This window comes from Streptomyces sp. NPDC058985 (assembly GCF_042740985.1).
Lineage (GTDB): Bacteria > Actinomycetota > Actinomycetes > Streptomycetales > Streptomycetaceae > Streptomyces.
In genome coordinates this window covers 55220-111979 of record NZ_JBHYJX010000011.1, presented here as the reverse complement: position 1 = coordinate 111979, position 56760 = coordinate 55220, and the positions used below count along the sequence as shown (strand labels likewise).

Sequence of the window (56760 nt, the reverse complement as noted above, 5' to 3'; positions counted from 1 at the left end):
ACAGGTCCTCCCCTCGCATCGCTGGTTGCAGAGTACAACTTGGGGTAATGTGACCGTCGGCCGCGGAGCGTCCCGGCCGCCGGACACCTGGGAGGTGAGACCCATTACCGCTGTGTCGACCCGGGTGCTCTCACCTCACGGCAGCACGGTCACCGCCAACGGCTGACCGCGAGAGCGCCCTTCGGTTCCCGAAAGGCTCTCGGCTTCCATGGCCCCGTCCTCTCCCGCACACCCCTCGCTCTCCGCTTCCTCGCGTTCCCCCCTGCCCTCCGCGGCCTGCCCCTCGCGTGACTCCGTCGTCGCCGCGCTCCGCACCGCGGGCTGTGTCTTCGCCGAGGACGAGGCGGCGCTGCTGATGGCCGCCGCCCGCACCGCCGGGGAACTCACCGCCCTGATCGACCGCCGGGTCTCCGGGCTGCCCCTCGAACTCGTCCTCGGCTGGGCCGAGTTCCGGGGTCTGCGGGTCTCCGTCGCCCCCGGTGTCTTCGTACCCCGCCGCCGCACCGAGTTCCTGGTCGACGTGGCCCTCGCCCACGCGCCCCACGCGTCCGTCGTCGTGGACCTGTGCTGCGGCTCCGGCGCCGTCGGCGCGGCCCTGGCCGCCGCGCTGGAGAGGCCCGAGGTGCACGCCGCCGACGTCGACCCCGCCGCCGTGCGCTGCGCCCGCGGCAACCTCGCCGAGGCGGGCGGCAGGGTGTACGCCGGTGACCTGTTCGACGCGCTGCCCGAGGTCCTGCGCGGCCGCGTGGACATCCTCGCGGCCAACGTGCCCTACGTCCCCACCGCCGAGGTCGCCCTGCTGCCGGCCGAGGCCCGCGACCACGAACCACTGGTCGCCCTCGACGGGGGAGCCGACGGACTCGACGTGCTGCGCCGCGTCGCGGCCGAGGCGCCCCGCTGGCTGGCGCCCGGCGGCTGCCTGCTGGTCGAGACGAGCGAGGCCCAGTCGCCCGCCGCGGTCGCCGCCTTCACCCGCGCCGGGATGACCACCCGCGTCGCGGTCTCGGAGGAGCTGTACGCCCACGTGGTGACAGGCGTCCGGGACTAGCGCGGTACCGGCATCCCTAGGGCCTGTCTGACAATTCCCGTCTGCCTCGCGACGCCATGCACGCACTCTCGCCGCACCGGGCGCAGAGCCAAGTACATCCAGTACGAGGCTCTACGCCCGGCACGGCGAGAGCACGCACCTGACGCCGCGAGGCCGCCCTCCGGGCGACGACGGGAATTGTCAGACAGGCCCTAGGCGGGCGGCCTGGCGCGGGCGATCAGCAGGGCCACGTCGTCGGAGTTCTCCGGCTCGTGCAGGGTGCGCAGGAGCTGGTCGCAGACCTCCTCCAGGGGGCGGTCCGGCCCGTCCAGCAGGGCGAGCAGGGCGTTCAGCCGCTCGTCCAGGGGGTGCCGGCGGGTCTCGACGAGGCCGTCGGTGTACAGCACCAGCCGGTCGCCGGGCTCCAGGTCGACGGCGGTCGTGGAGAACGGGACGCCGCCCACCCCGAGCGGCACCCCGGTGGGCAGGTCCAGCAGCTCCGGCGGGTGCCCGGCCCGCAGCCGCACCGGCGGCAGGTGCCCCGCGTTGGCGATCAGGCACCGCCTCTCGTGCGGGTCGTGCACGGCGTAGACGCAGGTCGCGATGGCCTGGTCCAGGCCCGCCGTGGTGCGGTCCAGATGCTCCATGAGCAGTGCCGGGTCCAGGTCGAGGGCGGCCAGGGTGTTCGTCGCGGTCCGCAGCCGTCCCATCGAGGCCGCCGCCGCGATACCGCTGCCCATCACGTCGCCCACCACGAGCGCGGTCTTGCACCTCTCCAGCTCGATCACGTCGAACCAGTCGCCGCCGACCTCGCTGGTGGCCCCGGCCGGCTGGTAGCGCGAGGCGACCTCCAGGCCACCGGTCACCGGCGGATGGCTCGGCAGTAGGCTGCGCTGGAGGGTCAGGGCGGTGGTGCGGGCGTTCTGGTACCAGCGGGCGTTGTCGATCTGCAGCGCGGCCCGCGCGGCCAGTTCCTTGGCCAGCAGCAGATCGTCCTGGCCGAACGGGAGCGGGTTGGCGGTCCGCTTCAGGTCCAGGGCGCCCAGCACCTCGCCCCGCGCGATCAGCGGGACGGCCAGGTACGAGTGCACACCCGCCCGGCGCAGCAGCTCCACCGCCTCCGGTGAACGGGCGATGCGCTCCAGGTCCTCCCCGGTCACCCGGGCCACCCACACCGGCCGCCCGCTGCGCACGCACTCGGTGACCAGGCGGTCCGGTCCGTACCGGGCCACCTGGCCGGGCCGGTCGGCCGCCGTGAGCGCGTCGGGGGCGTCGTCCGCGTGCACGGCCAGCGCCCGCATCACGGCAGGTTCGGCCGGGCCCAGGTTGCTGCGCCGGCCCTCCACCACCGCCTGGAGGAGATCCACGGCGGCGACGTCGGCCAGGCCGGGCACGGCCACGTCGGCCAGCTCGTGCGCGGTGCGGTCCAATTGCAGCGTGGTGCCGATCCGGGCGGAGGCGTCCGCGACCGAGGCCAGCCGGCGCCGCGCGGCCTCGGCCTCGGCGCTCACCCGGTACTGCTCGGTGACGTCCACGACCGAGACGGCCACGCCCAGCACCGTGCCGAGCGCGTCGTCCAGCCGGTACAGCGAGACGGACCACGCGTGGTCCTCGTCCGGGTCGGCGGGGGTCCGTCCGGTGGTGGGCTTGTCGATCACCGGCTGCCCGGTCTCCAGCACCTCCCGTGCGGCGGCCTCCATCTGAGCCGCGTCCACCTGAGGAAGCAGCTCGTGGGTCCTGCGGCCGATGTGGTCGTCGGCGGGGATGCCGTTGATCCGCTCCAGCGCCGGGTTGACCGAGACGTACCGCAGGTCGGTGTCCAGCACCGCCAGTCCGACCGGTGACTGTGTGATCACCCGTGAGGACAGCGCCAGGTCGCGCTCCAGCCGCCGCACCGTCGACTGGTCGGCCGCGAGCCCCAGCGCGTAGACGTCCCCGCGGTCGTCCAGCAGACGCATGTTGCGGAACTCCACCAGCCGGGTGCCGCCGTCCTTGTGCCGGACCGGGAAGGCCCCGGCCCAGCTGCGGCCGGTCCGCATGACGTCGGAGAACAGCTTGACGACCAGGTCGAGGTGGCGTTCGTGGACCATGATCCGGGCGGCGTACTGTCCCAGCGCCTCCTGCGCGGAGTATCCGAACAGCTCCTCCGCCTGCGGACTCCACAGCACGATCCGGCCCTCGGCGTCCAGCACGACCGAGGCCACGCTCAGCAGGTCGAGCAGTCCGCTGGGCCGCACGGGGCCGCGCGGCGACGCGTCGCCCTCGAACCCGGCAGACCCGGATGTACTCATCCCACGCCCCGCCTTCACCGTTTTGCGCGGCACGCCTTCCTGATGCCGACTCCCCTGTTCTACCGCGTTCCGCCGCGCACAGGGCCGATTCCGAGCGGCTCCGCGGACTCCTTCCAGCATCTCCCGGCCCGGCGGTGACCGCCGCACGAAGGCGACCGGAGTTGGTCTGTACATGCCCGGATGGGCGGTCCAGACTGTGCGCCGAACGCGCTCGCCCCGTCCTTGCCGCCCGCCCCCCACCGAGGAGCCTCCATGCCCCTGCGCGCCCGGCAACGTTGTCGCACCGTCCTGACCGGACTCGCCGCCCTCGCCCTCTCCGCCGGCCTCGCGGGCCCCGCGGCCGCCGCCGGTACCTCGTCCGAGTCATCCGGGGCCGACACCTGGACCGAGGTCGGCTCCGACCGCGCCGACCCGCTCACCGAGAGCCAGGGCCTGGCCTCGGTCGAGGTCCCGGCCGGCAGCCCCAACCGCTACACCGGCATCGGCACCATCCCGCTGAACCTCAGGACCCGCGGCTGGAACCACGTCGGCGACCCCGACGCCTCCTACGACGGCCACTACATCGAGCCGTACCAGCGCGACGACGGCGACACGAAGATGTTCCGCGTACAGGAGCCCGACGGAAGCTGGGCGGAGTACGTGCACACGCTCAGCCCCGGTGAGGCGCGGAACAACTCCTGGTCCGCCGTCTCGCCGGACGGCCAGTGGATGCTCTCCGGCGAGTGGGGCACCATGGACCGGCTGCTGGTCTTCCCGACGCCCGGCGTCAACCCGGCCACCTCGCCCTCCGAGAACCTCCCCCAGGCGGCCACCGTGCGCCTGGACCACGCCGTGCGCGACGTCCAGGGCTGCGACTTCCTCGAAGCGACCACCCTGCTCTGCTCCTCGGACGACCCGGCGGGCACTCTCTTCGGCATCACCAAGCCCCTGCTGCGGATCGACCTGTCCGCCGCGCCCACCGGCACCGCGGACGTCACGGGCCACGTCACCGCCCTGCGGCAGCTGCCCCTGCGCAGCGCCTGCTCCGGCGACTTCGAGACGGAGGGCATCGACTACGACCGCCGCACCGGCACCCTGCGCGTGATCGTCGTCTCGCCGGGATTCTGTGTGCTGACCGACAGCAAGACCTACCGCTTCACCCGGTAGTGCCCGGCGCCAGGTGGTGCTTTTCTGGTGGTATGGCCGCGAGAGGAGCGATCACGATGGACGCTGAGCGACTGCACCCGGAATCCGTCTCCGTGGAGCTGAGCGGGTGCAGTAAGGAGGACGCCCGGACCGTGTTCGACGCGCTGTGCGCGTGCTACGGGTCGGACCGGCACGCGGGCGACGTGACCCGGGAGTACCACGAGGTCCGCCCGACCGTGTGGCTCGGCACCTTCGACGTGGCCGACGCACACCGGGGCGAGTGCGAACCCGCCAGGCTCCGGGAGTCCGTGGAGGCCGACGTGCAGGGCGGCTACTGGGCGATCGAGAGGTTCCGCACCACCCTGGACTCCCTGTTCTCCGTGCGTGACCTGAGCACGGCCTCCGGGGACCAGGAGCGCGAGCTGCACGTCCGGCTCGAGAGCCGCTGAGCCGACCGGGACCCGCCGGTGCGGCGGTGTGGTGTGCGCCGCCTCTTTGTGCAACTAGTTGCATAAAGAGGCGGCCGTCCTCTACAACGGAGGCACCACACCCCGCACGGAGGCGCCCCGATGAGCCGCTACCCCCACCTGCTGAGCCCGCTCGACCTGGGCTTCACGACGCTCCCCAACCGGGTCCTGATGGGCTCCATGCACGTCGGCCTGGAGGAGGCGGAGAACGGCTTCGAGCGCATGGCCGCCTTCTACGCGGCCAGGGCCCGCGGGGGAGTGGGCCTGATCGTCACCGGCGGCATCGCCCCCAACGACGAGGGCCGCCCCTACCCGGGCGGTGCCAGGCTCACCACCGAGGACGAGGCCGGGCAGCACCGCGTGGTCACCGACGCCGTGCACCGCGAGGGCGGCCGCATCGCCCTGCAGATCCTGCACTTCGGCCGCTACGCCTACCACGCCGACCTGGTCGCCCCGAGCGCGCTCCAGGCCCCGATCAGCCCGCACGTGCCCCGCGAGCTGACCGACGCCGAGATCGAGCGCACCATCGACGACTACGTCCGCACCGCACGGCTGGCGCGCGGGGCCGGCTACGACGGCGTCGAGATCATGGGATCCGAGGGCTACCTGATCAACGAGTTCATCACCGCGCGGACCAACCACCGCACCGACCGCTGGGGCGGCTCGTACGAGAACCGGACGCGCTTCCCCGTCGAGATCGTCCGCCGGGTGCGCGAGGCGGTCGGCGAGGACTTCATCGTCGTCTACCGCCTGTCCATGCTCGACCTGGTGCCCGGCGGCTCCACCCTCGACGAGGTCGTCACCCTCGCCAAGGCCGTCGAGGCCGCCGGAGCGACCATCATCAACACCGGCATCGGCTGGCACGAGGCCCGCATCCCCACCATCGCCACCTCCGTGCCGCGCGGTGCCTACACCTGGGTGACCAGGCGGCTGATGGGCGAGGTGACGGTGCCGCTCGTCACCACCAACCGCATCAACACCCCCGAGGTCGCCGAGCGGCTGCTCGCCGAGGGCACCGCCGACATGGTCTCGATGGCCCGCCCGATGCTCGCCGACCCCGACTTCGTCGCCAAGGCCGCCGCCGGCCGCCCCGAGGCCATCAACACCTGCATCGGCTGCAACCAGGCCTGCCTCGACCACACCTTCAGCGGCCGGATCACCTCCTGCCTGGTCAACCCCCGCGCCTGCCACGAGACCGAGCTGGTCCTCACCCCGCCCCGGCGGCGCAAACGCGTCGCGGTCGTCGGCGCCGGGCCCGCGGGGCTCGCCTGCGCGGTCAGCGCGGCCGAACGCGGCCACGACGTCACCCTCTTCGACGCCGCGGGCGAGATCGGCGGCCAGCTCAACGTGGCCCGCAAGGTCCCCGGCAAGCAGGAGTTCGACGAGACGCTGCGCTACTTCCGCACCCAACTGGCCGCGCACGGCGTCGACGTACGCCTCAACACGCGGGTCGCGGCCGACGACCTCACCGGCCACGACGAGGTCGTCGTCGCCACCGGCGTCACGCCCCGCACCCCGGACATCCCCGGCATCGACCACCCGAGCGTCGTCGGCTACCTCGACGTGCTCCGCGACGGCGCCCCCGTCGGCGACCGCGTCGCCGTCCTCGGCGCCGGCGGCATCGGCTTCGACGTCGCCGAATACCTCACCGACGGCGGCGACAAGGCGCACGAGGACCCGTCGACGTACTTCCGCCTCTGGGGTGTCGACATGGACTACGCGACCGCCGGCGGCCTCGCCGCGCCCGAGCGCCCCGCGCCGCCGCGCGCCGTCCATCTGCTCCAGCGCAAGACCTCCAAGGTCGGCGCCGGGCTCGGGAAGACCACCGGCTGGATCCACCGCACCGAGCTGAGGCAGCGCGGCGTCACCATGGTCCCGGGCGTGCGCTACGACCGGATCGACGACGCCGGACTGCACGTCACCATCGGCGACGAGTCCACCGTCCTGGAGGTCGACACGGTCGTGCTCTGCACCGGGCAGGAACCCAGCCGCGGCCTCTACGACGACCTGGTCGCCGCCGGTCGCAGCGCGCACCTCATCGGCGGCGCCGACGTGGCCGCCGAACTGGACGCCAAGCGCGCCATCAAACAGGGCACCGAACTGGCGGCGGCGCTGTAGCGGCCGTCCGGGCGGCCCGCGGCATCCCTAGGATGAGCGCATGTCCCTCCCGCACGCGATCCTCACCGCCCTGGTCGAAAAGCCGTCGTCCGGGCTGGAGCTGACCCGCCGGTTCGACCGCTCGATCGGCTACTTCTGGTCGGCGACGCACCAGCAGATCTACCGCGAGCTGGGCAAGCTGGAGGGTGAGGGGCTGATCCGCGAGCTGCCCGGGCGGCAGCCGGCCCGCGGGCAGAAGAAGTCGTACGAGGTGCTGCCCGCGGGCCGCGAGGAGCTGGCCCGCTGGACCGCCGTACCCCAGGACCCCAAGCCCCTGCGGGACACGATGCTGCTGCGCCTGCGGGCCGCCGCGGTGGTCGGCACCGCCGGTGTCGAGGAGGACCTGCGCCGCCATCTCGACCTGCACGAGAGGCAGTTGGCGGAGTACCAGGAGATCGAGGAGCGGGACTTCCCGCCCGGCAGGGACAGCGCCGAGGACCGGCTGCGGCACCTGGTGCTGCGGGCCGGCATCGACCTGGAGACCTTCTGGACGGGATGGCTCAGACACGCGCTGGCGGAGTTCGCCGAGCTGCCCGCCGAGGGAACCGGGGCACAGGGCCGGTAGCACTCAGAACCGGTAGGGCTTCGCGCGGCGGCGCAGGAACCAGGCCGCGCCGATGACACCCGCGCCCACCAGCGCGCCGCCCGCCACCAGGGTCGCGGTGCCGTAGTCCTGGATCGCTCCGCCCAGGCCGCCCATGACACCGCGCGGCGACGCGGACGGCGAGGGAGTTGCCGAGCGGCTCGGGGACGGGGTGGGCGCGCTGGAGACGATGACCGTCTGGGTGCCCGCGGTGCTGTTGTTCGAGCACATGACGATCACCGTGTAGGTGCCCGGCGAGATGCCCGACCACGCCGCCGACTGGCCGGAAGTGGTGCCGGACAGTGCCACCTGGCGCCCCTGCGCGAAGTCGCGCTGGCTGCTGGTGAGCAGCGAGGCGGTGCCCCAACTGCCGTTGAGCTGGGCGCAGGCCGTGGTGGTGACCGACACCGTGGTCCCGGTGGTGCTCACCGAGATGCCCGGCCCCGCGAGAGCCGGCCCGGCGGCCAGGGCGACGGGCAGCGCGGCAGCGGCTGCCGCGGTCAGGCCGGAGCGGAGGAATGGCGAAGAGATGCGCATGTGGACTGCCCTCCGGCGGCACGGTCGGCGGCACATCCCTTGCGTCGCCGAGATCGGGAACGCCCGTGCCCCCTCAGTGGCAGCCAACAGCGCGGCGGCCGCACCCGCATGCCGAGCGCGACCGCCCAGGTGACACGCCGCCCGGCCCGGGCCGCGCCGGGGTCAGCCGCCCGCGCCCAGCGTCACCTCCCGTTCCTCCGAGAAGCCGCCCCAGGTGCCGTCGGCCAGCCTGGCCCGGACCCGCACCCGGTGCGTGACACCGGCCTCCCGTCCCGCGTAGAAGCTGTACTCGGCCCGGTCGCGCGGGGCTTCGGCGCCGTAGACCAGGGAGGTCGCCGGACGGCCGTCCAGGTGGATCTGGTACTCGGCGACCGGGCCGTCCGTCCGCGGTGGTACCCAGGTCAGGTCGAGGTAGTACGCCCCGTCGGCGAGATGGGAGGCCGCGCGCAGAGCGGTGGGCGCGGAGGCGCGGCCGTCGTCGGACCCCGGGGTGGAGAGGCGGACGACCGCACTGGCGGGGGAGAGGTTGTCGGCGGCGTCCCGCGCCCGCACCGTGAAGGTGTAACGGGTGCCCGGCCGCAGCCCCGTGACCACGGCCGCCGTCTGGGCGCCGCCGACGCTGTGCACCTTCGTGCCGCCCTGGTAGACGTCGTACGACACCACCTTGCGGTCGTCCTTCGAGGCCGACCAGGTGAGCTGCACCGCCCGGCCGCCCGCCGCCCGGCCCTCGGCGCCCTCCGGGCGGGTGGGGGCCGAGGCGTCGGTGACGGCGGCCGGCGTGGTGGCCCGCACCTCCCGGCTGCGCGGCCCGAGCCGCCCGTCGGAGTCGCGTGCCCGCACGGTGAAGGCGTACGCCGTCGAGGGACGCAGCCGGGTGACATCCACCATGCGGTCGGAGGCCGGTACCTTCTTGACCAACGTGCCGCCGCGGTACACCTCGTAGGTCTCGGCCCCGTCCAGCGCGTTCCACATCACGTGCACGGTCGTCGCGCTGCCCGCCTCGGCGGTGACGCCCATGGGCACGCCGGGCAGCCCGCCGTCCTCCCCCTCCCCGCCCGCGCCCGTGCCGCAGGAGGTCAGCAGGACCGCGCCGCAGAGCAGGGGCAGGGCGCACCGGCGCAGGAACACGCCGGGGGCGGCGGGAGCGGGGACAGCGGGAACGGGTACGTCTCGCACGGCTCAGCCTCCGGTGGGGCGTCGGTCCGATTCGATGCGACGGCAATGGTCCGGACCAATATGACGCCCGTGACGCGATCACATCAAGAGGTCCGTCGCCGGGTTACGTATGCTGAGTCGCCTGAGGGCCGAACTCCAAGGACTTCCGGGCGGGTTCGGGCCCGAGGCGCGGACCGCTGTCGTCGCAGATGCCGTGCCGGCGCGGGTGGCCGGGCGGGCCGGGAGCCCTACCAGGTCCCGGCCCGCCCGCCCCCGGTCGCACCCCCGAGGTGGGCGCGGAGGAGCGGGGCGTGCACCGTCTGGCCCTGTGAAAGGTGGCCGCGCGGCCGAATCGGGGACAGATGGGTCCGAGTGCCCGCCCATGTCCCCCAGGAGAGGCCACATCGTGCGTGTCCAGTCGCTGACGCTGGTCGCGGCCAGTGCCGCCCTGATCGCTCCCACGACGTTCCCCGACGCTCCGCACCCGCTCCGCGCCGACCTCCCGGCGCGCCACCTGGCCGACGACCGGTCCCAGGAGGCCCCGGGGCGGGCGAACCGGTCCGAAGTCCGGATCGGACCGGTCCCGGAACGCCCGAAGGGAGACGGGCGAGAGGCGCCCGTCCGCGCTGCCGACCTGCTGGCCGAGGTACGCGACTGCACACCCGTCTCGCGCGGGCGCTACCGCAAGGACGCCGGGACGCCGGCCGACATCCCGGTCTGCGGCAAGCGCGATGCCGTGTACTGGAAGGCCGACCTGGACGTCGACTGCGACGGGGTGCCCGGCGACCGCTGCAACAGTCACAGCGACCCGCACTTCAGCCCCGCCACCGCGTTCACCCGGTCGGACGGCCGCCCGCTGGACGCCGAACGCCTGCCCTACGTCGTCGTGCCCGAGCCGAGCGACATCTGGGACCACCGCGAGGACGACGTGCGCGGCGGATCGCTCGCCGCCCTCGTCCACGGGGACCGGGTGCGGTACGCGGTCGTCGGCGACATCGGCCCGCGCGACCTCATCGGCGAGGCGTCCTACGCCGCCGCGAAGGCGCTCGGCGTCCCGGCCGACCCGCACGGCGGCGGTGCGGCGTCCGACGTGACGTACATCGTCTTCAAGGGCAGCGAGGTCGAGCCCATCGAGGACCTGGAGGCCGCGGAGAAGGAGGGGGAGCGGCTGGTGCGGGAGTTCATGGGCGACGACTGAGACGGGGGCGACCGGGGGCCGCGCCCCCGCACACCGCGCTGCGCGCCACGGCGGCCGGCCTCCCGACCGACCGCCCGTCCCGGCCGCGGCCCCTATGCTTTCCGGTAGGAGTACGCCTCGGCGGCGGCCGCCTCCACGGCCGCGAGGTCGGCGCCCGTCGAGGCCGTCACCACGGCGGCCACCGCGCCCTCGACGAACGGCGCGTCCACCAGACGGGTGTGGTCCGGGAGTTCGTCGCCCTCGGCGAGCAGCGCCTTGACGGTGAGTACCGCGCTGCCGAGGTCGGTGAGGACGGCGACGCCCGCGCCCCGGTCCACGGACGCGGCGGCCGCCGAGACCAGCTCGGAGCTGGTGCCGAACTCGCCGGACGCGGTCCCGCCCGCCGGGGCCACGGGGACGGCCGCGCCACCGCCCGACAGCGCCTTGGCCAGCTCCGCCACGGACGCGGCGACCGCGGCGCTGTGCGACACCAGCACGATCCCGACCAGCTTCTCGTCACTCACCGGCCGCCTCCTGCAGTGCCGCGACGAGCAGCGCCGCCGAGGTGGCGCCGGGGTCCTGGTGCCCGATGCTGCGCTCGCCGAGGTAGCTCGCCCTGCCCTTGCGGGCCTGCAACGGTGTGGTCGCCTCGGCCCCCTCCTCGGCCGCCGTGCGCGCCGCGGCGAACGAGTCACCGAGGGCGTCCACGGCCGGCACCAGGGCGTCGATTATCGTCTTGTCGCCCGGCGCGGCACCTCCGAGCGTCATGACGGCGTCCACGCCAGTCCGGAACGCCTCCGCCAACTGCTCCCGGCTGACCTCGGGCGCGTCCCCGAGTGACTTGCCGGTACGGCGCAGCAGCGTCCCGTACAGCGGCCCCGAGGCACCGCCGACGGTGGAGATGAGCCGGCGTCCGGCGAGGATCAGGACCGCGCCGGGAGTGTCCGGCACCTCCTTCTCCAGCGCGGCCGACACGTCCCTGAACCCCCGCTGGAGGTTGCTGCCGTGGTCGGCGTCGCCGATGGGCGAGTCGAGGGCGGTGAGCCGTTCCGCCTCGCGGTCGACGGACGCGGTGGTGACCGTCATCCAGCGGCGGAAGAAGTCGGCGTCGAGCACGGTGTCTCCTTGCCTGGTAGGTACGTTGCGATGCCTTCCCCGTCCACCGTCACATGCCCCACCTCAGTCCGGGGGTGCTCACCGGCGCGTCCCACAGCCCGAGCAGCTCCTCGTCGATCTCGCACAGGGTGACGGAGGCGCCCGCCATGTCGAGCGAGGTGACGTAGTTGCCGACGAGCGTACGGGCGACGGCGACCCCCCGCCCGCGGAGGATGCGCTGCACCTCGGCGTTGAAGCCGTACAGCTCGAGCAGCGGCGTCGCGCCCATGCCGTTGACCAGCACGAGGACCGGGTTGCGCGGCGCGAGGTCGGTGAGGACCGCGTCCACGGCGGCCTCGGCGATCTCACCCGAGGTCATCATGGGACGCCGCTCACGGCCGGGCTCCCCGTGGATGCCGATGCCCAGTTCCAGTTCCCCCGCCGGGAGGTCGAAGGTCGGGGTGCCCTTGGCGGGCGTGGTGACGGCGCTGAGCGCGAAGCCGAAGCTGCGGGAGCTGTCGTTGACCCGCCGGGCGAGCGATTCCACCTGCTCCAGCGGGCGTCCCTCCTGCGCGGCGGCCCCGGCGATCTTCTCCACGAACAGCGTCGCCCCCGTGCCGCGCCGCCCGGCCGTGTAGAGACTGTCCGTCACCGCGACATCGTCATTGACCAGCACCTTCGCGACCTGGATGCCCTCGTCCTCGGCCAGCTCGGCGGCCATGTCGAAGTTGAGCACGTCACCGGTGTAGTTCTTGACGACGAACAACACCCCGGCCCCGCTGTCCACGGCCGCCGCGGCCCGCACCATCTGGTCCGGCACCGGCGAGGTGAACACCTCACCCGGACAGGCCGCCGCGAGCATCCCGGGCCCCACGAACCCGCCGTGCAGCGGCTCGTGCCCGGACCCACCACCCGACACCAACGCCACCTGCCCCGCCACGGGCGCGTCCCGCCGCACGATCACCCGGTTCTCGACATCCACGGCCAGCTCGGGATGGGCGGCCGCCATACCGCGCAACGCGTCCGCGACCACGGTCTCGGGGACGTTGATGAGCATCTTCATGGGTATCTCCTAAGTTGATGAGCAGACAGGCTCGCGACCTGCGTTCTCGCTGGTCAGAGTGAGAGTTCCTGGTTCGTGGTCTTGACGTTCCATGACGGTCGGAGCGGGTTCTGGCGGTACCGATGCTGACTCAGTGCTGGCCCCAAGAGGCACACAGGGGCAGTATCGGCCTTGCGACCGCGAACGTCACGCGAGGCAACGTCCACAGCGCTCAGGGACTACCGATCTGGCAGATACGACCAAGCGCAGGACCTGATATGTACCTGGGCTTCCGCGTCGAGGCGGCTGGGTTCGCCCGGTCCGGCAGCGGCTGACCCGGCTCGGGCTCCGCAGGAGGTGCTGGGCGCGGGGGCCGGTGACGGCGTACGGCGCGGGACGACGGAGGCTGCGCCCGGCACCCTGCGCCTGCTGCACGTCTCTGCGACGGCCGCGTCCTGCGACGACGACCCGGACATCCCGTACCCGGCCTGCCACGTGCACGAGGAGGAGTGGGAGATCCCGGTCCGTCTCGTCGAGGGGGCTAGGGCCTGTCTGACAATTCCCGTCTGCCTCGCGACGCCATGCACGCACTCTCGCCGCACCGGGCGCAGAGCCAAGTACATCCAGTACGAGGCTCTACGCCCGGCACGGCGAGAGCACGCACCTGACGCCGCGAGGCCGCCCTCCGGGCGACGACGGGAATTGTCAGACAGGCCCTAGCGACCGCCTTCCGCTCGTCCTGGCCGGCGCCGGCCCCGCGTGACGTCGTCGTTGGACCTGCGGTGAGCGTCGGTGGGTTCCAGGGGGCCGTCAGCCGGCCGACGTCTCCCCGAGCTTTCGGGAGAACGCCGTCGCGGACGCGCGCGACGCCTGCTCCACGATGCTGATGCCGACCTCCTGGGTGCTGCAGCCGTTGAGAAGCACCGCCATCAGATAGACGCGGCCCTCATGCTCTATCCGGCCGATGCTGTTGACGTCCCACTTCTCGGTCTGGGTCCGCTTGAGCCACCCGTTCTTCAGGGCGGTCGTACCCGAGTCGGCCGCTGCGGACACGCCCCAGGTCTGGCTTCCCACGACGTTGCGCATCAGGTCCTGGATGTAGGTACGCGACGCCTCGCTCAGGGGCGACTCGTCCCCGAACACGGACTGCAGCAGGCGTATCTGATCTTCCGCCGTGGTTTGGGTGATGCCCCAGACGGTCCCTTGACCGCCCCGCGTCTGGAGCAGGCCGAGCCGTTCGTTGGCCGCGTCGAGTCCCGGGGCACTGCCTATCCGGGTCCACAGGGCGCTGGTGGAGTCGTTGTCGCTCTTCTGGATCATGGCAGCGGACTGGGCGCGCTCCTCGGTGCTCAACCTCCGCCCCTGGTCCTGGGCCTGGAGCAGGAGAGTCGCCAGGATGTCCACCTTCACGACGCTGGCGGTGTCGAAGGCGTCGTGTCCGTACGTCGCCATGGCACCGCTCTCGACATCCAGCATCGCCACGGACATCCGGTTGTCGCCGAAGAGCGCGGTCACCGGAGCCAGAGCCGGTCCGAGATCGAACGAATTCTGTGACGGGGTGGGCGAGGGCAGCGCTTTTGGTGCGTCCGCAGGTGCCTCGCCCGCCTTCGCCTTGGCCGAGACGGCCGCGGGGGACGGAGCCTTCGCCAGGTCGACCGCGGACGAGTCACCGGGGTCGCTCCGGGTGATGGCATAGGTGGTGGCGCCGCCGACAAGGATCACGACCGACGTCACGGTCCACGTCATGCGGCGTCTCCTGGCCCGGCGGCGACGTCGTTGCTCCCGGCGGGAGCGGCCGCGTCGCCGAACAGGTGGGTTCTCATGCACGGGGAGATGGTAATCGAATCAAAGTTCGAGGTCACCGGGTGATTCCTGAATGTGACCGCCGGCAACGTGCACCTGGTGACCTCCCTCCGTGCGCAGTGTGCCCTACGGCCTGACGAGCACCTTGCTGAGAAGCGGGCGGTGGTCCGATGCCGTCGGGTCTCCGTTGAGAACCTGAGTGACCAGGGGCGTCACCTTACGGGTCGTGTAGATGAGATCGATGCGCTCCGTCGGCGACTCCGCAGGGTAGGTCGCCCCGTCGCCCCGCGCGTGCAGGGACTTGGCCCAAGCATCGGTGTACGCCTTCTGCAGCGGCTGCGACTCGGGAGCGGCGGGCGGCGCGTTGAAGTCGCCCACCAGGATCCCAGGCTTCGTCGTGCCGATCAGATCCACCACCTGCGCCGTCTGCCGCAGACGGTCGGTCTGCGAGCCGGCGGCCAGATGCGTGTTGTAGAACTCCACCTTCTTGCCATGGACGTCGAGCGTGGCGTGCAGCAGACCGCGCTGCTCCTGGCCCGGCGACTTGTAGAGCCAGGTGTTGTCCGAGGCGGTGATGGGGTAGCGGGAGAGGATCGCGGTGCCGTACTGGACGCGGTGGCCGCCGGGCGCAGACGGGCTGTTGTCGATGTTGGCGCCGAAGACCACGTGGTATCCCAGCAGTTCTGCCAACTCGGCAGGCTGGTCTGCCCAGTTGCTGCGCGACGAGTAGTGGTTGTCGACCTCTTGGAGGCCGACCACGTCCGCGCCGCTCTTGCGGATGACGTTCGCCACGCGCCGCAGGTCGAGGACGCCGTCGGTGCCCTGGGCGTGATGGATGTTGAACGTCATGACGTCCAGGACGCGGTGACCGGGCAGCCGGTCGGCGGACATCTCCTCGGCGGTGGCGGGACCGGCGGCGGCCGCGAGCGCGACGGCTGCGATGAGGACGGACAGGGTTCGGCGGATCACGGAGGGCCTCCTGGGGCAGGTTCTCTGACCATCCGGATCCTGAATCCGACCGCTGACGTGCCGTCGACTGCAGCATGAAGATTCAAGAAACGCACGCTTGGGCCGGCGGGGCCCAGGCGGACGAGGAGTGGAGTTCGACGACGACCCGAGAGCCGGCGGGCGTCGAGGACGGCACGCTCCTGCATGGGTGCCTACGCCAAGTCCGAGCGCGCCGACATCGTCTACACCCTCGAACTCGCGCGCCGCACCGCGAGCAGCCCCGTCGAGGCGCTCGTCGTGCACCCGGGGCGGCGATGACGGGTCTGCAGCAGCACGGCAACGGCGGCCTGAGCCGCGTGATCACCTCGATCGCCGCACGCATGCTCATGGGGTCGGCAGAGGGCGCGGCCTGGCCGTCCCTCTACGCGGCGACCAGTCCGCAGGCCCGGTCGGGCGGCTTCATCGGCCCGGCTGGACGGGACCAGACCTCGGGCACCCCCAAGCCCGCCAAGCCCCCCACAGGCTCCGAGGACCCCGCGGAGGGCAGGCGGCTGTGGGCAGTGAGCGAACGGCTGACAGGTGTCCCCTTCGATCTCGATGCCGGGGTCGCCTCCAGCCATGAGACCTGAGACCTGAGACCTGAGACCGAGCCTCCCATCCTGCGGGATGAGTTCGAGGTGCGCGGCCGCCTACTGCCCGGTGTCATGAGCCGGCTCTTCCCGGCAGCCCGGAGGGTGACTGGCGGGATGCCTGGACTCGCCTGACGGCTGCAAGCGCTGGCCCGGAACCCCTCCGCTCGCACCACGGCAGCCCGAAGAGCACGCTGGAGGGATGACCAACGCTCCGATCGTGGTGCACCGGCCTTCCCTGACAGGAGGGCGTCGCGTGAGCGTGCACCGCCGAGGCCGGGACGAGATACTCGGCATGGCCTGCAGCGACCACGACCTGGTCGTGTTCCTGGAGGGCGCCGGCATCGCCGATCCCGAAGCGCTGCTGGACGATTCGCGGTGGGTGGAGTGGCGCGACGGCCCCGCCCACGACTTCAGCGCCGCCTGATACCGGCCGGCTCCAGCCGTACCGCAGCGTCGTCCGCAAGCGCTCCGCCGCCCCGGTGGTCCGTACCTCAGCGTGCCCGGCCGGCGCCACGGTGCCGACGCAGCCGATCCGCGGACGCGGAGAGCAGTCGGGCGCGCAGGATCGCGGCACCGTCACCCTCCAGGTCATCGCAGGCCGCCGCACGGCCTGCCATCCCCATCACCAGTGAGAGGGTCGGCCCCCGGAGCAGATCCCCCGAGCCGGTGGTGAACGGTCCGTCCGTGGCCTCGACCCGCAAGCCCGCGATGACCGTCCTGCTCGCGACGGTGAAATCGCGTCCGGCGAAGAACCGGGACACGGCGGTGGTCGTGGCCACCGGGGGTGTTCGCACCAGACCCAGAGGCCGACGGATGTCCTCACTGTGGACGACGATCTCGCCCAGCCAGGCCGCAGTATGGCCCGTCGGCCCGGCGGGTCAGGTGACGACTTCGCGAAACCGACGCAGGGTCTCTTCGGGCGTAGCCCCGCGGTGCTGCGCGAGTCGTCGGTCGTTGTGCAGATCAGGGTCGAACCGGGCGGCCGGCATGCTCAGCAGCCAGCGCCACATCCCCGTGCCGGCACCTGCCGTCAGATGGGCTACGACCTCTTCCACGGTCCAGCGTTCACACAGGGAAGGTGTCGCCCACTGTGCCTCGCCGAGTTCGGCGAGGTCTCGAGCGAGCGCGGACCGCTCGAGGTGGATCGCCCTTTCGAGGGCTTTCCGTGTTTCCAGAACGTGCGGTTCAGCCACTGGCGGGCCTCCAGAGATCGGGTGTCCTGGATGAGACTCCCGTCGGAGCCCGTACTCATCGGCTGCACTGGACTCTGGTTAGAGTCGGACCTGGAGCGCTTGGGAAGTAGGTGCTGCCCGCAGAGCGCCTTCAGGGGCGCGGATGCGGCATGCCCACTGCTCGCGTCCAGGATCGGAGCTTCCATGGACCAGTTCCTCTGCCGCCCGGAAGAGGTGACTGCTCAGTACGAACCGCCGGACTCCGCACCCGGTTCCCGTGCCGTGCGCCAGTCGCTGGAGCAGCTCGGAACCCGTAACCGCCGGCTCGCTCACAGGGGAGTGGCGGCGGCGCAGGATCTGCTGGTCAAGCGGTACCGACTGGACGAAGACCGGGACGGTTTCGAGCTGTTGAGGACGGTGTCGCAGCAGTGCAACGTCAAGCTGCACACGCTGGCGGACGCCGTGGTCCGCGTGCCCGCTCCGGATCGTGACGCGCGGTTGTGGTTCCCCGCGCGGCGGCGGCACGATCCGCCACGTCTGCCCGGGCTGTCGCTGGAGCCCGGTTCCCGCGGCGCTCAGGGAGCCGTGCTGAAGGCGGTACTGCACCGAGTGCTGTCGATCGCGCAGACGCCGATGGGCAACGTCCAGCTCCTGGACGGCGACCGGCTGCACCTGGCCCGCCACGCGGGACTGAACAGGTACTTCACCGAATTCTTCGCCTTCGTCGACGGCTCCACCACCGCCTGCGCCCAGGCGGCGACCGAACGCCGACAGGTCACCGTGGGAGACGTGGCGAGCGCGGAGGTGTTCGACGAGGCGTCCCGCTACGCGATCCTGCAAGCGGGCAGCCGCGCCGCCCACAGCGTCCCCCTCACCAGCGGCAGCGGCGCGATCCTGGGCATGGTCTCCTCCCACCACGAACACCCCATGGCCGACTTCACCACAGCCCAACTCGCGGCATTCCAGCAGACCGGCGCCCACACCGGTCGCTGGCTGTCCTGGCACTGGAACACCGTCGTCCTGGACGCACTGGAAAGCCTCCACGCCACCGCCACCCGCCGACCGAACTGAGGCGCACGTCCTGCCGGTGCTGGCCGGGGGCCTCAGCGGTCCCTGTGGAGTCGGCCTGCGCGGACGGCTGCCACGACCCCGCCGTCCACCAGCAGGTCGGTGCCGGTGACGAAGCTGGCGCTGGGGCCCAGCAGAAACGCCGCCGCGGCGGCGATGTCGTCGGGGGTGCCCACGCGACCGGTGGCCGAGGCGGCGACCATCGCTCGCACGGTGTCGCCGCCGGCTCCCTCCAGTTCCTGCTGCCCCGTCGGGGTGGCGATCACGCCGGGGCTGATCGAGTTGATCCTTGCTCCGCGCCGCCCCCAGGAGATGCTCGCCGCCTGCACCCTCAGGCGGTTGCCGTACTTGGCCCATGCGTAGGCCGTCGGTCCGAGGTCGCCGCTGGTGACGAAGGGCAGGGCCGGCAGCTCGTCGGCGGGGGTGTGCGCGAGAGCCTGCTCCTGCTCCGGCCGCATCGGAGCGGGGAGCATATGGCCGGCCATGCTGGAGATGACGACGCCGGCTCCGCCCCGCGCGACGACGTGGCCGAATTCCTCCGGTTCCGCCGAGAGGTCTGAGTCGGTGAGCGGCACGCAACTGGCCTCCGGCGCCGGGGGATAGGCTCCGGGGATGACTGAGCGACCCGTGTCCGATGAGCGACGGCCGGCGAACGACGGGCGCAGGGTGGCCGCCCGCAACCGTGCCGCCGTGATCGCGGCCGCGCGGGAGATCTACGCGGAGAACGGCCTCGACGCTCCGTTGTCCGCGATCGCGCGCCGGGCCGGGGTGGGACAGGGGGTGCTCTATCGGCACTTTCCCGACCGGGCGGCCGTCGCCACCGCCGTCCTCGACGAGAACGTCCGGCAGATCGAGCAAGCCGCGCAGGCTCCGGACGCCGACATCGCGCGCATCCTGGGCGTGCTCACCTGGCATCAGACCGAGTCGGCGGCTTTCATCAGCATGCTGCACGCCGACGGGGCCGCCGGCGGTCCGGGTGTCCCGGCGTATGCCGCGGCCTTGTCGGAGCGCGTCGAGCGAGCCCTGCGGGCACACTTGCCGCCCGGTCATCGGCTGGCCGCGGCGAAGGAGGACCTGATGATCGCGGTCGCCATGGTGTCGGGCGCCGTCACCGGCCCCACCCGCGAGTCGCGAGAACGCCGGGCGATGGCGGCCTGGCGGCTGCTCGGTGTGGAAGTGGGGCCGGTGCGCCCGCTCGGCGGGTGAGAACGGTGGTTCAGCCGCCGTTGGACTGGCGGACGCCCTCCGCCAGTGCCCCGAAGGAATACAGGTAGCCTCCGTCAGCTCCGCTGACCGTCATGTAGGCCTTGGTCCCCCCGGGCGTGATGGCGACGTTGGTCGCGGACCGCAGTCCCTGTGCCTCGCGGGCCGGGACCTCGACGGTGGCAAGGCGCTCGCCGTTCCGGTCGTACACGGCCATCGCGGGGCGGCCGTGCAGCGCCTGGTACAGGTTGCCGTCGGCGTCCACGGCGATCGAGTCGGTCTGTGCGACACCGCCGTTCACCCTGATGCCCGTGTGCCGTGACGTCACGTGGCCCTTCCCGTCGAGAAGCAGGTAGGACACACGGTTCTCCAGCAGTTCGCTGACCCACAGACCGCGGTACTCGGAGTCGAAGGAGATGCCGTTCGGCGCCGCCAGCCCGTCCGCGAGAACGGTGGCGTCGCCCCCGTCCCGGTCGATGCGCACCACGCGCCCCGTCGCCGCGCCCTCGGACATACCGCGTGAGTCGCTGATATAGAGATTGCCGTCCCGGTCGAACGCGAGGTCGTCCGGGTTCATCCTCGCGCCGTCGACCTCACCGGAGAAGAAGGTCCGCACGTCGCTGCCGTCGGGCGCCAGGCTGACGATGTCGCCGTGGGAGAAGTCGGTGAGGTAGACGCGCCCGTCGTAGGGGCTGAACTGGGCCGAGGTGTAGGCGCCGCGGTCGTCGGTGTGGACCGGACGCGACGTCTTCCGCTTCAGGTCGACGCGCAGCACCTTGGGTTCTCCGGCCGGTGCGGTGACATCGACGACGAGCAGTCTGCCGTCCGCGCCGAAGGCCGGCCCCTCCAGCAGGGTCATGCCCGTCTCGGGGTGCACTTCCGTCAGCCGCATCACCTTCTGGGCGCGGATGGTCCGGTCGGCGCCGGCGCCGGCGGCGGAAGCGCCCTGGGGGCCGGGCCGAGTGTCCGTACCGCAGCCGGTGAGGACCAACAGGCCCAGCGCGGCGAGTCCGGTGAGGGATCGGATCGGGAGTCGTTGCATGGGGTCGCTCTTCCTGTCCGAAAGTTTGCGGAAGCTGTCCGCATCGCAACCGGACAGTGTTGTCCGGTTCTTGCTACGGTAGTGCATGCCAGCTCAAGTCCGGTGCGCCTGTGCGTCTTTGCGTCGGCGGAGCGACTTCCGCGCACCGAACCGGAAGGACAGAGGTCCCCCCACATGACGTACCCGGATGCAATCTCCTCCGAGGCACTGGCCGAGCTGAGGCGGCGCTACCGCCAGGAGAGGGAGCGGCGGGTACGCCCCGACGGCACCCGGCAGTACCTGTCCGCCGATGCGGAGTTCGGCTCCTACGACGAGGACCCGTACGCGACGCGCACGGGTGAGCGTGAACCTCTCCGGGACCACGTGGACGTGGCCGTCGTCGGCGGTGGATTCGGCGGCATCCTGGCGGGTGCCCGCTTGCGGCAACAGGGGATCGAACGGGTCCGTGTCGTGGAGAAGGGCGGTGATTTCGGCGGGACCTGGTACTGGAACCGGTATCCGGGCATTCACTGCGACATCGAGTCCCACGTCTACCTGCCGTTGCTCGACGAGACCGGGTACGTACCGGAGTGGAAGTACTCCCCCGGGGAGGAGATCCGCCGCCACGCGGTGCGGATCGCCGAGAAGTTCGACCTCTATGCGGACGCGCTGTTCTCCACGTCCGTCACCTCCCTGGCCTGGGACGAGCCCACGCAGTCGTGGTGGGTGGCGACCGATCGGGGCGACAGGTTCCGGGCCACGTACGTCGTCACGGCGACGGGCACGCTCACCGAGCTGAAGCTGCCCGGCATCCCCGGGATCGAGGACTTCAAGGGGCACACCTTCCACACCTCGCGGTGGGACTACGGCTACACGGGCGGGACGCCCGACGGCGGACTCACCGGCCTCGCGGACAAGCGCGTCGGCGTGGTCGGCACCGGCGCCACCGGGGTGCAGGTCATCCCGAAGCTGGCCGAGGACGCCGGACACCTCTACGTCTTCCAGCGCACCCCCTCCACCGTGGACGTGCGCGCCAACCGTCGCACGACCGCGCGGGACGTCGGCGCCGACCACGACGGCTGGGCACGCGAACGCCGCGACAACTTCCTGCGCATCGTCTCGGGGGAATCCGCCGGACACGACCTGGTGGCGGACCGGTGGACCGCCGCCGCAGGCCTGCTGGAGAAGCTCCTGCCGAGCTTCCGCCGGCCGGCCGACCGGCAGGTCTTCGAAGAGGCCTACGAGGTCGCCGACGCCCGCAAGATGAACGAGATCCGCGAGCGCGTCGAGGGGATCGTCGCCGACGCGGACACCGCCGAGAAGCTCAAGCCCTGGTACCGCTACGCCTGCAAACGCCCCACGTTCTCCGATGTCTACCTCCAGGCGTTCAACCGCGACAACGTCACCTTGGTCGACACGGCGGACACGCACGGCATCGAGCGCATGACCGAGCACGGTGTGGTGGTGGGGAACACGGAATACGCGCTCGACTGCCTGGTCTTCGCCACCGGGTTCTCCGTCGGCGTCTCCGGCGTCCACTCCGGCAAGCTGTCCGTCAGCGGCCGGGGCGGCGTGCGACTGCTGGACGCGCTGAAGCAGCGCGGACCGCGGTCCCTGCACGGTTTCACCCGCAACGGCTTCCCGAACCTCATCCAGTTGGGGGCGACGCAGAGCGCCAGCAGCGTCAACTTCACGCACGTGCTCGACGAGCACGCCGTGCACGCGGCGGCACTCGTCGCCGCCGCCGAGGCCGGGGGAGCCGTCGTCGAACCCTCCGGCGAGGCAGAGGACGCCTGGCTCGCGGTCCTGTCCGACGGCGCGCCCGACCACGAGTGGTTCCACGCCGAGTGCACCCCCGGGTACTACAACGGCGAAGGACGCGGCCGGCCCAACGGCCCCATCGCCTACCCCGACGGCGCTGCCGCGTTCCACGACCTCCTGACGCGGTGGCGGGCGACATCCATGAGCGACGTTCTCGCCGCCCGTCGGCCTTCCTGAGTCCGCGACGTGGCGAGAGAGACGCAATGTGCTTCCCGGGCCCGGTCGTTCGGCCGGCCCAGGAAGCAGCGCGGCAACTCGGCGGGTGGACCGGACGCCGCGATCAGACGGCGGACCAGCCGTCGTCGACCGGCAGGATCGCGCCGTTGATGTTGCTCGCGGCGTCGGAGGCGAGGAAGAGGATCGCGGCGGCCTGCTCCTCAGGCCGCGACACACGGCCGAGGTTGACGAAGTGCCGGCCGAGCGCCGCCGGACCGTGCGCCGTGCGGTCGGCTTCGACCGAGATGGCGGTTGCGGTGCCACCCGGGCAGATCGCGTTGGCCCGGATCCCGTTCTTGCGGTACATCACCGCCAGTGACTTCGTCAGTCCGACCACGCCGTGCTTGGAGGCCGTGTAGGCGGCGCCGGCCGCGCTGCCGCGCAACGCCGCCTCCGAGGCGGTGTTCACGATGGCGCCGCGCTGGGCGGCCAGCATGTGGGGCAGCACGGCCCGGGTGAGCAGGAAAGGCGCGGTCAGGTTGACCCGGAGGACGCGGTCCCACTCGGCGTCGCTCACGTCGGCCGGCGCCGACATGCTGTCCATGATCCCGGCGTTGTTCACCAGCACGTCCACGCCGCCGAACCGCCCCACCGCCGTTGCCGTGACCGTGTCGACGACACCCTGCTCGCTCAGGTCGCCCGCGACGGACACGGCCGTGCCGCCGGCCGTCTCGATCTCCTCGACGACAGCGCCGGCTCCGTCGGCGTTGAGGTCGGCCACCACGACACGGTCACCCTGCGCGGCGAAGGCGAGTGCCGCCGCGCGCCCGATGCCGGAGCCGGCTCCGGTGACGATCACGCTGCGACCGTTCACATCGTCGGTCATGAACTACTCCATCCAGAACGTGCTGACGCGGAGGACTCATGTCCTGCCGCACCAGCACTCTAGCCTTTTGTGTCTCTGAGTGACATAAAGTGTGGGTGACAGAATGACCGACGCAATGCTCATTGGCGCCGGAGGCTCAGATGACCGCAGCTCGGGGACGGACGGGACGCCCCCCGCTGACCGAGGAGCGCAAGGCCGAGATTCGGCTGGGGATCGCCAGGGCAGCGGTCGATCTCTTCGTCGCGCAGGGCGTCGCCGCGACGACGGGGGAGCAGATCGGACAGGCGGTCGGCGTCTCCGCACGCACGGTCTGGCGCTACTTCCCCACGAAGGAGAGCTGCGTACGCCCGTTCTTCTCGACGGGAATCGACGCGATCGCCGCCGCGCTGCGCCAGTGGAGCGCCGGGCAACCGCTGGAGGAGGCCTTCGACCACCTGTGGGCCGCCGACGCCGCACTGCCGGGCCCGGACGTGGGCGCCCTGCTGCGGCTGACCCGGAGGGAACCGGGGTTGCGGGCGGTCTGGCTGCAGACCCACGACGAGGCGGAGCCCGTCTTCGCGAGCGCGCTCGCCGAACGGGCGGGGCTGCCCGACGGCGACGTGCGGCCCGCCGTCTGGGCCGCCATGCTCAATGCCTCTCTCCGCGCGGCGGTCGAACACCACGCGTACCGGACGGCCGAGCCCGGCATCGACGCGGCGACCGCCCGGGCGGAGCTCGCGGCGACCCTGCGTACCGCGCTGGCAGCGGTGGCGGCCGGCCTCGGCTGAACGCCGTGGAGTGACCGGGCCCACCCCCGGCCCGTCCGAGGAGGACGCCGTGCTCGGCCCTGGGCCTACCGCCGGAAGCCGTCCGAAAGGGCCTCCGCGGTGGCGTGGGCGAAGCCTTCCGGGTTGTCCAGCATGATGTTGTGCCCGCAGTCGGGGACCGGGACCACGGACACGCCGGCTGCGGTGAGCACGTCGGTGCCCGGGAGCGGGCCGTCGGCCTCGGGCAGCAGGTAGGCGCGGGGGATCTTCAGGTCCAGCAGGAGCTGACGCATGGTGGGGACGGTGCCGCGGGTGAGGTGCACGGCGCTGCGATGCAGGGCCTCCCGGCCCGCCAAGCGCATCGTGGACCACCAGAGGGAACCGGCCCTGTCCCGGACCTCCTCCCAGCCGCCCGCCAGGAACTCCTCCTCGGAGTAGGCGGCGATGCCGCCGCTGCCCGCCGAGCCGAGCGCGGGCGGGGACCGGGTCGAGGTTGCCGTCGACCACGACCAGGCGGGAGACCAGCCGGGGGTGCCGGGCGGCCAGGACGATGGCCACCGAGCCACCCATGCTGTGCGCGACCAGCTCGGCGCCCACGACACCCGCACCGGTGAGGGCCGCGGCGAGGGCATCGGCGTGGGATTCCAGGGTGTAGTCGCATTCCGTCGGCCGGTCGCTGATGCCGTGCCCGAGCAAGTCGACCAGCAGCGACCGGCGTCCGGCGAGCAGGGGATGAACCGCGACCTCCGCGAAGTAGGCCGGCGACGTGGCGCCCAGACCGTGGACGTAGACGCGGGGCGGCTCCTGCCCCGGCAGCTCGACCCAGCGGATCCGGCTGCCTCCGGGCGTCACGGTGGCGCTGCGCACGGTCTGCTCTCCTCAACTCCGGCTTCAGGGAGAGTCGAGCGTAGCCACGGGGCCTCCGTGCACCGTCACCGCCCCGTCCACGGCCGTCGCGCGCACCACCCTGGCAATTCTCAGGGTCGCGAAGCCGTTGGCGCGGTCTACGCTTCGAGGCGCCGACTCGGGGGAGTTACCGGCTGTCATGGCTGTCATGGCCGTCGAAGCAGGACAGGTGTGTGCTCCGGTCGGACAAGAGCGCCAGCCGTGGTGACCGCGTCTCGCCGTCGCGGCGGCTGCATCGGTTGCGATTGCAGGAGGAGAGCACATGAAGTCGAGAGGTCTCAGGTCATGGGCGGCCGCGATGGTCGCGACGGTGATCGCCACGGCCCTTGTTCCGCTGGCCGCGCAGGCACCGGCGCAGGCGGCATCGAACGGGGAGGCCGGAACGGCGGCGTGGACACCGCAGATCTACCCGCTGTTCTCGGGGGAGTGGGTGCAGCGGAACGTGGCGAGCGCCGACCGGAACGCGGCGCTTGTCGCGTGCTCGGTGGCGGATGGAATCGCCTGCGTGTCGGTGGGCCAGGGCGACGGCAGGCACAGCGTCTTCCACCTGTTCAAGTGCGATACGCGGTCGCTGTCGAACTTCATCGACGCGCTCGCCGTCCGCAACAACCAGACCGGCGGAGCCCAAGTCCACTTCTGGGGGCCCAGGTTCGACGTCAAGATCCCCGCGGACGGCCGGATCTACACGGTGCGGGACGAGGCGACGTACGACTTCAATCGCCTCGACATCTGCTGAGGGCGAGTCTGCGGCAGTCATCAGAGGGCGAAGAAGTCGCCCAGGGCGGCGGAGAGTGGGCCGGGGGCCTCCTCGGCGACGTGGTGGCCCGCGTCGATGCCCCGGCCGCGCACGTCGTCGGCCCAGTCGCGCCAGATTGCGCGCGGGTCGCCGTACAGGTCCTCCAGGTCGTCCCGCAGTGACCACAGAACGAGGACCGGGCAGTGGATCCGTGTGCCCCGCGCCCGGTCCTCCTCCTCGTGGCGCCGGTCCACGGTGAGCCCGACGCGGTAGTCCTCCAGCATCGCGCGGACGACGTCCGGGTTCCTCGTGGCGGCCCGCCACTCGTCGTGGTTCTCCTGCCCCATGACCTGGGGGTCGCCGCGGTACCAGGCGTCCGGGTCGGCGTTGATGACGCGTTCGGGAATCTCCGGCTGGGCGAAGAAGAACCAGTGCCACCACGCGGTGGCGAACCGTGCGTCGGCGCGGGCCAGATGTTCGCTGAGGGGTATCCCGTCCAGGAAAGCCACCCGGGTCACCGCCTCCGGGTGGTCCAGCACGAGGCGGAGCGCCACCGGCACCCCGCGGTCATGGCCGGCGAGCCCGAAGCGCCGGTGCCCCAGCGCTCGCATGACCTCGACCATGTCCCCGGCCACGGCACGCTTGGCATGCGGGGCGTGGTCGGCGGCGGGGGCGGGTCCTCGGGAGCGGCCGTAACCGCGCAGGTCGGGGCAGACCACGGTGAAGCCGCGCCGGACCAGGAGGGGCGCGACGCGGTGCCAGGTCGCCGAAGTACGGGGATGGCCGTGCAACAGCAGCAGGGGCGGCCCCTCTCCTCCGTACCGCACGAAGACGGATGCCTCGCCGGCGTCCACCGTCTCGGCCGCGAAACCCTCGAACACCGCAAGCCCCTTCCCGCTCCGGAGGCTCGGCCCGAGGCCCGGCCCCTGGCATCCCGCCTGCCCCGAACCGGGTGCCTCAAGGGCCGACGAACGCCCGCAGGGTGCGCGTGCCGGGGACGCGGTTGGTGATGGGCAGGGCGGGCTGTTGGGCGCAGGCTGCCGTCTTGCCCGTCGCCGGAACGACGGGCAAGCCCCGTCCTCACGAGGGTCCGCGGCGGATCAGTTCGTGCGGGCGCCGCTCTCGTCGTTCATGCCGATGAGCAGGGCGGTGAGGACGCGGCGCAGCCGGGGTTCCACCTCCACGACGGCGTGGCCGAGCTGCGGTTCGCTCGCGTAGAGCTCCCGCAGGGCCGCGCGGGGTGTGGCCATCTGCCACAGGGCTCCGGCCATGGAGGTCGCGGTCGCGACCGTGTCGACGGCCTGCTCCTCGCTCAGGCCGAGCAGCCGGTCCAGTTCGGCGCCGATCCGTGTGACCTCCTCCAGCGTGCCGAGCTTGAAGGTGCGAACGGCTTCGAGGGACACGTTCCGCTCCAGGTTGAGCGGGGCCTGGGCCAGCAGGTCGCAGAAGAGGGGCCGGGCCGACAGGGTGGCGGCGAAGGCGTCGGCGACCGCCGCCGGCGCGGCCCGCTCGCATGCCGTGAGGCGCCCCCGCAGCGCGGCGGACCATGCGCGCCAGCCCTCCGCGGTGAGGTCGAGGAAGATCTGCTCCCGCGTCTCGAAGTAGCGCAGCAGCGCCGACTTGTGCATGCCGACCTCGGCGGCGATGTCGGTGAGCGTGATCTCCCGGATGCCGCGCCGGGCCCCGAGGGCGCGGGCCGCCTCGAGGATCGCGGTCTCGCGGGCCTGCTTCGCCTGGACGCTGCGGGCCCGCTGGAAGGCGGCCTGATCAGTCATGCGCCCATCATAGAAGCCATTAGTGAAACGGTGTTGCGTTAATACGGCAACGGTGTTTCACTAAAAATATGAGTGATGACGCGAACACCTCCATCGCAAGCACCTCCATGAACAGCACCGGGACGGCGGGCGGCCGCGAGCGGCCGGTCTGGTTCATCACCGGCTCCTCCCGAGGGCTCGGGCGCGCGCTGGCCACCGCCGCCCTGGAAGCGGGTGACCTGGTCGTGGCCACCGCGCGCCGCCCCGAAGTCCTCACCGACACCTTCGGCGCGTACGGCGAGCGCGTGCTGCCCCTGGCCCTGGACGTCACCGACCCCGAGGCCGCGAGCCGCGCGGTCGACGCGGCCGTGGACCGTTTCGGGCGGATCGACGTGCTCGTGAACAACGCCGGGTACGCGAACGTGTCGCCGATCGAGACCTCGGACGACGCCGACTTCCGCGCCCAGTTCGAGACCAACTTCTGGGGCGTCTACAACGTCACCAAGGCCGCCCTGCCCACCCTGCGCCGCCAGGGGGCGGGCACGGTCGTGCAGTTCTCGTCGATCGGCGGCAGGGTCGGAGGGTCGCCCGGCATCGCCTCCTACCAGGCGGCCAAGTTCGCGGTCGACGGCTTCAGCCGCGTCCTGGCGGCGGAGACGGCGCCGTTCGGCGTGCGGGTGATGGTCGTCGAGCCGAGCGGCTTCGCCACCGACTGGGCCGGCTCGTCGATGACGGTCCACGACATCCCGCAGGCGTACGACGCGACCGTGGGCGAGATGAACCGCCGCGTGCGCCGCAGCACGGACGGCGCGGCGGGGGACCCGCGGCGGGCCGCCGAGATCATCGTGCGGACCGTCCGCCGCGAGGACGTCCCCGGTCACCTTCCCCTCGGCGTGAACGCGGCGACGATGGCCCTGGACCACTCCCGCCACCGGACGGCCGAGGCGGCGGCCTGGGAGGAGGTCAGCCGTTCGGCGGACTTCGACGAGCCCTACCCGGTGGTCCTGCCCTGAAGGTGCCCCGGGCCGCGCGCGGGGTGACCACGACGTCGTAGGTCCCCCGACGGGGAGCGCGCCTGCATCCGCGCGGCGGTTCCGGCCGGTACACATGGTGCGAAGGCCGATGCGGGGAGCACGTCATGGAACTGCGGGGTACCGCCATCGCGGCGGAGGTCGTCGAGCGGCGCTTCGGTGACCTCGTCGCCGTCGACCGCGTCGACATCGCCGTACGCGCCGGTGAGATCTACGGCTTCCTCGGCCCCAACGGCGCCGGCAAGTCCACCCTGACCCGGGTGCTCTGCACGCTGCTCCGCCCCACCTCGGGGCGGGCCACGGTGGCGGGCCACGACGTCGCGACCGAGGCGGATCAGGTACGGCTCCGGGTCGGCGTGGCGCTGCAGGAGGCGGCGCTGGACGACCGGCAGACGGGCGCGGAGATGCTGGCCCTGCAAGGCCGCTTCTACGGCCTGACCCGCGCCGCCACCCGGGCACGCGTGGCTCAGCTGACCGACCTGGTCGACATCGGAAGCGCCCTCGGCAGGCGCGTCGGCACCTACTCCGGGGGCATGAAGCGGCGCCTGGACCTCGCCCTCGCCCTCGTCCACGATCCCGAGGTCCTGTTCCTCGACGAACCCACCACGGGGCTCGACCCCGTCAGCCGGTCCCGCATCTGGGAGGAGGTCCGCCGCCTCAACACGGAGCTGGGCATGACGGTGTTCCTCACCACCCAGTACCTGGAGGAGGCCGATGAGCTGTCGGACCGGGTCGGCATCATCAACCGGGGCCGGCTGGTCGCCGAAGGCACCCCGGAGAGCCTCAAACGCGCCATCGGTACCGACGTGGTCGTCGTGAGGCTGGAGGGTCCCGTCGACGACGCCCGGCGCGCCGTGGAGGCGCTCGACGGCGTGCGCAGGGTGGACACGAGCGGCCAGACCCTCACGGCGAGCGTGTCCGACGGCCCGTCCGCGATCAGCCCCATGGCCGTCGCACTGTCCCGGGCCCCCGGCGTGACCGTCCAGGAGCTCTCGCTGCGCCGGCCGTCGCTGGAGGACGTGTTCCTCTCCGCCACGGGGGAGCGCATGGCGGGACGCGACCTGGACGCGGAGGCGTCGCGGAGCACGGAGCGCGGGCAGTCAGACACGGAGTCCTCGTGACCACCACCGACGAGCGCGGCGGCATCGTACGCGCGGAGCCGCGGCGGGCCGGATTCGCCGGGGACCTGATCTCCGTCGCGATCCGGGCGCTGCGCTCCATTCCGCGCGATCTCGAAACCGTCGTCCCCGCGCTGATCATTCCGGTGTTCTTCTTCGTCGTGAACATCGGCGCCCTGGAACCCGTAGCCGAGCGGAGCGGCGTACAGGACTTCCGGGCCTTCCAACTCCCGGTCGCGATCATCTTCGCCGTGACCGGCGTGTCACGCGCGAGCGGACTCGTCACCGACATCAGCAGCGGATACTTCGACCGGCTGCTCCTCACCCCGATGCGCCGTACCGCCCTGCTGCTCGGCCTGATGGTGGCCGACCTCGCGCTCGTCATGGCGCTCTGCGTCCCGGTCATCCTCCTCGGTCTCGTCGTCGGGGTCGGTTTCACCACGGGGGTGCTCGGCGCTCTGGCCTTCGTCGTCATCGCCGGGCTCTGGGGACTGGCCTTCACCGGATTCCCCTACGCGATCGCCCTGCGCACGGGAAGCCCCGGGGCCGTCAACTCCTCCTTCCTCCTCTTCTTCCCGTTCGCGTTCCTCACGACGTCGTTCCTGCCGCAGCAGGCGCTGACCGGGTGGCTGGCCACCATCGCCGACTACAACCCGGTCACGTACCTCCTCGCCGCACTGCGGTCGCTGCTCAGTGACGGCTGGGCGTGGTCGGAGCTGTGGCCGGGGCTGCTGGCGGTGCTCGGTGTCGGCACCCTCAGTTTCGCCCTCGCCTTCACGGCGCTCCGCGGCCGCGTCTCACGCGGTTGACCGGCGACCGCATCCGGTGGGCCGAACGGAGGCGAAGCAGAGGCGAGGCGGCAGTGAGCCGGGGACGACCCGGCCGGAAGGAGCGGAGATGGAGAGCCGGAACCGACCGCACCGGACGGAGGCGGCGACGACGCGGAGTGGGACGGGGACGGAGCCGAGGTGGGAGCCCCGTCCCGACGGCGGCCGCCCGGACGGCCGTCTGTGTGCTCACACCCGGACGCCGTTCCCGGAGCCGGCGCCCCTGAGCGAGGTGTGCCTGCCGTGCGCGGCGCGCGGGCGGCACCAGATCGGCCTGCGACACTGCCTGACCTGCGGCCACGTCGGGTGCAGCGACAGCTCGCCCGGCGCTCACGCCAGTGCGCACTTCGACGACAGCGGTCATCCGGTGGTGCGTTCCCTTGCGCCCGGCGACGAGTGGGCGTGGTGCTACGAGGACCAGGTCTACCTGGATCCGTCGCCCGGCGGACGTCCGGCCCCCTCCGCCTCCCTGGAGCCGGAGTCCGTGTGGGACTACCCCAGGCCCCCCGCGCTCCGGGAGGACGGTCGTGTGGTCCGCGTCGAGTGCGCGGGTCGCGTGGTCGCCGAGACACGGCAGGCCGTCCAGGTACTGGAAACGAGCCACCCCCCGGTCTTCTACGTACCGCCGTCGGACGTGGCCACCGACCTCCTGCGCCCCGCGGCCACGGCACCCACCTGGTGCGAGTGGAAGGGCGAGGCGACGTACTGGGACGTCCTGGTGGAGGACGACCGGCGCTCCAGCGCCGCGTGGAGCTATCCCACTCCCGCACCCGGTTACGAGCGCATCGCCGGCTTCCTCGCCTTCTACCCCGGGCGGATGGACCGTTGCACGGTCGGCGACCAAGTGGTCGGCGCGCAGAGGGGCGACTTCTACGGCGGCTGGATCACCGCGGAGGTGCGGGGCCCCTTCAAGGGCGCGCCGGGGACCGGCATGTGGTGACGGAGTGCCGCGGCATCCTCGGCATCCTCGGGATCCGCCGCCTCACCGTCGCACCAGCCGACGCAGGGCGAAACGGGCGAGCGGCGCGTAGGCGGCCAGTACGAGCCCGGGCCCGTTCATGGCGAGATCGGTCCGGCAGCCGCCCTCGGCGGCCCGCACCTCGTGATGCAGCCGCATCCGCACCGGCCCCACCCGGACCCGCCAGGACCATGTACGCCGTACCTCGTCGACCGCCTCGACCCGAAAGGGCACCCTGATCCCGGCCACCGACTCCACCTGACCGGTGAGCCCCGGAACGAGCAGGCGCCGGTCCGCGTGCACACGCCTGATCTGCGGGGCCCACGAGGCCCACTCGTCCAGCCGGACATACCGCTGCCACGCCGCGTCGGCGTCGATCGGTCCCACCGCGTGGATGCTCAGACTGGCCATGACGGACGAGTACCCGGCTCCGCGAGGGGCGGCACGGCCGGCGGCCGATCCCGCCGGGAGCGTCGTCACCGTGCCGGCGGGGCACCATGAGGGGGTCGGCGCCGCCCCCTCATGGTGCCGGTGTCACGGCGTCACGGCGATATTGGTCAGCCCCCGGCCGCCGGTCACGGTGTTGCTCGCGTACACCGTGGTACGGCAACCGGAGCCGGAGTTCGTGACGTTGACGGCCAGCCTGGTGGACCCGTCGGCTCCGCTCAGGTCGGACCTGTTGTTGCGGAAGACCGTGCCGCAGCCCCAGCCCGGCTGCTGGGTGTGCGTCTGGTAGCCGTCGTTCGTGGTCCGGGTGCCGGTGTTGTTCTCCACCAGGACGTCGTTGCCCTTCACGTCCACCCACGAGTCGTCGTAGTGGACGCCGGTCAGGCCGCCGCCGTCGAAGGTGTTCCCGATGATCCGGGTCCCGGTGGTGCCCTCCTTGACGTCGATGTTCTCGCCGCCGACGTCGGGTCCGATGGTGTTGTTGAGTATCTGCACGTTGTCGCTCCGGTCGGAGAGCGTGTTCGCCGTGCCGACGTACACGCCCTCGCCCATGCCGCGCCCGTCGTTGCCGGTGTCGTGGATGCGAGAGTCCCGGATGACGCCGTCCGCGCTGGACTTGCGGAAGTGGACGCCCTCCATGTCCAGGCCGTGGACCGTCACGCCCTCCACGACCACCCCGCGCGCGGCGTCGATCACGATGCCCTTCTGGCCGCCGGTCACCGTCACCCCGCGGACCGTCCAGTAGGAGGCCGCGTTCAGGTGGAGGCCGTAGCCGCCGCCGGCGGTGAGCACCGCCCTGGACGAGCCGGTGAGCGTGATGCGGGAACCCGCGGTGGCGGCCCGGGTGGCCTTGAAGTTGCCCGTGTACGTGCCGTCGGCGAGCCGGATCGTGTCGCCGGGCGCGGCCGCCGCGAGCGCCGACTTCAACTGGGCGGCGGTGGAGACCTCGATGACGGCCGCCGACCCGAGGGCAGGGGCCGGCGTGGAGAGCAGGGCCAGCCCGCCGGTCACGGCGAGCAGGGAGGTGAGCAGCGAGCGGGAGCGCGTGCGCATGGGGGACCTCCTGAGTCCTGGACCTGATTCGTGGTCGCGGTTCATGTGCCTGACCGCTGAATACTCATGTGAATTGGATCGAAAGGGAAGGTAGGGGCGCTTCTCCAGGGCGTCAAGACCGGAACGCCATGACGTTCGCGTGAACGTGCCCCGTTCACAGGACGCTGTGAATGCCCTGTCGGCCGGATGTCGTCGGCACTCTTGATGGGAGGGGCGGTGCTTGCTTCTCTGTAGTTAGGAAAGTTTCCTATCAGACAGTCCCATGAACGGAGTTCGTATGCACGCACACCCCACCTCATGGCGATCCTCTGTGGCGGCAGGCGTCGCAGGCAGCGCCCTGCTCCTGCTCCTGGGCGTGGCGCCCGGCGCGGGTGCCGCCACCGCGCGGACGGTGCCGGCCGCGCCCGCCGCGGAAACCCCTGTCGGCGCCAACGGCCAGCTCAGGGTCTGCGGCACCAAGCTGTGCAACAGCCGCGGCAACCCCGTCCAGTTGCGCGGCATGAGCAGCCACGGCACCCAGTGGTACCCGCACTGCCTGACCGGCGGTTCGCTCGACGCGCTCGCCCAGGACTGGAAGGCCGATGTCCTGCGGGTCTCCACCTACGTGCAGGAGGGCGGCTACGAAACCGACCCGAAGCGCTTCACCGACCTGGCGAACTCCCTCGTCCAGCAGGCGACCGACCGCGGCATGTACGTGATCGTCGACTGGCACATGCTCACTCCGGGCGACCCGAACGCCAACCTCAGCAAGGCCCGGCAGTTCTTCACCGAGATCGCCAACCGCAACAAGAACAAGAACAACATCATCTACGAGATCGCCAACGAGCCCAGCGGCGTGAGCTGGTCCCGCGTCAAGAGCTACGCCGAGCAGATCATCCCGACCATCCGCGCCATCGACGCCGATGCCCCGGTCCTGGTCGGCACGCGCGCCTGGTCCTCGTTCGGCGTCTCCGAGGGCGCCGACGAGTCCGAGGTGGTCAACAACCCCGTCCGCGCCGCCAACATCATGTACACCTTCCACTTCTACGCGTACTCGCACCGTGACGAGTACCTGGCGACCCTGTCCCGGGCCGCCGGCGCCCTCCCGGTCTTCGTCACCGAGTTCGGGACGCAGAACTACGCCGGCGAGGGGAGCAACGACTTCGCCATGTCCCAGCGCTACCTCGACCTCATGGCGAGCAAGAAGATCAGCTGGGTGAACTGGAACTTCTCCGACGACCAGCGCTCCGGTGCCGTCTTCAAGACCGGCACCTGCGACAGGAACGGGCCGTGGGCCGGCACCTCCTCGCTGAAGCCCGCCGGCGCCTGGATCCGTGACCGCGTCCGTACCCCCGACGCCGTCCCGGCCCGCTGATCCACCGAGCCGCGAGAGCTGCATCCGTCCTTCGCGTGTCGGCGGAAGGACAGGTCGAGGGGCTCTCCTCGGGACCCTCGCCGCCCCCGGTGCCGCTGACGGAATCATCGCCGGGGGCGGCTTCGAGACCTTCGTAGGCTTGGACTCCGGCGGACAACGGGGCTGGTCAGCCGTCCTGTGGCCCCGCTTCCCGAACTTCTCGCACACAGAGGCGGAACCCCTCATGCAAGCGATCACCATCCAGGACCGTGACGCCGGTGTCGGCGGCCTGACCCGCTCCGAGCTGCCCACGCGCACGTCGCCGAGAACGATGTTGAGCAGGGCACCGGGCTCACCCGCAGCACCCTGCTGCACGCCCGGATGACGCCACCGCGGGCCGGTGAGCCGGTGAGCGCTCATGGGGGCGGTCCCAGTACGGGGCCGCCCGCCCCGGCAGGAACTCGGGGCGGTACCAGGCCACCTCGACTGACGGGCCCGCTGGCATGGGTAGGCTCCGGACTCATGAGTGCTGTACGGCCTTGGGCCCAGGCCAAGCTCGCGGGCGGGCCCGTGGCTGCGATCGTCGTTCTCGGTGACCTGATTGTGTGCGCCGTGCTGCTCCTGGCGTCCATAGGGGTCATCGGTACAGAGCCAACCAGCCGGGCAGAGGAGACTGCTGCTTGGCAGTCTGCCGGAAGGCTGTACTTCGGGTGGCTGGTGGTAGGTGCGACGTTTTTCGCCGTGTTGCGCCTGCCGAAAGTTCTGTTCGCGCACATGTCGACCATGTTGCTCTCGCCCATTGCCCTGTTCGTGCTGTTGCTCACGCCTGGTCTTGGTTGACCCCGGGCGGGCGGGTGCGGCTCGGAGTAGCGATGCCGCGCCTGTTCGGCGCAGCCACCCTCACCTTGATCGTCTTGCACCCGCTTCCGGGGGCCACAGCCGGGCTCGGCGTCACGGACGGCGCGGCAGACGTGGGGGCACACGAGACCGACCCGGTGCCCCGGCCCTGGCTGGGAGCCGGCGCCGTGGCCCGCGGACGGGACCGGCTGTTTGAGCGCCGTAGGGCGCACGGTAAGGAGGGGAGAGGGCGGTTCGGGTCGCACCCACCGGTCCCCTTTCGGGAGGTGAGCACAGGTGCCCGCTGCATCCGGGGCGGACGGTGCCCACCGGAGAGCCGGTGGACACGCAGATACCGGCGTGATCGGAGAACTGCTCGCCGAACAGCGCCGCAAGATCATGTCGTCCACCGTGTGTGCGCAGTCGGAGCGCGTCGGCACGGCCGTGGGGCAGGAGCCGGACGCCGGCCCGGGGTTGTCGCCCGCCCCCGGCTGGCAGGAGCTCTTGGACGCAGTGCCGACACCGGCGCTCCTCGTCGCCCCGTCCCTCGACGCGAAGGGTGCCGTACGCGATTACTGGTACGTCGGGCGGAACGCGGCAGCCCTCGACTACGCCGACACGGTGATCCCGCCCGAGGCTCTTCCGCTCTGGCGGGGCCGGCCCGTGCCCTTGCTCGCCCTGCTGCCGGGAATGGCCCGCACGTCACTGCCCCGACTGCTTGCCGAGGCTTACCGCACCGGCACGACCCAGGGACCGGAGGTGGTGGAGTTCGCCCTGCGCGCTCCCGGCGGACACGTGGCACGCGTCAGCGTGGAGACACGGGTCGCACGCTGCGGGGCGCACCTGCTGCTGACCTGGGAGCGAGGCAATCGGAATGCACTGGCACGCGCGGCCCAGCACCTGGCGCGGGCGTGCTGGATGGAGTGGAACCTGACCGGTCAGCCTCCCCGGGCCTCCCTCGGCGTCCGGCCCGTTCTGGGCCTGGAGAACGACGTCCCCCTGCCCGGTCTTCTGGACCTGGCCGCCATGACGGATCACGAAGGTGTCGCGTCGCTGTACCACGCGCTCTACGACGTGCTGTTGCGCGGCCGCACCGCCGAGTGCGACCTGGCCCTGACCACCCGGCACCATGGCGTCCTGCGCTTCCTCGCCGAACCGGTGCACGCGCCCGGCGGTCCGGTGTGGGCGGTGCGGGGTGTGATGATGGACGTCACCGGCGAGCGCCTCACCCGCCATCGCGCCCGCCGCGCCGAAGGGGAGGCGGCGCGCGCCCGGGAAAGGGCCCGGGCGTTCGGCGAGGTGGCGGCCACCTTCCGTGAGGCCCTGTCACCCCGGTTCGCCGGGAACTCGGTGCCCTCGGGTCTGGAGACCGCGGCGGTGTACCGGCCCGACGAGGGAGCGGGGGTGGGCGGCGACTGGTACAAGGCCCGCACCCTGCCCAGCGGCCGGACACTGCTCGCGCTCGGCGACGCTCGCGGTCATGGGCTCGGCGCGGTCACCCTCATGGCCAAGCTCCGCTACGCGCTCGCCGGCCTCGCGTTCACAGAGCACCCTGTGGAGCAGCTCACGGGCTGGCTCAGCAACGTCGCCCACGACGACGGGCCCGAATCCACCGCGACCGCCATCGTGGGCCGCTATCACCCGGATCGCCGTCTGCTGCGCTGGGTCAGCGCCGGGCACCTGTCTCCGCTGCTGCTGCGGCACGGGCACGCGCGGCTCCTCACCGTCCCTCCGGACGCGACGGGTCTTCCCCTGGGCGTGATTCCGGACGCCGGTTATACGGCCGTCGAGACGGTCCTCGCCCCCGGGGACGTCGTCCTGATGTACTCCGACGGCCTGGTCGAGCGGCGGGGCAGCGACATCGACGCGGACACCGAGCTGCTCAGGCGCAGAGCCGAAAGGGTCGCCCAGGACGGGCTGAGGACCGGGCCGGAAGGGCTGCAGGCCTACGCGGCGCATGTCGTGCGCGCGATGTACGAGACGCCGCGGACGGACGACGCGACCCTGCTCGCTGTGCGCTGCCTGCGCTGAACGGCCCGCCGGGCCGCCCGTACGGTCGCTGCCTCCTGCCGTCGACTCCGGATGCGAGCCTCGCCGTACGCGAAGACACTTCTCAGGTGAGGTCGCGTGACATCGGATGCCGGCGCGGAGGACGGAGGGGCTGTGGCAGACCGCGAGGACGCCGACCGCGGTGTGGAACCGGCGGTTGGCGAAGGAGGCACCGGTCCGGACCGCGCGGGTGAGCTGCGGGGTGTGAGCGTGCTGGTGGCGGACCGGGACCCCGGTGTCGCCGCACGGATCTCCACCCTGCTGGGCGAACACGGCGCCCATCCCGTCGGCCAGGCCGGCGACGAGGACGGCTTCCTGGAGGCGATCCGTTCACGGCCGGACGCCTGGCACGTCGTGCTGTGGGACGAGGCGGTCGAGCCGGACCCCCGACGCGTGACGGCGCTGCTGGAGACCTGGCATCGCGAGTTCCCCGCGACCGCCGTGGTGCTCACCACGGACACGCTCTCCGCCGACGTCGCGCTCAGAGCGCTGCGGGCCGGAGCCGCGGACCTCATGAGCCGCGACGCGCCGTCGGACGAGGTCGTGGCGACCGTGCGGCGGGCCCACGACGCGTATCTGGCCCGCCGCCCGTCGGCGCAGGTCGCCGAGCCGCCCCGGATGCTCGTGGTCGGAGCCCATCCGGACGACTGCGAGATCGGTGCCGGCGGCACCATCCACCGACGGATCCGCGACGGCTGGCAGGTTTCGCTGCTGGCGATGTCACACGGTTCCTGGGGCGGTGAGCCCGACCAACGGGCGCAAGAGGCCTATGCGGGGGCGTCGGCGCTGGGGGCGTCGTTCCACCTGGCTGACTTCCCCGACGGACACATCACCGACGAGACGGAGACGGTGCAGGCCATCGAGCGGGTGGTGCGGGAGGTGGATCCGGACGTGGTGCTGGTGCACTCCGCTCACGACACCCACCAGGACCACCGGGCGGTGCACCGGGCCACCCTGGTGGCCGCCCGCAGGGTCCCCAGGATCAGCTGCTACCAGTCGCCCTCGGCCACCACCGCCTTCACCCCCAACCGGTTCATCGGCCTGCGCGAGGACGACGTGGAGGCGAAACTGGCCTCCATCGCCCGACACGCCTCGCAGGCCACCACCCGCCCCTACCTCGACGTCGGACTGATCCGCGCGACTGCGCGCTACTGGGGCCGCTTCACCAACGACATGTTCGCGGAGCCGCTGGAAGTGGTGCGATACACCGCCGGGATCGAGAGGTCGCTGGTGTGAACGATCGAGAGGTCACTGGCATGGACGATGCCCGGCAGCCCGACCTCGCAGAGCCGCTGGGCCGCCGCCCCCGCGTGCTCGTGACCGGGGCGGGCGGCCCCGCCGGGGTGTGCTTCCTGCGCGCCCTCGGCGATTCATGCGAACTGTTCACGGGTGATATCGACGCGAACGGAGCCGGTCTGTACCTCGTACCGATGGACCGCCGCTGGCTGCTGCCCCGGGGTGACAGCCCGGAGTACGCCGCGGCGCTGCTGGACCTGTGCCGCCGGCTGGGTGTGGACGTCCTGGTGCCGACCGTGGACAGCGAACTCGTTCCGCTGGCGCTGACCGCCGACGCCTTCTCCGCCGTCGGGACCCGGGTACTGGTGTCGCCTCCGGTGGCTCTGGAGCGTTGCCTGGACAAGTGGGAGCTGGTGCGGGCCTGCGACGACGTCGTCCGCGTTCCGTACACCGTGCTGTTGGAGGAGGGGGCCGCCGCCGCGTTCGCGGCCGGGCTGCCGGCGGTGGCCAAGCCACGCCGGGGCAGCGGTTCGCGCGGCATCGTACGGGTGGACGCTCCGGCCGACGCGGATGCACTGGCTCACGACGGCAGCTACCTGTTGCAGGAACTCCTCCCCGGCACCGAGTACTCCGTGGACGTCCTCGTCGCTTCCGACGGCTGCGCGGTCGCCGCCGTCCCGCGCTCCCGGGACAAGACCGACTCCGGTATCGTCGTCGCCTGCCACATCGTGAACCGCCCCGATCTCTCCCGGCTGGCGGCCGAGGTGGCCACCGCGATCGGGTTGCGCGGCATCAGCAACGTCCAGGTACGCGAGGACCGTACGGGACGCCCCGCCCTGCTGGAGATCAATCCGCGTCCCCCGGGCGGCATGTCCCTGACCGTCGCTGCGGGCGTTCCCATGCCGCAATGGGCTGTCGCCGGGCTGCTCGGCGTCCGGATGCCGGGACATCTCGCCCACCGTGAGCTGTCGGCGGTGCGTCACTGGGAGGACGTGGTGCTGGCACCGGACGCACTGGGAGCCGTGGCGGGACGCGTATGACGACCCGCGGCGGCGCGCCGCAGTCACCCGCGCGGATCGGCGGCCACGGCGTGCTCGCCGCCGACTGGCACACGCACACCGACTTCTCAGACGGGACCGACGGGCTGCCGGACGTGGTCCGTGCCGCCGGCCGTGCCGGACTGCGCACCCTGTGCGTCACCGACCACGTTCGCCGCGGCACCCGCTGGCTGCCCGAGTACACCCGGGCGGTGCGGGAGGCGGACCGCGGCGCGGGCCCGCTGCGGGTGGTCTGCGGAGTGGAGGCGAAGATGCTCGATACCGCCGGTCGCCTCGACCTGCCCGGCGATCTCACGGGCGTGCAGCACGTCGCCGTCGCGGACCACCGCTTCCCACTCCCCGGCGGCCCGGCGGATCCCGGGGACGTGCGCGAGCGGCTGGCCCACGGCCTGCTCACCGCCGAGCAGGCGCTGGAGGCTCTGACCGACGCGACGGTCGCCGCCCTGCACGCCGTCCCCGCGGGCCGCACCCGCCACCTCGCCCACCTCTTCAGCATCCTGCCCAAGGCGGGACTGCGCGAGGAGGACGTCGGGGCGCGGCGGCTGGCGCGGATCGCCGAGGCGTGTCGCCGCACGGGGGCCGCGGTCGAGGCCAACGAGAAGTGGTGCTGTCCCGGCCCGGCCACCCTTGCCGCCCTGCACGGTCATGGCGTCCGGCTGATCGCGGGCAGCGACGCCCACACCGCGGCGGCCGTGGGAGCCTGGACGTACGCCGCCACCGTGCTCGACCCGTCGGGCACGGCATCCCGGCAGACCTGCGCGCAGGCGCCGCCCGGACCCGCCGCGCCACGAGGGCGGAGGCGGCGGTGAGGGTACTGACGTCGATCGCCCACACCGTGGCGTTCGCCTGCGTCTTCCTCGGTGCGATGCCGCTGCTGACCGCCCTCGCGCAGTTCCTCCTGGTCGGCCTCCAGCGCTACCGCGGCGTCTACCGCGACGTCGCCCTGTACCTGCCGCGCACCGCGGTGCTGATCCCGGCCCGGGACGAGGGCGCCGTCCTCGCCACCACCGTCACCACCCTGCTGGCCTCCGCCTTCCCGGCCGAGCGCCTGCGCGTCTACGTGATCGACGACGCCAGCACCGACGACACGCCTGCCGTCCTCGCCCGCCTGGCCGGCGAGCATCCCGGCTCGGTCGTCCACCTGCGGCGCGAACATGGCGGCCAGGGCAAGGCGCACACGCTCAACCACGGCCTGCGGCACGTCCTCGCCGACGACTGGACCGAGGCGGTCCTCGTGATGGACGCCGATGTCGTCTTCGAACCGGACACCCTGTGGCGGATGGCCCGCCATCTCCGCGATCCCGGTGTGGGCGCGGTCACCGCCTACATCCAGGAAGGCAGCGGCCGCCGCGGAAACTACCTGACCCGCTACATCGCCTACGAATACATCACCGCCCAGGCCGCGGCGCGCCGCACCCAGAACGTCCTGGGGGCAGTGGCCTGCCTCGCCGGAGGGGCGCAACTGCACAGTCGGGCCAACCTGGAGGCCCTGGGCGGCGTCATCGACACGACCACCCTGGCCGAGGACACGGTCACCACCTTCGACAGCCAGCTCGCCGGGCGCCGGGTCGTATTCGACGGATACGCCCTCGTCCTGGCAGAGGAGCCCGACACCCTGGGCGGACTGTGGCGCCAGCGGCTGCGCTGGGCACGCGGCAACTACCAGGTGACGCACCGCTACCGGAGGGTGTGGTTCCGCGGCAGGTTCACCGGCAGTAATCGGCTGGGCTCCTGGCTCTTCGGGCTGGTGTGGTTCTCCGTGCTTCTGACACCGTTCCTGATGATCCTCAGCGCGGCCTCCCTGATCTTCCTCTTCTACACCGACACCAGCAGTTCCTGGTACGCCTTCCAGGCGCTGTGGGTGGTCAACCTGGTCAGCTACCTCTTCGTGACTCTGCTCAGCCTCACCGTCGACCCGCGCACCGCACGCCGCTGCTGGCGCGAGGCACTCGTGTTCCCGGGGCTGATCTCGTGCTTCTTCCTCGCGGTCACCGCCGTGCCCGCGGTGGCCCTGCCCTGGCTCGACGACCTCGGTCTGGGCCTCAGCCGGGACTCTCCCCACCCGCTGATGCTCTTCGCCTACGGCTGGCTCGCCCTCTGCCTGCCGCTGGCATGGCTCGCCAAGGTCGTCACCGGGACCCGGACGGGGTGGCTGTCAGCTCCCCTGGTCCACCTCGTCGGGTACGGGTCGGTCCTGGCCGCCTGCTCGCTCAACGCCTTCGTCCTCCAACTGCGCGGTGCCGACCAGACGTGGGGGCGTACGGAGAAGACCGGAAAGGCGGCACCGGCAGAGCTGTTCGCCGGCGCCGCGTCCTCCCCCGGCTCCCCGGTGCCGGCCGCCGCGCCGGCCCGCACACCGCTCGGCGAGCGTGCCGCCGGAGCGGGGGCGGGCCGGCGAGCGGGACCGGACCGCGCCGGTGCGCTGCCACTGCGCTTCGCCGAGGGCACCGGACTCGACGCCGAGCGTGACCGCCGGCTCCTGTGGTGGGAGCTGTCGGTGGCCGGGGTGGTGGCGGCGCTCATGGTGGCCCGTCAGATCTGGCTGGTGTGAGACCGGGAAGGAGCGCGAGCCGGCCCCCAGGTTCGTGTCCGGCACCGCTGGCGTGGTCGGCTTCAGCCGCCCTACGGGGAAGAGCGGACGGCGGCTGTGCCGTGGCCGCAGTCCGGCTTCGCGGCGGCTGGTCGGGCGGCGGTGAGGCAGGCGGCACCGGCGACGGCGGCCAGGAGGGAGGGCAGCAGACGTTCAAGGCGATTCCTTCGGAGTCGGGCGTCGGTACCGGAACCCTTCCTCTGCTTTCCTGCGGTGAGCGGACACTGGAAACGTGATCGCTGAACGACCCGAATTCGCCCCTGCCGCCACCGCGCCGCCACCGCGCTCGCCCCTGTGGGGCCTCACCAGCCGGTCACCGGCCCCACCGAACGGCCTCGGGCGCGGCCGTGATCGGCACGTGCCCGGTCGCCCTGCCCCACCGGTCCAGGAGCCGCCCCATACGCTTGGCGGTGTACAGCGTGATACTCCGCTCGCCGATCCGCAGTTCCGGATGGCGTCGCAGGACTCGTTCCTCGAGTGCCGGGGCATCCCCGGGTGAACGCAGCCAGACCGACAGCAGCAAGTTGTCCGATCCCGTGACGGACGAGCACAGCCGGGTCTCCGGAAGTCCCGCCAGGGAGCGCGCCACGGCGTCCGTACCGGAGGAGGGCGCCGCGACGCGGAAGGTCGCGACGACGGGCCAGCCGGCGAGGCGCTGGGTGACGTCGCACCGGAAGTAGACTTCCTCGTTGCCGATCATCCGGCGCAGCCGGCGGCGGACCGTGGTGTCGCTCAGCCCGCAATCGCGCGCGAGTTCGGCATGGCTGCGGCGTGCATCGGCACCGAGCGCGAGGAGCAGATCGCGATCGCTCTCGAACGGCCCCGCCCTGTGCCGTCGGCCACCCTGCGATTCCCGGTCGGCCAGATGGGAGCGCTGGCGTCCGCCCAGGGCGTGCACCAGCCAGCCGCTTCCCTCCCGGTACACCCGGGTGCACACCTCGGCCCGCACCGAACGCACCCCCGGCAGTCCGCCGAGCCGGCGGGAGGCGAAGTCGTCCAGGGCGGAGAGGTCGCGGGCGGCGACGCCGAGGAACAACTGGTGCTCACCGGTGGTGCGTTCGGCGCTGAAGACGGGGGCCCAGGACGTGAGGAGCCGGGTCAGTGCGTCCAGCGCGCCCGCGTCGCAGGCCACGTCCACGTAGGCGACCACCGAGGCGTGCCGGGCGGGGTACGCCGTCATCCAGGCCAGGCCTTCCGCGTTGAGCCGTCTCCACCTGCGGGCCGCGGTGGTGGCGTCGACACCGATGACCGAGCCGATCCGTGCCCAGGAGGCCCGTGGTTGCAGCTGAAGGGCCTCTATGAGCGCCAGGTCCAGTTCGCCCAGGGCCTCGGGCTGCCCACCGGACGGGTCCACCGGGCGGGAGCGTGGGGGCGCGAGGGGGGCGACGGGAGGGTGGGGCGACGGGAGCACGGAGTCGGAGGCGGGCACGCGGCACATTCTGGCAGTCGGTCGCGGCGACTTGAAGATCACTGCGGCTGGTGAACCGCCGTCCTCCCGGCGACCGGGGAAAACCGCACGGTCCGGCGGTGTTCCGGGGTGCGGATTCCTGCGTACGGGTCGGTCGTGTGCCGGATTCCTGCGATGCCGAGGCCGTGGAAGGCCGGCGGTGCAAGGTGTCCGCCAAGCATCGCCTCGCCGAGCGGGAGGACTCCTGTGCACAAGACCACGCGGGCCACCGCGGTCCTGCTGTTCGTCGCCTGGGCCGTCGACTACCTGGACCGGCAGGTCATCAATCTGGCCCTGCCGGAGATCGGCGACACGTTCGGTCTCACGCATGGTGAGCGCGGCGCCGTCCTGTCCGCGTTCTTCGTCGCGTACGCGCTGACGCAGATACCCGGCGGGTTGCTCGCGGCCCGTGTCGGCGGCGTCCGGATGATCTGTCTGGCGCTGGCCCTGTGGTCGCTGTTCACCGGCCTGACCGCACTCGCCTGGTCCTTCACGGCGCTGCTGGCCATGCGCGCCCTGTTCGGTGTGGCACAGGGCCTGTTCCCCGCGGCGGCCGTCGACGCCCTCAGCCGGCGCAGCCTGCCGGAGCAGCGGCTCACGGCCAACGGCTGGATCCAGAGTTCCAACGCCGTCGGCGGCCTGCTGGCGGCGGTGCTGGGCGCCGTGCTACTCGCTCACTGGGACTGGCGGGTGATGTTCGCTGCCGTGTCCGTGCTGGGAGTCCTCGTGGTACTCGCCGTCCGGCGCTGGATGCCCGCCGAGCTGCCCGAGGAGGAGACCGGTCCACCGCTGAGACCCGCCGAGGGCGCCGCGACCGCTCTGATGCGCTCCCCGGCGATCCTGGGCTTCGCGGTGATGTTCTTCGCCTACGACATCGTCATCTGGGGCCTCAACAGCTGGAGCGCGTCGTTCTTGATGGAGAAGCGCGGCCTCGAGGTGTCCGACGCGGGCCTGGTCGCTCTGGCGCCCACCCTGGTCGCCGCGGTCGCCGCGGTCGTCGGGGGCAGGCTCTCCGACCGTTACGAGGGGCGCCCCCGGCGCATAGTGGTGCCCGCCATGACCGTCGCGGCGGTGCTGCTCGTCCTGCTGCCGCTCACCGGGGACGTGGCGGAGTACGTGGTGGTCGCCACCCTCATCAGCGGCGTCGTGGGCCTGTGCTACATGCCCTGCTTCTCGGTGCCGATGCGCAGCCTTCCGCCGGGGCTGACCGGGGCGGCCTCCGGCGTCATCCTGTTCGGCGGGCAGTTGTCCGGGATCGTCGTGCCGGTGGCCTTCGGACACGTCGTGGACGCCTTTTCCTACCGGGCCGCCTTCTGGTCGCTCGCCACCGGTCCGGTTCTGGCCGTTGCCGCCGTCCTCCTGGTGCCCCAGACCACCCCACAGTTCCTGCTGCGGCTTCGCGCCGCCATCACCGACCAGCACCCGACCGAGGAAGACGACAACGATGCGTCCGCAGTCTCCCGCCCTTCCTGACAGCGAACCGGCCGAGGCCGGTCTCGGCGTGGGCCTCAACGCCCGCCTTCCACACTGGCTGGACGTCTACCACGACCTCCACGCCCACCCCGAGATCGCCTTCCGGGAACACCGCACGGCGGCGACCGTCGCGCGCGAACTGCGGCGTGCCGGCGGCTGGGAGGTGACCGAGCGGATCGGCGGAACGGGTGTGGTGGCCGTCCTGCGCGGTGGCGAAGGGCCGGTCGTGTGGCTGCGGGCCGACATGGACGCGCTGCCGGTGACGGAGGAGACCGGCCTGCCCTACGCGTCCGCGGAACCCGGACTCATGCACGCCTGCGGCCACGACGTGCACGTCGCCGCGCTGCTCGGCGTCTGTCGTCAGCTCGCCGCGCATCCCGGCGCCTGGAGCGGCACTGTCGTGGCCGTCTTCCAGCCGGCCGAGGAAGTGGGCCGCGGTGCGCGGGCGATGCTCGACGATGGCGTCCTCACCCGCTTCCCCCACCCCGACGTGGTCCTCGGGCAGCACGTGGGCCCCTTGCCGGCCGGCCTGGTGATCACCAGGCGGGGCACCGTCATGGCCGCCGCCGACAGCCTGCGCGTCACCCTGCACGGATCGGGCGCACACGCCTCGGCCCCGCACTTCGCCGTGGACCCGATCGTCATGGCGGCGGCCGTGGTGATGCGGCTGCAGACGTTCTCCGCCCGGCAAGCGGCCCTGAGTCCGTCCACGCTTCTGACGGTCGGGGCCGTGCACGCGGGTACCGTGCCGAACGTCATCCCGCACGCCGCGGAACTCCTCTGCAGCCTGCGGACGTACGACGAGCGGGCGCGCGCGGAAGCCCTCGCCGACGTCCGGCGCCTCGTCCGCGCGGAGGCCGACGCCCAGGGCGCCGTCCGAGCGCCGGACATCGAGACCTACGACTCCTTCCCGCTGCTCGTCAACGACGAGTGCACCACCCGCCGCCTCCTGTCCGCCCTCGCGGACGCGGGAGTGCGGACCCATGAACTGCCCACGCCGCTCTCGGCGAGTGAGGACTTCGGGGTCTTCGCGGCGGCGGCCGGCTGCCCGTCCGCGTTCTACCACTTCGGCGGCGCCGATCCGGCGGACTTCGACGCCGAGGCCGTCGCCTGCCTGGAGCGCGGTGCGCTCCCGCCGGGCACCGTCATGAACCACTCCCCGCACTACGCGCCCTCCGGCCGGCACGCGGTGGGCGCCGGTGTGCGGCATCTCCTGACCGCCGCCGCGTCCTGGCTGTCCGCCGACGGCGGACAGCCAGCGGCATGACCACCCCGGGGCGGCACGGGCCGTGTTCCGTCCTCAGGCTCCGCGGCGTCTTCGCCGTAGCGACCCGACCCACGTGCACAAGCCCGAACCCCGTTGCCCGCACGCTCATATCCGCATCCACTCCGGCCGATCACGTCTCGGTCGGCCGACGCCGGAAGGACCGCTCGTGAAGAGGTGGACCACCCTTCTCCTGACCGTCGCCCTCGCTCTCCCCGTCGGCGCGCCCACGGCCGCCGCGCACGCCGGGCCGCGGCCACCCGCCACCCCCGCCTGCGCCTGGGAGCCGCTCGGCTACCGGACGTCCAACGTCGCCTACCCGGACACCAGCGCCCAGTACTGGCTGCTGCACTACAAGGTCCAGGACGGCCTCTCGATCGAACTCGACGGACGTTACCCGGACGCCCGTTACCTCTCGTACGCCACCTATGACTCGACCCGCTCCAGCTTCACCGGGGCGGACGGCACGCCCTCCGCCCTGACCGATCACCGGATCGCCCCCGACCGCGGCGGGCGGAACCCCTACCAGCGGCACACCCGCCCCGGCGGCCGGTACACGGTGACCGTGGCGGAGAACGCCGGTGATCGGCGCAACGGCCTGCCGATCGCCCCTGCCGACACCGCCGCGGGTGCCGAGGGCACGGTCATCTACCGGCTCTATCTCCCGAACGGGAAGATCAGTCTGCCGCGCGTGACCTTCGTCCGGGGCGGTCACCGGGTGCGCGTGGCGACGTGCGACGACGCTCTCGCACCCACCGTGGAGTCAGCGGGGCCCGCCGCCCGCCCCCGTGCCTCCGCCCCCGCTCCAGCGCCCGGCGCGGACCCGCCGCCGCAGCCGGCATTCGCCCGCTCGACCGGCGCGGGCCTGTATCCCAACCCCGACAACGCTTACCTGAGCACCGGCTTCGAGGCCCCGCCCCCGGGTCAGGTCCTCGTGGTCCGGGGCAGGGCTCCCGTTGCCACCGGTGGTGACCACGCCCGGCCCTGGCCCGACCGAACGGCACAGGTCCGGTACTGGTCGATGTGCGACAACCTGTGGTGGGGACCAGGCGCCGTGGTCGCCAACCCGCTGCCCGACGGCACGGAGAGCCTGGGCTGCCGGGCGGACTTCGACACGGAGCTGTCCGAGAACGGCACTTACACGTACGTGGTGGGTACGGAGGAGCAGCGGGAGGCCATCGAGAAAGTGCCCGGGGCCACGTTCCTTCCGCTGTCCGCGGCCACCCCGACGGACAAACACCTGTTGATCCTGCGCAACATGGTGGCTTCGGCGGGCTTCGACCAGGCGATCCATCGCGTGCCGCCCGGGAGCGGAGCGACGGCGACGGCCGAGGCGATGGGGCCGTACTACCCCCGGACGGCCTACTGCGAGCTGAACAGGATCATCACCGCCGGACCGGCCTCCTGCCCGGTGTCCTGAGTACCTCCGAATGCTGCGGGGTGTGGGCCACACATGAGTCCGCACTCCACAGCACCTGAGGGGCAGGGAAGCCGACCGGACACGCCGAGGCGCCATCGGGTGAGGATGGCGACTCCGGTCCGGTCGTGGCCCCGCGTGCGGGGTGTCCAGGTCGGTTACGAGCCGCAGCAGCCACCCGTCGGAGCCTCCTCGGCAGCCGCCACCCCGACCGTTGCCGAGGCGCCGAGCTGGACGAGCTGCGGCGTATGAGGGATTGTCGACGTTCGTCATCGCCGCGCGCAGGGCCACATTCAAGGGCCCTGCTGGCACAGGAACACCGCAGCCCCGGAACGTGCCCGGCACCAGCTGTCCGTCCGCCCCGGCCAGGTCCAGAGCCGCCCGTGTGCCGGTGCCCGGCCCCGGGTACCCGGGGCCGGAAACGGACTCAGATGCCTGAGGCAAGGAAGGAGAGTCGCGTGAGCGAGAGCCACGAACGCGACGAAGACCGTCCGCAGAGCGCGCTGGAGGAGGTCCTGCGCGAAGTTGAGGACGCTGAGACCCGTGATCCGGAGTCCGAGGCCGAGCGTCGGCACCGGGGCGAGGCCGGCGACGCCACCTCACCGAACACCGGAGCCCAGGAGGACAGCATGGGCGACTGAAGCGGTGCCGGACCTCGTGACGCGTGAGGGGCGCGCACATGGCACGACGTCGCGAGGCCTGAATGCGCGGAGGCCGGCTGCGGAGCCGGAGTCCGGAGGCGTTGCCAGGGGTGGCAGGCAGGCGGCTGGTTCTCACCTGCGAAGCGGCACTCCGGGCGGCTCGCACGCCGCCGGGTGTTACCCCGAACCGGGCACGCCGACTCAGGCCGTGCAGAGTCTCGGTCAGTCGCCCGCCCGGGGGGCCGGCTTGGCCTGGGAGCCGCCGCGCGTGTGCACGTACAGCTGACGACGGTCACCGACGTCGACCCGCTTCGGCAGGGGCAGCTCGTAGCGGACCGGACGGGTGTGGTCGGCCATCTGCCGACGCGGATTGTAGACCTGTTTGAACTTCCACAGCATGCGGGCGAAGTTGGTCTGCCCGTGCAGCAGGTTGCGGCCGAGGACGCGGGCTGCACCGAAGGCGGTGCGCAGGCCCAGGTGCTTGCGGTTGATCACGGCCTGCGTGCGCACCAGTTCTTCGTAGAACCGTTCCAGAGGCAGCGTCGTGGGGACCACGGCGTGCTGGATGTCGAAGAGCCGGTAGTCACGGGTGGTCAGCCGGCGCGATTCCGTGTGCCAGATCTCCGTGCCCGGATAAGGCGTCATCACCGTGAAGTGCACGATCTCGGGCACGGACAGCGCGAACTCCCGCACCACCCGGAAGCGCTCCTCGTCCCAGGCGGGATCGACGATCAGGTTGATGGCGACCTGAATGCCCATGCGGCGGGCGGCTTCCAGGGCGCGGATGTTCTCGTCCGGGCTGATCCGTTTGCGAAACAGCTCCAGACCGGCGGCGTCGATGGCCTCCATGCCCAGGAACATGTAGCGCAGACCCAGCCTTGCCCACCGTTCGAAGACCTCGGGATGGCGCAGCAGTACGTCGCTGCGCGTCTCCAGGTAGTACTGCTTGCGGATGCCGCGTCGCTCGACCTCGGCTGCGATGGCGTTGCCGTGGTCGGGTTTGATGAAGGCCACGTCGTCCACGATGAACACGTTGGGCTCGCGAATCCGCGCCAGATCCATGGCCGCCGCGTCGGGGGAGGCCTTGCGATAGCTCCGGCCGTAGAAGGTCCAGGCCGAGCAGAACGAGCAGTCCCAGGGGCAGCCGCGCGTGAACTCGATGGAGGCGCACGGGTCCAGCTCGCCGATGAAGTACCGACGGCGGCTGCGCATCAGGTCGCGGGCGGGAAGCGGGGAGTCGATGCCGTGCATCATCAGCGGGGCGGGTCCTCGCCCGGCGACGGTGATGACGCCCGGGACGCCGTCCACCCCGCCGCCGCGCACCGCTTCGAGGAGCGGGGCGATCGCGGGCTCGCCTTCGCCGCGGACCACGGCGTCCACCGCTCCCGCCGCCTGCTCCAGTACCTCTTCGGCGACGAAGGAGACGCTGTGGCCGCCGAAGAAGACGAAACAGCCGGGCACCTCCCTCTTGATCTTTGCGGCCAGATCGATGGCCTCCGGGATGTTCGCCAAGTAGTTCAGGGAGAATCCGACGGCCGCAGGCCGGAATGACCGGACCTCTTGGCGTAGCCGAGCCTCTGCCAGCACCTGAAGATCCACGACACGAACCTCATGACCGGCGTCCCGGGCAGCTCCGGCCACCCGTTCCAGGCCGAGGGGTTCCAGCCGCAGGAAGATCTCGGAGTACATCAGGGCGCTGGGATGGACGAGCAGCAGGCGCATGGGTCACCTCGGCGCGGGCAGCCTCGGTTTTGCGTCGGCTTCCGGCGGTGCAGTGGGAGAGTGACAGGGGTATGCGGGTGCCTTCCGTCACTGGGGCGTCGCGAATCGCACGTTGCGCCGTATGGCCGCGAGACACGCCACCAAAGAGTATGCAGAAACGTCCTGGCCGCCGCCGGACAGCCGCGGTCGGTGTACGCCGGGAGCGGCGCCGTAGGACGCCGAAGCCGGGCCCCGCTCCTTGCTGACCGGCGTACAGCGACGGACTGCTGAAGGGGTTGGCGCCAAGGATGACGCGCTGACAACAAGCGAAGCCGTGCACCTATGAAGGGGCCGACCACGAGGCGGGACCTCGCCTGCCGTTGGTTTCGCTGGGGCCGGCGTTCGTCAGCGTGTTCGGCGGCTGGCGCAGGGCTGCGGCAATCGGTGCGGTGGCTCTCGCCCTGACGGACACTCTGGGTCTGTACGACGGCCTGTTCCAAGGGCACCGGGGCCTTGTCGCCTGTTTGTCGGTGGCGGGTGTCACCGGGGTCGGCCTGGTAGCGGCGGTGCTCAGGGAGCGCAGGGAGGCTGAGCTGGCCAGCGTGCGGTCGATCGCCGAGACCGCTCAGAGAGTGCTGCTCCGCCCGGTGCCGTTGACTGTGGGACAGCTACAGATGGCTGTGTCCTACACCTCGGCCATCGCGGAGGCCGCCGATGCCGGCATCGCGGACAACGAGTCCGTCCGAGTACCAGAAGTAACGGCCGCCCATGGCCTCCCCGCTCTTGGTCCAACGCTTCATCAGGACCTCGGCCTGCGCGAGAGTGAGGATGGTCGCGCTCGGCCGGGTCCGTCAGGCGGGTCCACGAAGCCGTCGACGTTGTCCGCGGCTTCCAGGTCCTCTCTGGTGGACGCAGTACCCAGCTGCCGGGCTCTGCATCCCCGATGGCCTGTGCGCCCGCGTGGCTCCTCTGCTGCCGCCCTGCCCCGAGCGGCGGCACCGGTACACGGGGCGGCGCCGGATACCGACGGACTGCGTGGCGTCCGGCGATGGGACCGTCGGAACTGGCCCGGCGACGGCGGGGAGCCGCTGAAATCCGGGACGGTCACTGGGGGGAGGCGGGCGGTGGAGGGACGGCTGAGTCATTCGTGAAGGCGTCCAGGATGCGTTCCGCCGCCAGGGTCGCCGTCAATCCGCCTTCCCTCACCTGCTGTTCGAGCTGCGGAGCCAGAGACCGGACGGCCGGGTCGGCGTGCAGTCGGCCCAGCAGTTCGTCGCGGACCATGCTCCAGACCCAGTCGACCTGCTGGGTGCGGCGCTTGGCGGCGAGGCGGCCGGTGGAGTCCAGCAGGGTGCGGTGCTGCTCCAGGCGCTCCCAGACGGTGTCGAGGGCGATCGACTCGCGCGCGCTGCAACTGAGCACCGGCGGCGTCCAGAAGGCGTCCTTGCCGTGCATGAGCCGCAGGGCGCCCGCCAGTTCACGTGCCGCCGTGCGGGCGTCGCGTTCGTGCGGGCCGTCCGCCTTGTTGACGGCGATCACGTCCGCGAGCTCCAGCACGCCCTTCTTGATGCCCTGCAACTGGTCGCCGGTGCGGGCCAGGGTGAGCAGCAGGAAGGAGTCGACCATGTCGGCGACGGCCGTCTCGGACTGGCCCACGCCGACCGTCTCCACCAGCACCACGTCGTAGCCGGCCGCCTCCATCACCACGATCGACTCGCGGGTCGCCTTCGCGACCCCGCCGAGCGTCCCCGCGGTGGGGGAGGGGCGGACGAACGCCGCCGGGTCGACGGCCAGGCGTTCCATCCTGGTCTTGTCGCCGAGAATCGATCCGCCGGTCCGGCTGGAGGACGGGTCGACGGCGAGGACGGCGACCCGGTGGCCGAGCCCGGTCAGCATCGTGCCGAAGGCGTCGATGAACGTCGACTTGCCCACGCCCGGCACGCCGCTGATCCCGATCCGCCGGGCCGTGCCGCTGTGCGGCAGCAGCTCGGTCAGCAACTGCTGTGCGAGCGTACGGTGTTGGGGGCGGGTCGACTCGACGAGGGTGATCGCGCGGGCCACGACCGCGCGCTTGCCGTCCAGGACGCCCTTGACATACGCGTCGAGTTCGAGGGCCATCACGTCACCGGCTCACAGCTCGCCGTGCCCGAGACCGGCCGCCAGCCGGCCCACCAGGTCACGGGCCGCGTCCGGGATCACCGTGCCGGGCGGGAACACGGCCGCCGCGCCCATCTCCAGCAGGGTCGGCACGTCCTGCGGCGGGATCACCCCGCCGACGACGACCATGATGTCCTCCCGCCCCTCCTCGGCGAGCGCTTCGCGCAGCGCCGGGACGAGGGTGAGGTGCCCGGCGGCCAGGGACGACACCCCGACGATGTGCACGTCCGCCTCGACCGCCTGGCGGGCCACCTCGGCCGGGGTCTGGAACAGCGGGCCGACGTCCACGTCGAAGCCGAGGTCGGCGAAGGCGGTGGCGATGACCTTCTGGCCGCGGTCGTGGCCGTCCTGACCCATCTTGGCGACCAGGATGCGCGGCCGACGGCCCTCGGCGTCGGCGAAGGCGTCCACCACCGCCCGGGTGCGCTCCACGGCCGGCGACTCGCCCGTCTCGTTGCGGTACACACCGGAGATCGTACGGATCTGACCCGCGTGCCGCCCGTACACCTTCTCCAGAGCGTCGCTGATCTCGCCCACGGTCGCCTTCGCACGAGCCGCGCGCACCGCCAGCTCCAGCAGGTTGCCCTCGGCGCCGGCGGCCCGCGTGAGCGCGTCCAGCGCGTCCCGGCACGCGATCTCGTCCCGCTCCTCGCGCAGCCGCCGCAACTTGGCGATCTGCCGGTCGCGCACCGAGGAGTTGTCGACCTTGAGCACCTCGATCTGCTCGTCCGAGTCCACCCGGTACTTGTTCACGCCGATCACCGGCTGCCGCCCGGAGTCGATCCGCGCCTGGGTGCGGGCGGCGGCCTCCTCCACCCGCAGCTTGGGGATGCCCGCGTCGATGGCCTGCGCCATGCCGCCCGCCCGCTCGACCTCCTGGATGTGCTGCCAGGCACGGCGCGCCAGGTCGTACGTCAGCTTCTCCACGTAGGCGCTGCCGCCCCACGGGTCGATCACGCGGGTCGTGCCGGACTCCTGCTGGAGCAGCAGCTGGGTGTTGCGGGCGATGCGCGCGGAGAAGTCGGTGGGCAGCGCGAGCGCCTCGTCGAGGGCGTTGGTGTGCAGCGACTGGGTGTGGCCCTGGGTGGCGGCCATCGCCTCCACGCACGTGCGGGTGACGTTGTTGAACACGTCCTGGGCGGTCAGCGACCAGCCGGAGGTCTGCGAATGCGTACGCAGGGACAGCGACTTGGCGTTCTGCGGGTCGAACTGCTTCACCAGCTTGGCCCACAGCAGCCGGGCCGCCCGCAACTTGGCGATCTCCATGAAGAAGTTCATGCCGATCGCCCAGAAGAACGACAGCCGGGGCGCGAAGGCGTCGACGTCCAGGCCCGCTTCACGCCCGGCCCGGATGTACTCCACCCCGTCCGCGAGGGTGTACGCCAGCTCCAGGTCGGCCGTCGCGCCCGCCTCCTGGATGTGGTAGCCGGAGATGGAGATGGAGTTGTAGCGGGGCATCCGCTGCGACGTGTACGCGAAGATGTCGGAGATGATCCGCATCGACGGCTTCGGCGGGTAGATGTAGGTGTTGCGGACCATGAACTCCTTGAGGATGTCGTTCTGGATGGTCCCGGCCAGCTTCTCGGGCGGTACGCCCTGTTCCTCCGCCGCCACGATGTACAGCGCGAGCACGGGCAGCACGGCGCCGTTCATCGTCATCGACACCGTCATGCGGTCCAGCGGGATGCCGTCGAACAGCTGTCGCATGTCGTAGATCGAGTCGATCGCCACGCCCGCCATGCCGACGTCGCCGGTCACCCGCGGGTGGTCGCTGTCGTAGCCGCGGTGGGTGGGCAGGTCGAAGGCGACCGACAGGCCCTTCTGCCCCGCCGCCAGGTTGCGGCGGTAGAACGCGTTGGACTCCTCGGCCGTGGAGAACCCCGCGTACTGGCGGATGGTCCAGGGCTGGTTGACGTACATCGTCGGGTACGGGCCGCGGAGGTACGGGGCGACGCCCGGGAAGGTGTCCAGGAAGTCCAGACCCTCCAGGTCCTGCCCGGTGTACAGCGGCTTGACCGTGATCTGCTCCGGCGTCTCCCAGAGGAGGTCGTCGCCGTCGGCGGCCTTCTTCACGGCCGCACGCCACTCGTCGAAGCCGTCGGCTTCGGCGGTCGGAGCCCCCAGCTCGATCGCGGAGAAGTCGGGGATGGACATCAGGACACTCCCATGCGGTCGAGGGTGGCGGACAGCACGGCGACGGCGTCGCAGCCCGCGAAGACGTAGGTGTCCACGCCCGTGTACGGTCCCGGACGGCCCGCGAGGAACACGTGCTCGGCGCCCGCCTCGCGCAACGCGGCGGCGCTGGACTCGGCCTGCTCCCCGTACAGCGCGTCGCTGGAGCACAGGCACACCTCCCGCGCCCCGCTCTCACCGAAGTCCCCTTCGGTGACGGTTTCGATGCCGCCGGCCTGGAAGAGGTTGGCGGCGAAGGTGAGCCGGGCGGTGTGGGCGGCGGCCGGGCCGAGCGCGGTCAGGTGGACACGGGGCCGGGCGCCGGTCACGGCCAGGTGGGCATCCGAACGGGCGCGCAGCGCCTCGAACGCCTCGTCCCGCCGCACCCGGGGCAGGCCCCCGGACGGAGGTTCGGGCGCGGGCTCGCGCACGACGGGTTTCTCGGCCAGGTGGGGGAACTCGCTGACCCCGGTGACCGGCTCCCGCCGCTTCGCCAGCTTCGCGCTGCGCACGGCCCAGGTGTCCGCCAGCCGTTCGCCGACCGTCCCGGAGCGCAGGGCGGCAGCCTGCCCGCCCGCCCGCTCGATGTCCTGGAAGAACGTCCAGGCGGCCTGGGCCAGTTCGTCGGTCAGCCGTTCCACGTACCAGGATCCGCCCGCCGGGTCGATCACCCGGGTCAGGTGCGACTCCTCGATCAGGACGGTGGAGGTGTTGCGGGCGATTCGGCGCGCGAACGCGTCCGGCAGACCGAGCGCGTGGTCGAACGGCAGCACGGTCACGGCGTCGGCGCCGCCCGTCCCGGCGGCCAGGGCGGCGACCGTGGTGCGCAGCATGTTCACCCAGGGGTCGCGGCGCGTCATCATCACCGGCGAGGTCACCGCGTGCTGCAGCTGCGCGCCCTCCCGCGGCGCGCCGCAGACCTCCGCCACCCGCGCCCACAGCCGGCGCGCGGCACGCAGCTTGGCGATGGTCAGGAACTGGTCGGCGGTCGCGGCGTACCGGAACTCCAGCTGGGTCAGGGCCTGGGCCGGGTCCAGCCCGGCCGCGGTCAGGTCGCGCAGGTAGGCCAGGCCCGTCGCCAGGGAGCAGCCCAGCTCCTGCGCCGCCGATCCACCGGCCTCGTGGTAGGGCAGCGCGTCCACGGTCAGCGCCCGCAGGCCGGGGTGGCGTTCGGCGCACAGCCGGGCCAGCTCGGCCACGGGGGCGGTCTCGTACGACCTGCCGGTACGGGCCTCGTGGCCCAGCGGGTCGGCGCCGAGGTTGCCCCGCACGGTGTCCGCGGGGACGCCCCTCTCCTCGTGCAGGCGCAACAGGGCACGCGCGGCCGGCTCGAAGGCGTCGCCCGCCTCCAGGACGACGGGAGCCAGGTCGAGGTAGACGCCGTCGAGGGCGCGGTCGAGCGCGGTGACCGGAATGCCGGCGGACTCGCCGACGACCAGCCACAGGGAGGTGACGCCGTTCTCGAGGTCGGTCATGACCGAAGCGCCGTCGGTCACGGTGTGCCGCTGTCGCACGTCCCAGCCGCCGATGCGGGCGGCCTGGGCGCGGCCGCCGCGCACGAAGGGCGTGAGGCCCGGCAGACCGGGGTCGGGGGCGGCGTCGCGCGCGGTGTACAGGGGGCGTACCCGCAGGCCGTCCTCGAGCGCGGTGGACAGGGCGTCCTCCGCCTCGTCGTCCGGCACCTCCCTGCCCGACTTGCGCAGCACGCCCGCCACCAGGTGCTGCCACTGCTCATGTGTCGCGTGAGGGAACTCGGCCGCGAGGTCGAGTCCGTCGTCAGGCAGGAGCGTCATGGTCGGATGTTAGGTCAGGCGGGCAGGCGAGCAGCAGAGGGAGCGGTTGTGACCTTGTTCTCTCCGCGTGTGTGACATGAGCCGCTCACGCACTCAGTCGTCCGGAGCGGGCGGCATCAGGACGTCCAGCAGTGCGGTGCCGGCGCCCCGGCCCGGCCCGGTCCGGGGGAGGCGTTTCGGGTGGGCGAACTCCTCGACGAGCCCGAGTGCCGGCTCACCCGGGTGGACGGTGGTGGCGACGGCGCGGGTGACGGTCGTCTTCCCTCCGGCGGGGAGGGTCGCCCACCGCGATGCGCCGCGTCAATGGGGCCGCGCCGCCCTCGGACCGGTGCCACCTGCGCCGCCGCCGACCGTGGTGAGGAAGCTCCCGGACGGTACCTGCGGTCCAGGCCGGAACTGTGGCTTCCACCACAGCCGATGCGATCTTGTCCTGGTGAGATTGCCGGATGCTCGGTCTCCTCTTCCGGCTCCTGCCCTTCTGGGTCCGCGAGCCGCTGTTCATCGTGGTCGGGGCCGTGTTCGGCGTACGCCTCGTGCATCTCGCCCTCCGCGACGACGAAGGGGTGTTGGCCGGGATCGGTGGGGTGTTCCTGGTGTTCACAGCGGTGCGCGTGCGCACGGTGGTCCGCGCCCTGCGCGCCCGCCGGAAC

General features: G+C 72.0%; 50 protein-coding genes and 4 pseudogenes (1 of these 54 running past the window's edge). 31 read left to right on the top strand and 23 right to left on the bottom strand.

Annotated elements, in window-relative coordinates; all coding sequences use genetic code 11:
* Window positions 1–208 precede the first annotated feature (208 nt).
* The gene (locus tag ACFW01_RS13110) at window positions 209–1048 is read left to right on the top strand and encodes a putative protein N(5)-glutamine methyltransferase (protein ID WP_234959181.1); all 840 of its coding nucleotides are present in this window, start codon (window positions 209–211) and stop codon (window positions 1046–1048) included.
* A 191-nt stretch (window positions 1049–1239) separates the two neighbouring features.
* Here ACFW01_RS13110 and ACFW01_RS13105 read toward each other — a convergent pair whose 3' ends face one another.
* The gene (locus tag ACFW01_RS13105) at window positions 1240–3318 is read right to left on the bottom strand and encodes a SpoIIE family protein phosphatase (RefSeq protein ID WP_234959182.1); all 2079 of its coding nucleotides are present in this window, start codon (window positions 3316–3318) and stop codon (window positions 1240–1242) included.
* A gap of 252 nt (window positions 3319–3570) precedes the next feature.
* On the opposite strand from ACFW01_RS13105, the gene ACFW01_RS13100 reads away from it, so the two are divergent.
* The 4 genes from ACFW01_RS13100 to ACFW01_RS13085 all read left to right on the top strand — a co-directional run bounded on the left by ACFW01_RS13100 (window position 3571) and on the right by ACFW01_RS13085 (window position 7632).
* Window positions 3571–4464, top strand: a complete 894-nt coding sequence (locus ACFW01_RS13100; protein ID WP_384503526.1) for a hypothetical protein — start codon at window positions 3571–3573, stop codon at window positions 4462–4464.
* Window positions 4465–4520: 56 nt separating this feature from the next.
* Entirely contained in the window at window positions 4521–4892 is a 372-nt protein-coding gene (locus ACFW01_RS13095; RefSeq protein ID WP_234959184.1) for a hypothetical protein, read from the top strand.
* A 120-nt stretch (window positions 4893–5012) separates the two neighbouring features.
* Window positions 5013–7028, top strand: coding sequence for an FAD-dependent oxidoreductase (locus tag ACFW01_RS13090; protein ID WP_384503524.1), 2016 nt, complete (start codon window positions 5013–5015; stop codon window positions 7026–7028).
* Between the two features lie 40 nt (window positions 7029–7068).
* Complete coding sequence (locus tag ACFW01_RS13085) at window positions 7069–7632, top strand: PadR family transcriptional regulator (RefSeq protein WP_234959186.1); 564 nt, start codon at window positions 7069–7071, stop codon at window positions 7630–7632.
* Between the two features lie 3 nt (window positions 7633–7635).
* Here ACFW01_RS13085 and ACFW01_RS13080 read toward each other — a convergent pair whose 3' ends face one another.
* Window positions 7636–8187 carry a hypothetical protein gene (locus ACFW01_RS13080; RefSeq protein ID WP_234959187.1) on the bottom strand — a complete coding sequence of 184 codons (552 nt, stop codon included), beginning with the start codon at window positions 8185–8187 and terminating at the stop codon, window positions 7636–7638.
* Between the two features lie 162 nt (window positions 8188–8349).
* Window positions 8350–9363, bottom strand: coding sequence for a fibronectin type III domain-containing protein (locus tag ACFW01_RS13075; protein WP_384503521.1), 1014 nt, complete (start codon window positions 9361–9363; stop codon window positions 8350–8352).
* A 385-nt stretch (window positions 9364–9748) separates the two neighbouring features.
* Here ACFW01_RS13075 and ACFW01_RS13070 point away from each other — a divergent pair, with 385 nt between their 5' ends.
* Window positions 9749–10540, top strand: coding sequence for a glycoside hydrolase family 75 protein (locus ACFW01_RS13070; RefSeq protein ID WP_234959189.1), 792 nt, complete (start codon window positions 9749–9751; stop codon window positions 10538–10540).
* A gap of 92 nt (window positions 10541–10632) precedes the next feature.
* On the opposite strand, the gene ACFW01_RS13065 is transcribed toward ACFW01_RS13070, so the two are convergent.
* From ACFW01_RS13065 to ACFW01_RS13045, 5 genes are all read right to left on the bottom strand, one after another.
* Window positions 10633–11043 (bottom strand): PTS-dependent dihydroxyacetone kinase phosphotransferase subunit DhaM, encoded by a 411-nt coding sequence (locus ACFW01_RS13065; protein WP_384503519.1) that lies wholly within the window; start codon window positions 11041–11043, stop codon window positions 10633–10635.
* Window positions 11036–11635, bottom strand: a complete 600-nt coding sequence (dhaL, locus tag ACFW01_RS13060) for a dihydroxyacetone kinase subunit DhaL (RefSeq protein WP_384503517.1) — start codon at window positions 11633–11635, stop codon at window positions 11036–11038. Before dhaL ends, ACFW01_RS13065 begins: the two co-directional genes overlap by 8 nt.
* Window positions 11636–11684: 49 nt before the next feature.
* On the bottom strand, window positions 11685–12677 hold the full coding sequence (gene dhaK, locus ACFW01_RS13055; protein WP_234959191.1) for a dihydroxyacetone kinase subunit DhaK: 993 nt from the start codon (window positions 12675–12677) through the stop codon (window positions 11685–11687).
* Between the two features lie 789 nt (window positions 12678–13466).
* On the bottom strand, window positions 13467–14483 hold the full coding sequence (locus ACFW01_RS13050) for a serine hydrolase (protein WP_384503515.1): 1017 nt from the start codon (window positions 14481–14483) through the stop codon (window positions 13467–13469).
* Window positions 14484–14585: 102 nt separating this feature from the next.
* Complete coding sequence (locus tag ACFW01_RS13045; RefSeq protein ID WP_384503513.1) at window positions 14586–15428, bottom strand: endonuclease/exonuclease/phosphatase family protein; 843 nt, start codon at window positions 15426–15428, stop codon at window positions 14586–14588.
* Between the two features lie 293 nt (window positions 15429–15721).
* Here ACFW01_RS13045 and ACFW01_RS13040 point away from each other — a divergent pair, with 293 nt between their 5' ends.
* Window positions 15722–16036 (top strand): hypothetical protein, encoded by a 315-nt coding sequence (locus tag ACFW01_RS13040; RefSeq protein WP_384503511.1) that lies wholly within the window; start codon window positions 15722–15724, stop codon window positions 16034–16036.
* 202 nt (window positions 16037–16238) lie between these two features.
* The gene (locus ACFW01_RS13035; RefSeq protein WP_384503509.1) at window positions 16239–16463 is read left to right on the top strand and encodes a hypothetical protein; all 225 of its coding nucleotides are present in this window, start codon (window positions 16239–16241) and stop codon (window positions 16461–16463) included.
* A 67-nt stretch (window positions 16464–16530) separates the two neighbouring features.
* Here ACFW01_RS13035 and ACFW01_RS13030 read toward each other — a convergent pair whose 3' ends face one another.
* Window positions 16531–16818 carry a hypothetical protein gene (locus ACFW01_RS13030; protein WP_384503507.1) on the bottom strand — a complete coding sequence of 96 codons (288 nt, stop codon included), beginning with the start codon at window positions 16816–16818 and terminating at the stop codon, window positions 16531–16533.
* Window positions 16819–16917: 99 nt separating this feature from the next.
* Window positions 16918–17232, bottom strand: a complete 315-nt coding sequence (locus tag ACFW01_RS13025) for a maleylpyruvate isomerase family mycothiol-dependent enzyme (protein ID WP_384503505.1) — start codon at window positions 17230–17232, stop codon at window positions 16918–16920.
* A 183-nt stretch (window positions 17233–17415) separates the two neighbouring features.
* Between ACFW01_RS13025 and ACFW01_RS13020 the strand changes: the two genes are divergently transcribed.
* Entirely contained in the window at window positions 17416–18282 is an 867-nt protein-coding gene (locus ACFW01_RS13020; protein ID WP_384503503.1) for an ANTAR domain-containing protein, read from the top strand.
* A gap of 32 nt (window positions 18283–18314) precedes the next feature.
* Here the strand turns inward: ACFW01_RS13020 and ACFW01_RS13015 are convergent.
* Window positions 18315–18818: pseudogene (locus ACFW01_RS13015) on the bottom strand (SDR family oxidoreductase); the annotation flags it as partial.
* A 73-nt stretch (window positions 18819–18891) separates the two neighbouring features.
* Here ACFW01_RS13015 and ACFW01_RS13010 point away from each other — a divergent pair.
* Window positions 18892–19485, top strand: a complete 594-nt coding sequence (locus tag ACFW01_RS13010; RefSeq protein ID WP_234959198.1) for a TetR/AcrR family transcriptional regulator — start codon at window positions 18892–18894, stop codon at window positions 19483–19485.
* A 10-nt stretch (window positions 19486–19495) separates the two neighbouring features.
* Here ACFW01_RS13010 and ACFW01_RS13005 read toward each other — a convergent pair whose 3' ends face one another.
* Window positions 19496–20524: an SMP-30/gluconolactonase/LRE family protein gene (locus ACFW01_RS13005; protein WP_384503501.1), complete on the bottom strand. Its 1029-nt coding sequence runs from the start codon at window positions 20522–20524 to the stop codon at window positions 19496–19498.
* 174 nt (window positions 20525–20698) lie between these two features.
* On the opposite strand from ACFW01_RS13005, the gene ACFW01_RS13000 reads away from it, so the two are divergent.
* Complete coding sequence (locus ACFW01_RS13000) at window positions 20699–22501, top strand: flavin-containing monooxygenase (protein WP_384503500.1); 1803 nt, start codon at window positions 20699–20701, stop codon at window positions 22499–22501.
* Between the two features lie 103 nt (window positions 22502–22604).
* Here the strand turns inward: ACFW01_RS13000 and ACFW01_RS12995 are convergent, their stop codons facing one another.
* Complete coding sequence (locus ACFW01_RS12995; protein WP_384503498.1) at window positions 22605–23366, bottom strand: SDR family NAD(P)-dependent oxidoreductase; 762 nt, start codon at window positions 23364–23366, stop codon at window positions 22605–22607.
* 140 nt (window positions 23367–23506) lie between these two features.
* On the opposite strand from ACFW01_RS12995, the gene ACFW01_RS12990 reads away from it, so the two are divergent.
* Window positions 23507–24133 (top strand): TetR/AcrR family transcriptional regulator, encoded by a 627-nt coding sequence (locus ACFW01_RS12990; protein ID WP_234959202.1) that lies wholly within the window; start codon window positions 23507–23509, stop codon window positions 24131–24133.
* Between the two features lie 288 nt (window positions 24134–24421).
* Here ACFW01_RS12990 and ACFW01_RS12985 read toward each other — a convergent pair.
* A pseudogene (locus ACFW01_RS12985) lies at window positions 24422–24964 on the bottom strand (alpha/beta fold hydrolase); the annotation flags it as partial.
* A 316-nt stretch (window positions 24965–25280) separates the two neighbouring features.
* On the opposite strand from ACFW01_RS12985, the gene ACFW01_RS12980 reads away from it, so the two are divergent.
* Complete coding sequence (locus ACFW01_RS12980) at window positions 25281–25754, top strand: hypothetical protein (protein ID WP_384503496.1); 474 nt, start codon at window positions 25281–25283, stop codon at window positions 25752–25754.
* Window positions 25755–25774: 20 nt separating this feature from the next.
* Here the strand turns inward: ACFW01_RS12980 and ACFW01_RS12975 are convergent, their stop codons facing one another.
* Entirely contained in the window at window positions 25775–26635 is an 861-nt protein-coding gene (locus tag ACFW01_RS12975) for an alpha/beta fold hydrolase (protein ID WP_384503494.1), read from the bottom strand.
* 219 nt (window positions 26636–26854) lie between these two features.
* Entirely contained in the window at window positions 26855–27529 is a 675-nt protein-coding gene (locus tag ACFW01_RS12970; protein ID WP_384503492.1) for a TetR/AcrR family transcriptional regulator, read from the bottom strand.
* A 107-nt stretch (window positions 27530–27636) separates the two neighbouring features.
* Between ACFW01_RS12970 and ACFW01_RS12965 the strand changes: the two genes are divergently transcribed.
* The 5 genes and pseudogenes from ACFW01_RS12965 (at window position 27637) to ACFW01_RS12945 (ending at window position 31424) form a co-directional block, all read left to right on the top strand.
* A complete protein-coding gene (locus ACFW01_RS12965; RefSeq protein WP_384503600.1) occupies window positions 27637–28521 on the top strand; it encodes an SDR family NAD(P)-dependent oxidoreductase in 885 nt (294 codons plus the stop codon).
* 125 nt (window positions 28522–28646) lie between these two features.
* Window positions 28647–29660: an ATP-binding cassette domain-containing protein gene (locus tag ACFW01_RS12960; protein ID WP_384503490.1), complete on the top strand. Its 1014-nt coding sequence runs from the start codon at window positions 28647–28649 to the stop codon at window positions 29658–29660.
* A complete protein-coding gene (locus ACFW01_RS12955; protein WP_234959208.1) occupies window positions 29657–30466 on the top strand; it encodes an ABC transporter permease in 810 nt (269 codons plus the stop codon). The genes ACFW01_RS12960 and ACFW01_RS12955 overlap by 4 nt, the downstream gene beginning before the upstream one ends.
* Window positions 30467–30665: 199 nt before the next feature.
* Window positions 30666–30908, top strand: a pseudogene (locus tag ACFW01_RS12950) (UBP-type zinc finger domain-containing protein); the annotation flags it as partial.
* 60 nt (window positions 30909–30968) lie between these two features.
* Window positions 30969–31424, top strand: coding sequence for a DUF427 domain-containing protein (locus ACFW01_RS12945; RefSeq protein WP_384503598.1), 456 nt, complete (start codon window positions 30969–30971; stop codon window positions 31422–31424).
* Window positions 31425–31466: 42 nt separating this feature from the next.
* On the opposite strand, the gene ACFW01_RS12940 is transcribed toward ACFW01_RS12945, so the two are convergent.
* Both ACFW01_RS12940 and ACFW01_RS12935 read right to left on the bottom strand, forming a co-directional pair.
* Entirely contained in the window at window positions 31467–31853 is a 387-nt protein-coding gene (locus ACFW01_RS12940; protein ID WP_234959209.1) for an SRPBCC family protein, read from the bottom strand.
* 123 nt (window positions 31854–31976) lie between these two features.
* Window positions 31977–32942: a right-handed parallel beta-helix repeat-containing protein gene (locus ACFW01_RS12935; protein WP_234959210.1), complete on the bottom strand. Its 966-nt coding sequence runs from the start codon at window positions 32940–32942 to the stop codon at window positions 31977–31979.
* Window positions 32943–33219: 277 nt separating this feature from the next.
* On the opposite strand from ACFW01_RS12935, the gene ACFW01_RS12930 reads away from it, so the two are divergent.
* The 7 genes from ACFW01_RS12930 (at window position 33220) to ACFW01_RS12900 (ending at window position 42006) form a co-directional block, all read left to right on the top strand.
* A complete protein-coding gene (locus tag ACFW01_RS12930) occupies window positions 33220–34296 on the top strand; it encodes a glycoside hydrolase family 5 protein (protein ID WP_384503487.1) in 1077 nt (358 codons plus the stop codon).
* A 549-nt stretch (window positions 34297–34845) separates the two neighbouring features.
* The gene (locus ACFW01_RS12925) at window positions 34846–35115 is read left to right on the top strand and encodes a hypothetical protein (RefSeq protein ID WP_384503485.1); all 270 of its coding nucleotides are present in this window, start codon (window positions 34846–34848) and stop codon (window positions 35113–35115) included.
* Between the two features lie 357 nt (window positions 35116–35472).
* Window positions 35473–37143 carry a PP2C family protein-serine/threonine phosphatase gene (locus ACFW01_RS12920; RefSeq protein ID WP_384503483.1) on the top strand — a complete coding sequence of 557 codons (1671 nt, stop codon included), beginning with the start codon at window positions 35473–35475 and terminating at the stop codon, window positions 37141–37143.
* A gap of 132 nt (window positions 37144–37275) precedes the next feature.
* Entirely contained in the window at window positions 37276–38397 is a 1122-nt protein-coding gene (locus ACFW01_RS12915) for a PIG-L deacetylase family protein (RefSeq protein WP_234959214.1), read from the top strand.
* Window positions 38398–38417: 20 nt separating this feature from the next.
* Entirely contained in the window at window positions 38418–39437 is a 1020-nt protein-coding gene (locus ACFW01_RS12910) for an ATP-grasp domain-containing protein (RefSeq protein ID WP_384503481.1), read from the top strand.
* Window positions 39434–40264, top strand: coding sequence for a PHP domain-containing protein (locus ACFW01_RS12905; RefSeq protein ID WP_384503479.1), 831 nt, complete (start codon window positions 39434–39436; stop codon window positions 40262–40264). Before ACFW01_RS12910 ends, ACFW01_RS12905 begins: the two co-directional genes overlap by 4 nt.
* Window positions 40261–42006: a glycosyltransferase gene (locus ACFW01_RS12900; RefSeq protein ID WP_384503477.1), complete on the top strand. Its 1746-nt coding sequence runs from the start codon at window positions 40261–40263 to the stop codon at window positions 42004–42006. Before ACFW01_RS12905 ends, ACFW01_RS12900 begins: the two co-directional genes overlap by 4 nt.
* A 352-nt stretch (window positions 42007–42358) precedes the next feature.
* Here ACFW01_RS12900 and ACFW01_RS12895 read toward each other — a convergent pair whose 3' ends face one another.
* Complete coding sequence (locus ACFW01_RS12895; RefSeq protein WP_234959218.1) at window positions 42359–43474, bottom strand: Lrp/AsnC family transcriptional regulator; 1116 nt, start codon at window positions 43472–43474, stop codon at window positions 42359–42361.
* A gap of 225 nt (window positions 43475–43699) precedes the next feature.
* Here ACFW01_RS12895 and ACFW01_RS12890 point away from each other — a divergent pair, with 225 nt between their 5' ends.
* The 4 genes from ACFW01_RS12890 to ACFW01_RS12875 all read left to right on the top strand — a co-directional run bounded on the left by ACFW01_RS12890 (window position 43700) and on the right by ACFW01_RS12875 (window position 48287).
* Window positions 43700–44965, top strand: a complete 1266-nt coding sequence (locus tag ACFW01_RS12890; protein ID WP_234959219.1) for an MFS transporter — start codon at window positions 43700–43702, stop codon at window positions 44963–44965.
* Entirely contained in the window at window positions 44937–46232 is a 1296-nt protein-coding gene (locus tag ACFW01_RS12885; protein WP_384503474.1) for an amidohydrolase, read from the top strand. The genes ACFW01_RS12890 and ACFW01_RS12885 overlap by 29 nt, the downstream gene beginning before the upstream one ends.
* A gap of 166 nt (window positions 46233–46398) precedes the next feature.
* Window positions 46399–47649: a hypothetical protein gene (locus ACFW01_RS12880; protein ID WP_384503472.1), complete on the top strand. Its 1251-nt coding sequence runs from the start codon at window positions 46399–46401 to the stop codon at window positions 47647–47649.
* A 455-nt stretch (window positions 47650–48104) separates the two neighbouring features.
* Window positions 48105–48287, top strand: a complete 183-nt coding sequence (locus ACFW01_RS12875; protein ID WP_234959222.1) for a hypothetical protein — start codon at window positions 48105–48107, stop codon at window positions 48285–48287.
* Window positions 48288–48509: 222 nt separating this feature from the next.
* Here the strand turns inward: ACFW01_RS12875 and hpnR are convergent, their stop codons facing one another.
* The gene (gene hpnR, locus ACFW01_RS12870) at window positions 48510–50009 is read right to left on the bottom strand and encodes a hopanoid C-3 methylase HpnR (RefSeq protein WP_234959223.1); all 1500 of its coding nucleotides are present in this window, start codon (window positions 50007–50009) and stop codon (window positions 48510–48512) included.
* Between the two features lie 341 nt (window positions 50010–50350).
* Between hpnR and ACFW01_RS12865 the strand changes: the two are divergent.
* A pseudogene (locus tag ACFW01_RS12865) lies at window positions 50351–50737 on the top strand (hypothetical protein); the annotation flags it as partial.
* A 355-nt stretch (window positions 50738–51092) separates the two neighbouring features.
* On the opposite strand, the gene meaB reads toward ACFW01_RS12865, so the two are convergent.
* Genes meaB through ACFW01_RS12850 form a run of 3 tightly spaced genes read right to left on the bottom strand, consistent with a single transcriptional unit; the run spans window position 51093 to window position 56110 of the window.
* A complete protein-coding gene (meaB, locus tag ACFW01_RS12860) occupies window positions 51093–52106 on the bottom strand; it encodes a methylmalonyl Co-A mutase-associated GTPase MeaB (RefSeq protein WP_384503469.1) in 1014 nt (337 codons plus the stop codon).
* Between the two features lie 12 nt (window positions 52107–52118).
* Entirely contained in the window at window positions 52119–54299 is a 2181-nt protein-coding gene (gene scpA, locus ACFW01_RS12855; protein WP_384503467.1) for a methylmalonyl-CoA mutase, read from the bottom strand.
* Window positions 54299–56110 carry a methylmalonyl-CoA mutase family protein gene (locus ACFW01_RS12850; protein ID WP_384503465.1) on the bottom strand — a complete coding sequence of 604 codons (1812 nt, stop codon included), beginning with the start codon at window positions 56108–56110 and terminating at the stop codon, window positions 54299–54301. The genes scpA and ACFW01_RS12850 overlap by 1 nt, the downstream gene beginning before the upstream one ends.
* A 446-nt stretch (window positions 56111–56556) precedes the next feature.
* Here ACFW01_RS12850 and ACFW01_RS12845 point away from each other — a divergent pair, with 446 nt between their 5' ends.
* A protein-coding gene (locus ACFW01_RS12845; protein WP_384503463.1) for a DUF6215 domain-containing protein crosses the window boundary here: on the top strand, window positions 56557–56760 show its beginning. 819 nt of this gene lie beyond the right edge of the window; only the first 204 of its 1023 coding nucleotides appear in the window; it begins with the start codon at window positions 56557–56559; its stop codon lies off the right edge, out of view.

Excerpts from the sequence above, each read along its gene's own strand:
- ACFW01_RS12980 (WP_384503496.1), top strand. The coding sequence starts at position 25,281 with ATGAAGTCGAGAGGTCTCAGGTCATGGGCGGCCGCGATGGTCGCGACG.
- ACFW01_RS12910 (WP_384503481.1), top strand. The coding sequence starts at position 38,418 with ATGGACGATGCCCGGCAGCCCGACCTCGCAGAGCCGCTGGGCCGCCGC.
- ACFW01_RS13095 (WP_234959184.1), top strand. The coding sequence starts at position 4,521 with ATGGACGCTGAGCGACTGCACCCGGAATCCGTCTCCGTGGAGCTGAGC.
- ACFW01_RS12905 (WP_384503479.1), top strand. The coding sequence starts at position 39,434 with ATGACGACCCGCGGCGGCGCGCCGCAGTCACCCGCGCGGATCGGCGGC.
- ACFW01_RS12935 (WP_234959210.1), bottom strand. The coding sequence starts at position 32,942 with ATGCGCACGCGCTCCCGCTCGCTGCTCACCTCCCTGCTCGCCGTGACC.
- ACFW01_RS12940 (WP_234959209.1), bottom strand. The coding sequence starts at position 31,853 with ATGGCCAGTCTGAGCATCCACGCGGTGGGACCGATCGACGCCGACGCG.
- ACFW01_RS13040 (WP_384503511.1), top strand. The coding sequence starts at position 15,722 with ATGACGGGTCTGCAGCAGCACGGCAACGGCGGCCTGAGCCGCGTGATC.
- hpnR (WP_234959223.1), bottom strand. The coding sequence starts at position 50,009 with ATGCGCCTGCTGCTCGTCCATCCCAGCGCCCTGATGTACTCCGAGATC.
- ACFW01_RS13000 (WP_384503500.1), top strand. The coding sequence starts at position 20,699 with ATGACGTACCCGGATGCAATCTCCTCCGAGGCACTGGCCGAGCTGAGG.
- ACFW01_RS12965 (WP_384503600.1), top strand. The coding sequence starts at position 27,637 with ATGAACAGCACCGGGACGGCGGGCGGCCGCGAGCGGCCGGTCTGGTTC.
- ACFW01_RS12930 (WP_384503487.1), top strand. The coding sequence starts at position 33,220 with ATGCACGCACACCCCACCTCATGGCGATCCTCTGTGGCGGCAGGCGTC.
- ACFW01_RS12990 (WP_234959202.1), top strand. The coding sequence starts at position 23,507 with ATGACCGCAGCTCGGGGACGGACGGGACGCCCCCCGCTGACCGAGGAG.
- ACFW01_RS13010 (WP_234959198.1), top strand. The coding sequence starts at position 18,892 with ATGACTGAGCGACCCGTGTCCGATGAGCGACGGCCGGCGAACGACGGG.
- ACFW01_RS13090 (WP_384503524.1), top strand. The coding sequence starts at position 5,013 with ATGAGCCGCTACCCCCACCTGCTGAGCCCGCTCGACCTGGGCTTCACG.
- ACFW01_RS12995 (WP_384503498.1), bottom strand. The coding sequence starts at position 23,366 with ATGACCGACGATGTGAACGGTCGCAGCGTGATCGTCACCGGAGCCGGC.
- ACFW01_RS13005 (WP_384503501.1), bottom strand. The coding sequence starts at position 20,524 with ATGCAACGACTCCCGATCCGATCCCTCACCGGACTCGCCGCGCTGGGC.
- meaB (WP_384503469.1), bottom strand. The coding sequence starts at position 52,106 with ATGGCCCTCGAACTCGACGCGTATGTCAAGGGCGTCCTGGACGGCAAG.
- ACFW01_RS13110 (WP_234959181.1), top strand. The coding sequence starts at position 209 with ATGGCCCCGTCCTCTCCCGCACACCCCTCGCTCTCCGCTTCCTCGCGT.
- ACFW01_RS13035 (WP_384503509.1), top strand. The coding sequence starts at position 16,239 with ATGACCAACGCTCCGATCGTGGTGCACCGGCCTTCCCTGACAGGAGGG.
- ACFW01_RS12885 (WP_384503474.1), top strand. The coding sequence starts at position 44,937 with ATGCGTCCGCAGTCTCCCGCCCTTCCTGACAGCGAACCGGCCGAGGCC.
- ACFW01_RS13080 (WP_234959187.1), bottom strand. The coding sequence starts at position 8,187 with ATGCGCATCTCTTCGCCATTCCTCCGCTCCGGCCTGACCGCGGCAGCC.
- ACFW01_RS12850 (WP_384503465.1), bottom strand. The coding sequence starts at position 56,110 with ATGACGCTCCTGCCTGACGACGGACTCGACCTCGCGGCCGAGTTCCCT.
- ACFW01_RS13105 (WP_234959182.1), bottom strand. The coding sequence starts at position 3,318 with ATGAGTACATCCGGGTCTGCCGGGTTCGAGGGCGACGCGTCGCCGCGC.
- dhaK (WP_234959191.1), bottom strand. The coding sequence starts at position 12,677 with ATGAAGATGCTCATCAACGTCCCCGAGACCGTGGTCGCGGACGCGTTG.
- ACFW01_RS13100 (WP_384503526.1), top strand. The coding sequence starts at position 3,571 with ATGCCCCTGCGCGCCCGGCAACGTTGTCGCACCGTCCTGACCGGACTC.
- ACFW01_RS13020 (WP_384503503.1), top strand. The coding sequence starts at position 17,416 with ATGGACCAGTTCCTCTGCCGCCCGGAAGAGGTGACTGCTCAGTACGAA.
- scpA (WP_384503467.1), bottom strand. The coding sequence starts at position 54,299 with ATGTCCATCCCCGACTTCTCCGCGATCGAGCTGGGGGCTCCGACCGCC.
- ACFW01_RS12970 (WP_384503492.1), bottom strand. The coding sequence starts at position 27,529 with ATGACTGATCAGGCCGCCTTCCAGCGGGCCCGCAGCGTCCAGGCGAAG.
- ACFW01_RS12960 (WP_384503490.1), top strand. The coding sequence starts at position 28,647 with ATGGAACTGCGGGGTACCGCCATCGCGGCGGAGGTCGTCGAGCGGCGC.
- ACFW01_RS13085 (WP_234959186.1), top strand. The coding sequence starts at position 7,069 with ATGTCCCTCCCGCACGCGATCCTCACCGCCCTGGTCGAAAAGCCGTCG.